We start from the raw sequence: 56,132 nt of genomic DNA on the forward strand, positions 1-56,132 counted from the left end.
ACATCCTCCTGATCGCCGAGGTGGACCCGGAGGTGCTCCCGGAGGACGAGGACGAGTACTACGACCACCAGCTGATGGACCTGGACGTGGTGCTGAAGGACGGCACGGAGATCGGCCGTATCACCGAGATCTCGCACCTGCCCTCCCAGGACCTGTTCATCGTCGAACGCCCGGACGGGAGCGAGGTGATGGTCCCCTTCGTCGAGGAGATCGTCACCGAGATCGACCTCGACGAACAGCGGGCGGTCATCGACCCGCCGCCCGGCCTGATCGACGACCAGGCCGACCACGACGAAGCCGCTGACGAATCCGGTGCGTCGTCCCGGGACGAGTCCTGATGCGCCTCGACGTCGTCACGATCTTCCCCGAGTACCTGGAGCCCCTGAACGTCTCCCTCGTCGGCAAGGCACGCACGCGTGGGCAGCTGGACGTCCATGTGCACGACCTGCGCGCGTGGACGTACGACCGCCACAACACCGTCGACGACACCCCGTACGGCGGTGGCCCCGGCATGGTCATGAAGACGGACCCCTGGGGCGGCGCCCTGGACTCCGCCCTCGCCGACGGCTACGAGAAGGGCTCCCACACGCCCGCGCTGATCGTCCCCACGCCCAGCGGCCGCCCCTTCACCCAGGAACTCGCCGTCGAACTCTCCGAGCACCCCTGGCTGATCTTCGTGCCGGCGCGCTACGAGGGCATCGACCGCCGGGTGATCGACGAGTACGCGACCCGGATGCCGGTCCACGAGGTGTCCATCGGCGACTACGTCCTCGCCGGCGGCGAGGCGGCCGTACTCGTGATCACGGAGGCGGTGGCCCGGCTGCTGCCCGGCGTCCTCGGCAACGCCGAGTCCCACCGCGACGACTCCTTCGCACCCGGCGCCATGGCCGGCCTCCTGGAAGGCCCCGTCTACACCAAGCCCCCCAGGTGGCGCGGCCGCGGCATTCCGGACGTGCTGCTCAGCGGCCACCACGGCAAGATCGCCCGCTGGCGCCGCGACGAGGCCCTGAGGCGTACGACGGCCAACCGGCCCGACCTCATCGAGCGCTGCGACCCGAAGAACTTCGACAAGAAGGACCGCGAGATGCTCTCGATCCTGGGCTGGGCTCCGGACCCGGAGGGCGAGCCGTACGGCCGATTTTGGCGCAGGACAGACGGCGTGGAACAATAGGCCGCTGTTGTGCGTCGTCCGGCGTGCGCCCCTGCCACAGGGGGACACGACGCCCGCCCCGGCACGGACAGCATCCTTCAGGAACACCTATCGCCCGTTGATGACCTGTGGCATCAGCGAAGAAAGCAGACGAAATGTCTCACCTGCTCGACACCGTCGATGCCGCGTCGCTGCGCAGCGACGTCCCGGCTTTCCGCCCGGGTGACACCGTCAACGTCCACGTCCGCGTCATCGAGGGCAACCGCTCCCGTGTGCAGCAGTTCAAGGGCGTTGTGGTCCGCCGCCAGGGCGCCGGTGTCCGCGAGACCTTCACGGTCCGCAAGGTCTCCTTCTCCGTAGGCGTCGAGCGCACCTTCCCGGTGCACACCCCGATCGTCGAGAAGATCGAGCTCGTCACCCGCGGTGACGTGCGTCGCGCCAAGCTGTACTACCTGCGCGAGCTGCGCGGTAAGGCCGCGAAGATCAAGGAGAAGCGCGACAGCTGAGCTCGCGCGGGCGTTCTTGGCGGGGCCGGATAGCATCTGGCCTCGATGGACACCGAAGCACAGCAGACGGAGCGCGACCGCTCCTCCCGCCCTTCCGATTCCGCGGACGTCTCCCAGGAGATCCCGGAGACAGAAGGGCCGGAGGGACGGTCGCGTTTCGCGTTGGTGGCGCGTATCACCGACTGGCTGCCGGGCGGGTGGATCTCACTGACCCTGCTGGTCTGCCTGGTGTTTTTGCTGATCCTCAACGCTTTCGTGGTGCAACCCTTCCAGATTCCCAGCGGATCCATGGAAAACGGATTGAGGGTCGGGGACCGCGTTCTCGTAAATAAGTTGGCGTACCGTTTCGGTGCCGAGCCGCGGCGCGGCGATGTCGTCGTGTTCGACGGAACGGGGTACTTCGGGAGCGGCGACTTCATCAAGCGCGTCGTGGGCGTGGGGGGAGACCACGTGGTCTGCTGCGGCAGGGAGGGGAGGATCGAGGTGAACGGCCGGTCGGTGGACGAGTCGACGTTCCTGTACCCCGGTGACAGCCCGTCCTCGGTGCCCTTCAAGGTCGTCGTGCCCAAGGGCACCCTGTTCCTCCTCGGTGACCACCGCAGCGACTCCAGCGACTCCCGCGACCACCTGGGCTCGCCCGGCGGCGGCATGATCCCGGTGTCCGAGGTCATCGGACGTGCCGACTGGATCGTCTGGCCGTCCGCCCACTGGATCCGCCTGCACCGTCCCGGCGCCTACGCGCGCGTGCCCGCGGCGGACGGTGCTCATGGGTAACCGTGGCAGACCACGCGGTGCGACACCGGAAGGCCCCTTCGGCACCGAGAACCTGCTGCCCACCGGCTCCCGCCGCCCCGTTGGCGGCGCGACCGGTGGCGGCGCGAGTGGCGGACGCACCCGCGCCGAGCGCCGCAAGCTCCAGCGCAAGGTCAAGCGAAAGCGCAGGCGCAGCGCGGTCAAGGAGATACCTCTCCTGGTCGGTGTCGCGGTCCTCATAGCCCTGGTCCTGAAGACGTTCCTCGTCCAGGCGTTCGTGATCCCGTCCGGCTCCATGGAGCAGACGATCCGGATCGGCGACCGTGTCCTGGTCGACAAACTCACCCCGTGGTTCGGCTCCGAGCCCCAGCGCGGGGACGTCGTCGTCTTCAAGGACCCCGGCGGCTGGCTCGCGGGCGAGCAGACCACGAAGAAGAACGACCCCGTCGTCGTCAAGCAGGTCAAGGAGGGACTCACCTTCATCGGCCTGCTGCCGTCCGACAACGAGAAGGACCTGATCAAGCGGGTCATCGGAGTCGGCGGCGACCACGTGAAGTGCTGTGACGCCCAAGGGCGTATGACGGTCAACGGCGTACCGCTGACCGAGGGTGACTACCTGTATCCCGGGAACGCCCCCTCCATACAGCCGTTCGACATCACCGTCCCCCAGGGGCGCCTGTGGGTGATGGGCGACCACCGTGCCAACTCCGCGGACTCGCGGGCCCACCAGAACACCGACTACGGCGGCACGGTCTCCCTGGACTCCGTGGTGGGACGGGCGAAGGTCATCGCCTGGCCCTTCGGCCACTGGACTTCCTTGAAGGAACCTAAAACTTTCTCCTCCGTTTCCAACTCCGTGTCGGGGACGACCGCGTCCCCCCAGCTGTCGCATAGGGTTGCCCAGGACGAATTCAACGGAACGATCCAGCTCCCGAGCCCTGCGGAACTCCCGCTCGTTATGGGAGTGGTGGGCCTGCACCGCGTAAGGGGCAGGCAGCGGCGCAGAGTAAGGAGTTGGCGTGGGGGATGTGGCGGTTGGCGCACGGTCCGGACACGAAGGCGAGGAGCACCGTGGACAACCCGTCCAAGGGGTCTCCGCGTCCGTCCCGGCCGCGGACAGCGCCGTGACCCCCGGGAGTGACTCCGGGGCGACCGAGGACGGCACGGTGCCGGACGAGCGGGACCAGGCCGGGGAAAAGGGCTCGGGCGGAACACCCCCCAAGCCCAGCAAACAGCGCTCCTTCTGGAAGGAGCTGCCCATTCTGATCGGTATCGCGCTCGTGCTGGCGCTGCTGATCAAGACGTTTCTGGTGCAGGCGTTCTCGATTCCGTCGGACTCGATGCAGAACACCCTTCAGCAGGGCGACCGGGTCCTCGTCGACAAGCTCACCCCCTGGTTCGGCTCGAAGCCGGAGCGCGGCGAGGTCGTCGTCTTCCACGACCCGGACAACTGGCTGGCGGGCGAGCCCACGGCCACTCCGAACGCACTGCAGAAGGTCCTCAGCTGGATCGGCCTGATGCCGTCCGCCGAGGAGAAGGACCTCATCAAGCGCGTCATCGGCGTCGGCGGCGACACCGTCTCCTGCAAGGGCTCCGGCCCGCTGACGGTCAACGGCAAGGCACTCAACGACACGTCGTTCGTGTACGCCGGCAACACGCCGTGCAGCGTCGACGACCAGGGCGGCCAGTTCTCGGTGAAGGTCCCCAAGGGCTACATCTGGGTCATGGGCGACCACCGCCAGAACTCGCGCGACTCGCGCTACAACCAGAGCGACAAGCACAACGGCATGGTCCCGGTGGACAAGGTCGTCGGACGCGCCATCGTCATCGCCTGGCCGGTCACCCGCTGGAACACCCTCCCGGTCCCGGACACCTTCGACCAGCCCGGCCTGAACAACCAGTCCTCGGCGTCCGCCGCCCTGACGGCCGCACCGAACGCGCTCGCCCTGACCGGTGTGGTCCCGGTGGCCCTGTGGCGCCGTAGGAAGACTGCCGTCGAGCAGACTCGCTGAGTCGCCTCTCGGGCCGCGCCTCTCCGGGCGTACCTGACGGTCTCGTGAAACCCTCGTGGAGCTTGTGACCTTGGTCGCAGCGGAGGGGCTGACCGGCTCAGGTGCCCCCGGGTAGGGTGCGGACCCATGGGTGGCGAGAGCATGACGCGTACGGCCCCGCGCAGCGGTGGCACAAGCACGGGCCCGGTGGGCAGCCGGACCGGACAGCGACTGTCCGGACTGGCGGTCGCACTGGGCTGTGTGCTGTTCCTCGGTGGATTCGCCTGGGGAGCGGTGGCCTACCGGCCGTACACCGTGCCGACCAGCTCGATGACACCGACGATCGACGCCGGCGACCGGGTCCTGGCACAGCGCGTCGACGGCAGCGAGATACGCCGGGGCGACGTCGTCGTCTTCAACGACAAGTCCTGGGTGACCGGCGCGGCCGTGGTCAAGCGCGTGGTCGCGGTCGGCGGCGACACGGTCTCCTGCTGCACCAAAGGCAAGCTGACCGTCAACGGCAAGCAGATCGACGAGGCCTATCTCAAGGGCAACGTCGTCGAGGACAAGAAGATCCCGAGCGTGAAGGTCCCCAAGGGCCGCCTGTTCCTGCTCGGCGACGAGCGCGAAGGCTCCCTGGACTCCTCCGCCCACCTCAGTGACGCCGTCCAGGGCACCGTGGCGCGCTCCGCGGTGACCGCCCGGGTGGACGCCGTCGTCTGGCCCATGAACGGCATGCTGGAACGCCCCACCGGCTTCGAGACCCTCGGTGCGCTGTCCCGGCCGGGCCCGCTGCGCATCATCGTCGCCCTGATCGTGGCCGGAGCGGTCCTTGTCCTCGGTGGCGGAGCGTACGGTCCGGTCGCCAAGCGGATGGACAAGCGCCGCACTCGGGCTGGGACGGAGCCCGTGGGTGCCCGCTGAGGCGGCGGGCGCTGACGAGGACACGTATCGGGGCGGTCTGCGCAAGGTCGCCCGGGTCGTCCTGCTGGACCCCGAGGACCGCATCCTTCTCCTGCACGGCCACGAGCCGGGCGATCCGGCCGACGACTGGTGGTTCACACCGGGAGGCGGCCTGGAGGGTGACGAGACCCGTGAAGAGGCCGCCCGCAGGGAACTCGCCGAGGAGACCGGCATCACCGAGATCGAACTCGGTCCGGTGCTGTGGCGGCGGATGTGCTCCTTCCCGTTCGCGGGGCGCCGCTGGGATCAGGACGAGTGGTACTACCTGGCCCGGACGGTGGACACGCCCGAGGTGGTGCCCGAGGCCATGGCCCTTACGGAGCTGGAGCGGCGCAGCGTCGCCGGAGCGCGCTGGTGGACGTGTCAGGACCTGACCCGGGCACATGAGACGGTGTATCCGACCAGACTCGCCGAGCTGCTGAGCAGGCTGCTTGACGAAGGTCCCCCGGCCGGGCCCGTGACGCTTGACCCCGAAATCGTCTAGGGGCTCACGGGACTGGCGCACAATGGTGGGATCGCACGGCTGAAGGGGAAGCTGCCATGAGCGCCGAGGACCTCGAGAAGTACGAGACCGAGATGGAGCTGAAGCTCTACCGGGAGTACCGCGATGTCGTCGGTCTGTTCAAATATGTGATCGAGACCGAGCGGCGCTTCTACCTGACCAACGACTACGAGATGCAGGTGCACTCGGTCCAGGGCGAGGTGTTCTTCGAGGTGTCCATGGCGGACGCCTGGGTCTGGGACATGTACAGGCCGGCTCGGTTCGTGAAGCAGGTGCGGGTGCTCACGTTCAAGGACGTGAACATCGAGGAGCTGAACAAGAGCGACCTGGAGCTGCCCGGCGGGTGACGGGGTTATCCACAACCGCTGAGTTGTCCACCAAGATCCACTTCTTGGGGGCGGGTGCGTGACGGTTGGCGCCGGAGGTGGTGCCGACATGAACGCACGCAGTGCACTCGGAAGGTACGGCGAAGATCTGGCCGCGCGGCGGCTGGCCGAAGCCGGGATGACCGTCCTTGAGCGGAATTGGCGGTGTGGCAGGGCCGGCGAGATCGACATCGTCGCCCTCGACGGCGAAGTCCTGGTCGTCTGCGAGGTCAAGACCCGCAGGGACGGCCGCTTCGAGCATCCGATGGCAGCGATCGGTCCGGAGAAGGTGCAACGGCTGCGTGATCTCGCGGAGCGCTGGATCCAGACACACGGGGGAGCTCCACCGGGAGGCGTCCGCATCGACCTGATCGGCGTCGTCCTCCCGGACAAGGGCGCACCGGTGGTCGAGCACGCGCGGGGGGTGGCCTGAGATGGGCTTCGCGCGTACGTGCTCGGTGGCATTGGTCGGCGTCGAGGGTGTGGTCGTCGAGGTCCAGGCCGATCTGGAGCCCGGAGTTGCGGCGTTCACGCTGGTGGGGCTGCCGGACAAAAGCCTGAGCGAGAGCCGGGACCGGGTACGGGCGGCGGTCGTCAACTCCGGTGGCGAATGGCCGCAGAAGAAACTCACGGTCGGGCTCAGCCCGGCGTCGGTGCCGAAGGCCGGCAGTGGGTTTGATCTTGCCGTCGCCTGCGCCGTGCTCGGCGCCGCCGAGCGGATCGATCCGCGGGTGCTCGCCGACATCGTGATGATCGGGGAACTGGGCCTGGACGGTCGGGTCCGGCCCGTCCGGGGCATCCTGCCGGCGGTGCTGGCCGCGGCGGACGCGGGTTACGAGCAGGTGGTGGTGCCCGAGTGCGCGGCCGCGGAGGCCTCCCTGGTGCCCGGCGTGTCCGTACTGGGTGTGCGCAGCCTGCGGCAGCTGATCGCGATCCTGGCGGACGAGCCGGTGCCCGACGAGGAACCGGACGAGCGGGGCCGCCCGGATCCGCTCCTCGCCGGTCTGCGAGTGCCCGGCACCGGCGCTGCCACAGGGATGCACGGCCTGGGCGCCGCGCAGTACGACCACGGCCATGACCTCGCCGACGTGGTGGGGCAGACCTCGGCGAGGACCGCGGTGGAGGTCGCCGCGGCGGGTGGCCATCACCTCTTCCTTGAGGGCCCGCCGGGCGCCGGAAAGACGATGCTCGCGGAGCGACTGCCGGCCATCCTGCCCCGGCTCGGCCGGGCGGAGTCGCTCGAGGTCACCGCGGTCCACTCGGTGGCCGGCCTGCTGCCCCCGGGCAAACCCATGATCAACATCGCTCCGTACTGCGCTCCGCACCACTCGGCGACCATGCAGGCCCTCGTGGGCGGCGGACCCGGCATCGCCCGCCCCGGCGCGGTCTCGCTCTCCCATCGCGGTGTTCTCTTTCTCGACGAGACACCCGAGTTCAGCAGCCGGGCCCTCGACGCGCTGCGGCAGCCCCTGGAGGCCGGGCACGTCGTGATCGCACGCAGCGCGGGCGTCGTGCGGTTCCCGGCGAAGTTCCTGATGGTGCTCGCCGCCAACCCCTGCCCGTGCGGCCGTTTCTCGCAGAGGGACGAATTCTGCGAGTGTCCGCCCTCGGCGATCCGCCGCTACCAGGCGCGGTTGTCCGGCCCCCTGCTCGACCGCGTCGACCTGCGGGTCGAGGTCGATCGGGTCACCCGTGCAGAGCTGACCCGGCGCGATGGCCACGGCGAGTCCACCGTCACGGTCGCCGACCGGGTGCGCGCGGCCAGGGAACGGGCGGAGGCCCGGCTCGAAGGCACCCCATGGCTGACCAACAGCGAAGTCCCCGGCCAGGAGCTGCGCGGTCGCTGGCACGCCGCGAGCGGAGCGATGGACGAGGCGGAACGCAGCCTGGAGCGAGGCATGCTGACCGCCCGCGGTCTCGACCGCGTGCTGCGCGTCGCCTGGACCGTCGCGGACCTCACCGGCCACGACAGGCCCGACGCGACGGACGTCGCCCTGGCGCTGCAACTGCGCACCGGCGTACCGCGCGGCGTGCCCATGGCCATCGGGGCGCGGCCGTGAGCACCGGCAGCGATCAGGAAGGTGAGCTGCTCGCCCGTGTCTTCCTCAGCCGAGTCCTGGAACCGGGTGACGAGGTCGCCGGGCGGTGGCTGCGGGAGCTCGGGGCGATGGAAGTGGCGGGCAGGCTGCGCGACGGTGGGCCGCAGCTCGTCGGAATCACCGACAAGCGGTGGGCCGGGCTGTTGGACCGGGCCCGGGAGGCGGAGCCGGAGCGGGACCTGGCCGCCGCCCGGGAAGCCGGGATGCGGTTCGTGGTGCCGGGGGCCGGGGACTGGCCGGGACAGCTCGATGACCTCGGGGACGCGCGGCCCGTCGGGCTGTGGGTGCGGGGGCGGCCCAGCCTGCGGATGTGGGCCCTCAGATCCGTCGCCGTCGTGGGCGCACGGGCGTGCACCGGGTACGGGGCGCACATGGCGGCCACCCTCGGCGCGGGCCTCGCCGAGCACGGCTGGGTGGTCGTGTCCGGAGGTGCCTACGGGGTCGACGGCGCCGCACACCGGGGCGCTCTGGGCGCCGGCGGCGCCACGGTGGCCGTCCTCGCCTGCGGGGTGGACCGTTGCTACCCGCGCGGACACACCGAGTTGATCACCAGGATCGCGGAACAGGGACTCGTCATCGGGGAGTTGCCGCCCGGCGGTCATCCGACGCCGAGCAGATTCATCGTCCGCAACCGGGTGATCGCCGCCCTGACCAGGGGCACCGTCGTGGTGGAGGCCGCCCACCGCAGCGGCTCGCTGGCCACGGCACGGGCCGCCCAGCGGCTCGGGCGTCACACGATGGGAGTGCCCGGCCCCGCCACCAGCGCCCTGTCCGCGGGAGTCCACGAACTCCTGCGGAGTGACGCCGTGCTGGTCTCCGACGCCGCGGAAGTCGTCGAACTCGTCGGCGATATGGGGGAGCTGGCGCCCGAGCGGTGCGGGCCGGTGCTGCCCCGCGATCTCCTGGACCCGGGCGCGCGGCGGGTGCTGGCCGCGCTGCCCGGCCGAGGCGCGGCGCCACCTCGCGAGATCGCACGAGGTGCGCAGACCACGCAGGACGACGCGATCGCGAAACTGTACGAACTCCGATCACTCGGTTACGTCGAACGACACGGCGACGGCTGGAAGTTGACACGCCAGGCGATGATCTCCGTCCGCGAGGGTCGGAGCCGATGCTGACCGAGCGTGTTCGGCCGTCCGGGGGAAGCCTGACACCTGTGCAAATACGCCCAGTTGGCGTCCCTCGGCCGTCACGCACAGCGACCGTCGTGACTCGGTGGAGTGCCCTGCGGAGCGCGTCCGCGCACAGATTCCGCGTCGGCGTTCGCGCACCGCAACACTCCAGTCACGCTACGCTCACGTGGATTCCGACGCAGACCGGCATCTCGACATCAGACCGACAGCTCACCCACGTACCCCCACTTCACTGCAGAACGGCACAAGGCGACGAATGCCCCAGCACACCTCCGGGTCCGACCGGGCGGCGATCCCCCCAGCCGCCCGTGACGGTGGCAGCGTGCGACCGCCCGCTCCCTCGACGCTCGACGAGCTGTGGCGGTCGTACAAGCACACGGGGGACGAGCGGCTGCGGGAGCAGCTGATCCTGCACTACTCGCCGCTGGTCAAGTACGTGGCGGGACGGGTGAGCGTCGGCCTGCCGCCCAACGTCGAGCAGGCCGACTTCGTCTCGTCCGGGGTGTTCGGGCTGATCGACGCGATCGAGAAGTTCGACATCGACAGGGAGATCAAGTTCGAGACGTACGCGATCACCCGGATCCGGGGCGCGATGATCGACGAGCTCAGGGCGCTGGACTGGATTCCGCGGTCGGTGCGGCAGAAGGCACGCAACGTCGAGCGGGCGTACGCGACGCTGGAGGCTCGACTCAGACGGACGCCGTCGGAGGGGGAGGTCGCCTCCGAGATGGGCATCGCCGTGGAAGAACTCCACGCGGTGTTCAGCCAGTTGTCGCTGGCGAACGTGGTGGCCCTGGAGGAGCTGCTGCATGTGGGGGGTGAGGGCGGGGACGGGCTCAGCGTGATGGACACGCTGGAGGACACCGCCGCCGACAACCCGGTCGAGGTGGCCGAGGACCGGGAGCTCAGACGGTTTCTCGCGCGGGCGATCAACACCCTGCCCGAGCGGGAGAAGACCGTGGTCACCCTCTACTACTACGAGGGGCTGACGCTCGCCGAGATCGGGAACGTGCTCGGTGTGACGGAGAGCCGGGTCAGCCAGATCCACACCAAGTCGGTGCTGCAACTGCGCGCGAAGCTGGCGAGCTTCGGACGCTGAGCGGCTCGGTCACTCCCGTCGGGGGTGGCGCGTCCGTAGAGTGGTTGACGTGCCAAGGATTCGAGCGGCCTCCGTGGCCGAGCACCGGTCGATGCAGCGAGCCGCCCTGCTGGACGCGGCGCGGTCGCTGCTGTCCGAAGGCGGGACGGAGGCGCTGACCTTCCCGGCCCTCGCCGAGCGGACGGGCCTTGCGCGGTCCTCCGTGTACGAGTACTTCCGGTCCCGGGCCGCCGTGGTCGAGGAACTGTGCGCGGTCGACTTTCCCCTGTGGGCCGCCGAGGTCGCGGCGGCGATGGAGCGGGAGGAGTCGGCCGAGGCCACGGTCGAGGCGTACGTGCGGCAGCAGCTGGCACTGGTCGGGGACCGGCGGCACCGGGCCGTGGTCGCCATTTCGGCGAGTGAACTCGATGCGGGCGCCCGGGAGAGGATCCGGGCCGCGCACGGCGGGCTCGTCGCGATGATCGGCGAGGCGCTGGGGGAACTGGGCCACGCGGAGCCCCGACTGGCGGCGATGCTGCTTCAGGGAATCGTCGACGCGGCTGTCCGGCGGATCGAACTCGGGGCGGCGGAGGACCCGGCGGAGATCACGGATGCGGCTGTGGCCATGGCGCTGCGGGGGGTTCGAGGCTGAGGCAGGGGGACTCCCAGTACGGGCAGCAGCCGGGACGGCCCCCTGTGCAGCAGCCAGGGTGGCAGCAGCGACAGCGGGTCCAGGTAGGTGTCGCCCCTCAGCAGACCCCAGTGCACGCACGCGACCGTGCAGTGCGATCCGGTCGCCTCGACCGTGCCCACCGGCTCGCCGGCCTCCACCTCGTCACCCTTCCTCACCGACGGCCTCACCGGTTCGTACGTCGTGCGCAGATCGGTGCCCGTCAACTCCACGGAGACCACGCCCCGTCCTGCCACCCGGCCCGCGAAGGACACCCGGCCGGCCGCCACCGCCCGCACCGGTGTTCCCGCCGGCGCCGCCAGGTCGACGCCCCGGTGGCCGCGGCCGTAGACAGTCGCCGGGGGCTCCCAGCCCCGTAGCACCGCGGGGTGCGTGCCCACCGGCCAGGCGCGGGCGACGGCCGGGGTGCCCGGGCCCGGGGCAGGCGGTGTGGGCGGGGCGTCAGCCCAGGCCCAAGGGGTCAGGACCGCCGAGGTCAGCGCCAGCAGGGCCGCTCCCGTCAGGCGCAGGTATCGATTCGCTCGCATGCCGTCACCGTCCCGCACCCCGCCCGGACATGGCCGGGATCTGTGGACTACTCCCCGGTTGTGGACAGCGACGTCACCCGGCACCTCGCCGGTCCCGTACACTTCTTCTGGCGATCCGGGTGACCGGGTCGACTTCGCACGCCCCGACATCTGGCGATCAAAAGCCGGTGTCAGCGCTACTCGGTCCTTCGTGGCACGGCGCATGTGGGCGTCAGGCGCGGGAGCCGTCCGGCCCCCGCGGCACAACCGAGAACACCAAGGAGAACGGCCATGGCCGTCGTCACGATGCGGGAGCTGCTGGAAAGCGGCGTCCACTTCGGTCACCAGACCCGTCGCTGGAACCCGAAGATGAAGCGCTTCATCTTCACCGAGCGCAACGGCATCTACATCATCGACCTGCTCCAGTCGCTGTCGTACATCGACCGCGCCTACGAGTTCGTCAAGGAGACCGTCGCCCACGGCGGCACGGTCATGTTCGTCGGCACGAAGAAGCAGGCGCAGGAGGCCATCGCCGAGCAGGCCACCCGCGTCGGCATGCCCTTCGTCAACCAGCGCTGGCTGGGCGGCATGCTCACCAACTTCTCCACCGTCTACAAGCGTCTGCAGCGCCTCAAGGAGCTTGAGCAGATCGACTTCGAGGACGTCGCCGCGTCGGGTCTGACCAAGAAGGAGCTTCTCGTGCTCTCGCGCGAGAAGGCCAAGCTGGAGAAGACCCTCGGTGGTATCCGCGAGATGTCCAAGGTTCCCAGCGCCGTCTGGATCGTGGACACCAAGAAGGAGCACATCGCGGTCGGTGAGGCCCGGAAGCTCAACATTCCGGTCGTCGCCATCCTCGACACCAACTGCGACCCCGACGAGGTCGACTACAAGATCCCGGGCAACGACGACGCGATCCGCTCCGTCACCCTGCTCACCCGCGTGATCGCCGACGCGGTCGCCGAGGGCCTCATCTCCCGCTCTCGCGTCGCCACCGGCGACAAGGGCGAGAAGGCCGCGGGCGAGCCGCTCGCCGAGTGGGAGCGCGACCTGCTCGAGGGCGAGAAGAAGGCGGACTCCGAAGAGGCTGCCGAGAAGCCGGCCGAGGCCGCTGCCGAGGCTCCGGCCGCCGAGGCTCCTGCGGCTGAGGCTCCGGCCGACGAGACCCCCGCGGCTGAGGCTCCGGCCGACGAGACCCCCGCGGCTGAGGCTCCGGCCGACGAGACCCCCGCGGCTCCGGCCGCCGAGGCCGCTCCGGCCGCGGACGCCGAGCAGGCCTGATCCGTCAGCGTCAGAGTTGACAGCGGGAGCGGTACTGCATCCACCAGCGCCTCAGGCGCGGTGAAGTCCGCTCCCGCCGTCAACCCTTAGGTCGGCGGAGTGTCAGCGGCCTCCGACTACATGGGGGCCGTAGACCCCGTAGATCTTCGATCTTCCAGACTTCGAGAAAGATTCACAGACTCATGGCGAACTACACCGCCGCCGACGTCAAGAAGCTTCGTGAGCTCACCGGCGCCGGCATGATGGACTGCAAGAAGGCGCTGGACGAGGCCGAGGGCAACGTCGAGAAGGCCGTCGAGGCGCTCCGTATCAAGGGCCAGAAGGGCGTCGCCAAGCGCGAGGGCCGCTCCGCCGAGAACGGCGCAGTGGTCTCGATCATCGCCGACGACAACTCCTCCGGCGTCCTGGTCGAGCTGAAGTGCGAGACGGACTTCGTCGCCAAGGGTGACAAGTTCCAGGCTGTCGCGAACGCGATCGCCGAGCACATCACCAAGACCTCCCCGGCCGACCTCGATGCCCTGCTCGCCTCCGAGATCGAGGCCGGCAAGACCGTCCAGGCGTTCGTGGACGAGGCCAACGCCAACCTCGGCGAGAAGATCGTCCTCGACCGCTTCGCGCAGTACACCGACGGTTTCGTGACCGCGTACATGCACCGCACGATGCCCGACCTGCCCCCGCAGATCGGTGTCCTCGTCGAGCTGGACAAGCCGAACGCGGAGATCGCCAAGGGCGTCGCCCAGCACATCGCCGCCTTCGCGCCGAAGTACCTCTCCAAGGAGGACGTGCCGGCCGAGGTCGTCGAGTCCGAGCGTCGCGTCGCCGAGGAGACCACCCGCGCCGAGGGCAAGCCCGAGGCCGCGCTGCCGAAGATCGTCGAGGGTCGCCTCAACGGCTTCTTCAAGGACGCCACGCTGCTCGGTCAGCCGTTCGCGCTCGACAACAAGAAGTCGGTCCAGAAGGTCCTGGACGAGGCCGGTGTCACCCTGAAGCGCTTCACGCGTATCAAGGTCGGCATCTGAGTCCGTGCCGCGAGCGGCGCGTCGGCCCGATAGGGTCGAGCGCAGTCGTCCGGTACACCGTCACGCACGCGCGTGACGGACGACGGCAGATCTGACAAGGAGGCCATTGCCGAGAATGGGTTGCGAACGACACCCCACCGGCAATGGCCTTCTTCGTATGTGCACCACGTGAAAGAGGCGGGATCTCCATGACCACCAAGGCTCAGAAGAGCGACGACGGCAAAGTACACGGCCGGTTTCTGCTGAAGCTGTCCGGTGAGGCCTTCTCCGGCGGCGGGGGCCTGGGCGTGGACCCCGACGTGGTGCACAAGATCGCCCGTGAGATCGCCGCCGTCGTCCGGGACGGCGCCGAGATCGCGGTCGTCATCGGCGGCGGCAACTTCTTCCGCGGCGCGGAGCTGCAGCAGCGTGGCATGGACCGGGCCCGCTCGGACTACATGGGCATGCTCGGCACGGTCATGAACTGCCTCGCCCTCCAGGACTTCCTGGAGAAGGAGGGCATCGACAGCCGGGTGCAGACCGCCATCACCATGGGCCAGGTCGCCGAGCCGTACATCCCGCTGCGGGCCGTGCGCCACCTGGAGAAGGGTCGGGTCGTCATCTTCGGTGCCGGTATGGGCATGCCGTACTTCTCCACCGACACCACCGCCGCCCAGCGCGCCCTGGAGATCGACGCCGAGGCGCTGCTGATGGGCAAGAACGGAGTGGACGGGGTCTACGACTCCGACCCGAAGCGCAACCCGGACGCCGTCAAGTTCGACTCCCTCGGCTACGGCGAGGTCATCACCCAGGACCTCAAGGTCGCGGACATGACCGCCATCACCCTGTGCCGCGACAACAAGCTCCCGATCCTGGTCTTCGAGCTCATCGCCGAGGGCAACATCGCCCGCGCCGTCAAGGGTGAGAAGATCGGCACGCTCGTGGGTGACCAGGACAACCGGGACTGACCAGCAACACCCATGGACCCTGACCGGGGGATGGACAATGTCCTGCCGGTCGGGAACCGTGCAGGAAGAAGACGCGACGCAGCCGGCCGCCGCCCCCCACCAAGGAACCGCAGCCGGGCCTTACTCAAGACACGCAGGAGCAAGTGGTGATCGAAGAGACCCTCCTCGAGGCCGAGGAGAAGATGGAGAAGGCCGTCGTGGTCGCCAAGGAGGACTTCGCCGCGATCCGCACCGGTCGTGCGCACCCGGCGATGTTCAACAAGATCGTGGCCGACTACTACGGCGCGCCGACGCCGATCAACCAGCTGGCTTCGTTCTCCGTGCCGGAGCCGCGCATGGCGGTAGTGACCCCGTTCGACAAGACGGCCCTGCGCAACATCGAGCAGGCCATCCGTGACTCCGACCTGGGCGTCAACCCGAGCAACGACGGCAACATCATCCGCGTGGTGTTCCCCGAGCTCACCGAGGAGCGCCGCCGCGACTACATCAAGGTCGCCAAGGCCAAGGCCGAGGACTCCCGGGTCTCCATCCGCTCCGTGCGCCGCAAGGCCAAGGACGCCATCGACAAGCTGATCAAGGACGGCGAGGTCGGCGAGGACGAGGGCCGCCGTGCGGAGAAGGAACTCGACGACTCCACCCACAAGTACGTGGCCCAGGTGGACGAGCTCCTGAAGCACAAGGAAGCGGAGCTGCTCGAGGTCTGATGAACGAATCTTCCTGGGGAGCGCCGCCCCACACCGGGTCACAGGCCGGGTACTGGGGGCCGACCGACCAGGGACCTGTCCAGGGGGCTGCCCCGGCGGGTCCCGCGTACGATGCGCCCAAGGCGCAGCAGACTCGCCCCATGCCCATCGTGCCCGAGGTACCCGCGTACGGCGGTGACCAGGATGACGACCGGGGGGCCGCTCGGCTGAGCGGCCCCTTGTTCCGCGACGAACCGCCGCAGTCGCCGCCCTACCCAGCGGCGCAGCAGAATCCGGAGCCCATGCCCGACGCCCCGCAGCCGGCGCCCCCGCCGCAGAAGAAGAGCGCGGGGCGCGACCTGGGTGCTGCCATAGGCGTCGGCGTCGGGCTCGGCGTGGTGATCATCGCGTCGCTGTTCGTCGTCAAGGCCGTCTTCGTCGGCGTGGTCGTCGTCGCTGTCGTGGTGGGCCTGTGGGAGTTGACCAGCCGGCTGCAGGAGCGCAAGGGCATCAAGGCGCCCCTGGTCCCGCTGGCACTCGGTGGCGCCGCGATGGTCGTCGCCGGGTACGTCCGGGGCGCCGAGGGCGCGTGGGTCGCCATGGCGCTCACGGCACTCGCCGTCCTCGTATGGCGTATGACGGAGCCGCCCGAGGGCTACCTCAAGGACGTCACCGCGGGCGTCTTCGCCGCGTTCTACGTGCCGTTCCTGGCGACGTTCGTGGCGCTGATGCTGGCGGCCCACGACGGCCCCTGGCGCGTCATGACCTTCCTGCTGCTGACCGTGGTCAGCGACACCGGCGCGTACGCCGTCGGCTGGCGCTTCGGCAAGCACAAGCTCGCCCCGCGCATCAGCCCCGGCAAGACCCGCGAGGGCCTGCTCGGTGCGGTGTCCTTCGCGATGGTGGCGGGCGCGCTGTGCATGCAGTTCCTCATCGACGACGGCTCCTGGTGGCAGGGCCTGGTCCTCGGCTTCGCGGTCGCGGCCAGCGCCACGCTCGGCGACCTCGGCGAGTCGATGATCAAGCGGGACCTGGGCATCAAGGACATGGGCACGCTGCTCCCCGGTCATGGCGGGATCATGGACCGGCTGGACTCGCTGCTGCCCACGGCGCCTGTCGTGTGGCTGCTGATGGTGCTGTTCGTCGGCTCCGGCTGACGGTTTCGGAATCCCCACCCGGTAGATGGCGTCAGTCTCAGCCGAGTGGGACGATTCCGGTGTAAGCCCTCAAAGGGGATCTCCCTGAAGGGAGGGCGTCATGTCCGCCTTCCATGAAGAGATCGACGTCGACCGCGCTCCCGAAGACGTCTGGGCGTACGTCATCGATCCGTCGCATCTGCCCGAGTGGCAGCTGAGCGCGGTCTCCGCGGAACAGCTCGACGACGGGCCTCTCCACCCCGGTTCCCGGGTCCGCGTCACCCGCCGGGTCGGGCGCCGTGAGATGCCGATGACCATGGAGTTCACCGAGTACGACCCTCCGCACAGCTGGGGTCTGCGCGGAATCGACGGCCCTGTCAGGGGGCACTTCCACGGGGCGGTGGAGCCGCTCGACGACGGTCGGCGATCCCGCGTGACGATGGACCTCGACTTCGACGGCCACGGCATCGGCAAGGTCCTTCTGCCACTCCTCGTCCGCCCCCAGGTCCGCAAGGAGCTGCCGCGCAACGAGCAGTTGCTGAAGGACAGGCTGGAGCACACGGCGTCCATGTAGGGCTTCCGGATTCAGGCGCGGATGAGCGGCGCTGACGTCGTCCGGAGTCGCAGACCTCGTCCGGAGGCGCTGACGTCATTCAGCTCGTACGCCGTCCTGTCGGCCTTGCCGTCGCCCGCATCGCCGTTCTTGTCCTTGATCCTGCCGAGGTTCTTCTCGATGGTGTCGATGAACTCGTCGGTCCGCGAGGAGTCGCTGCTCGCCGCGTCAAGACCGGCCTCGTGGATCGCCTGAGGCTGTTGCCGATGTCGTCGTAATTCAGCGTGTGGTCCAGCGAGTTGTCGATGTCAGTGGTCGCAGTGGTGACGATGCGGGCGGTGAGTGCAACGGCTGCCATCGCGGTGGCGATGGTGGTGATACGTCGTTGGAGCCGGCGCCGGCGCCGGCGCCGGCGTGGGCGGTGGCGGCGGGTAGCGGAAGGTGCCGGATCCGAAGGAGTCGTCGGCCCGGCACTGGATCTCATCGATGTCGGTGCCGGTCGAGGCCGGTTGGTCCTGCCGCCCTCTCGCCGGCGTTGGCCACGTAACCCCAGGTCAGGCAGGACCGCTGGGCCGCCGCTGGGCCGTTTGCGATGGCGGAGGGAGGATCAGCAGGGGGCGTCGACGCCCGCCCTCGCAGCCGCGGGCCGCAGGGCACACGAATGGATCTGCGACACTGGTCGAGCTATGCCTAAGCCCGGAGAACTGATGTGCTCCGGGCACGAAGAAGCCCCCTACCAGCGATGTTGTCGCCAGTAGGGGCCAGTCTTGTGCCTGTTGGGCCGTCTCTGGGCCGTCAGGGCTCCTGGGCCGTGCCGAAGACGTCGTCCAGGGCACGGCGGGCCCGCTCGCTGCTGCTGGGCATCAGGTGGGCGTACACCAGCAGCGTCATCGCCGGATCGGCGTGGCCGAGGTACTCGCTCACGGCCTTGATGCTCTCGCCCGCATCCAGGAGGACCGAGGCGTAGAAGTGGCGAAGGGCGTGCATCCCGTGCTGCCGGGCGGAGGCGTACGGCTTCCCGGGTTCGGGGGTCGGAATGAGGCCTGCGGACGCGAGCGCGGGCTTCCACTCCTGGATGTTGAAGTTGCTTCGCCAGACGATCCCGTCGGCTCTGTTGGTGAAGATCAGGCGCCCCTCGGTAAGCGGGCCGTCCGGCCTCATCCAAGGCGGCTTGATTGCCACGGGCGGGTGCCTCTTGACGTGCCGCTGGAGGGCGGAGGCGACCGAGGACGGCAGCGGTACGTTCCGCTCCTTGTTGCCCTTGGGCGGTGCGAAGACGGCGACGCCACGGATCAGCTTGACCTGAGTGGTGACACGAAGCGTGTCGCCGTCGAGCATCAGGGTGTCCTCAGCTAGGCCGATGATCTCGCCCTGTCGAAGGCCGCAGCCGCTACCTACGTCGACCATGGCTCGGTATTGCTCGGGCAGTGCATCGCGGACCGCGCGCACCTGGGACGGGAGCCAGGGCACCACCCGGGCGCTGGAGGCGGCGGGCGGCCGGACCGACGCAGCCGAGCACGGGTTTCGAGCTAGGTGGCCGTCATCCCCGGCGGCCGACAGCACCGCGCGGACGTTCGCGTAGATGTTGCGGGCGTACGTGCCGCCTATCGCGTCGTTCTCCAAGTCGCGAACGAACTCGCGGATGTGCACCGGGCGGAAGGACCCGAGCGGACGCGCTCCGATCCGTGGGAAGGCATGCAGCCGAAGCCGGGTTTCCGCTCCGATGCGGGTGTTCAGGTCGGTCGTCTGCCCGGCGATCCAGCGTTCCGCGTACTGCTGGAAGGTCGTCCGGGCAGCCCTGGGATCGACGTACTGACCACGGGACATGTCGGCAGCAGTCTCGGACAACCACTCTTCCGCCCGGCGCTTCTGACGGTCGGGGAAGGTCCACGGCTTTAGGCAGCCACTTTGGGGCGAGCCTCTAAGATCATGGCCCCAACGTCGTGCTTTAACGGGCAGGTCCACAGACTGCCCGACTCGCCGGAAGCTTACGGGGCCATGATCACTCGCCCCAAAGCAGCTCCTGCCCAAAGCCGCTCCGCCGACCTTTTTGGTGAACTAATAGAGGCCAGACGCTTCTAGTTGATTTTCGGCAGCGAACTCCAGCTGTCGACAATCCGAAATGCGTCTTGCAGCTTGTTGATCCCTACTCGAGCAGGCTTGAGTGATGCTCGGAGGGGGGAACTCATGACCTCGAACACGGTCAACATGGAAAGCACACCCGACATTTGGGCGAGAAGCGACTGAAGGTCTGGCGGGTCTTCTTGCATACTTTCGGTTAGCTGTTTCGCCATCTCGCGCGCTTCAGGAGAGTCCGTCCGAGCTAGTTGCTCGATCATGAATCTCATAAGAGCGTCTGCTTCGGCTGTGGTGGTGGCAAGCGCTGTCCCAGCATCCCTCAACCGGATCGAGGGTGCTTTGGCTTTGCTTGCCATTCGAAGAGAAACAGCTTGCATCTGTTGAGGCGTCTTCTGATTGGAGAAAGACTCCATGTCTTCAGAGATCGCCTCTACCCATTCTTCGACAGCGCTATTAGCTTCCGCGATCTCTTCTTCAACCCGCTCTGAAAGAGTGCTCAAATCTGACATGCCTTGAAGCAAGTCAGCATCCTCCCCCTCTGCGGCGGCATCTGATGGGAGGAGTGGTTGTCCAGAAGACCTTCTGGCTTCTTGTTCGGCCTCTACTCTAGCGATGATGCTGATCAAGTCATCGGTTAGCGCACTGAGGGCTGTTCGCCATTCAGGCGTCCCTGGACCTGCAAGGAAAGCTGATTCGAGGTCCTTATACTGCAACTTCTCAATAATTTGCACTTCTGGGATTTCGTGATCCGCCTTGATTGATCGGGCACCGGCGATGACAACCGGTAGAATCAGTTCCTTCACCCCAAGGCGTTCGGCGCTACTCTTGAAGGCATTCAATTCATCGCGACAGGCGGCGCGGTTGAAGTATTGCATCGTGATGATTGGCATGAAAACCATGGAGTTGTCGAGCCCATGGTCGATTTCTGCTCTCCAGTTCTCCCCCCATCCGATGCTCTGTCGATCAAAGAAGTAGTTGAGGGTGTTACCCGTTTTAGCGGAATAGAAATTGCTGACATCTTTAGCGAAAATAGCGACGGCTTCATCGAACAATTCGTTGTCTTTGTGTGCGTAGCTAATAAATAGGCGGTTTTCCTGTTCCATGCCCGGAAGTGCATTCATGATTTCCTCCGTGTGTGCGATGGGGTCTGTGTCCTGTGGCAGGATGTAGCGCTTCAGCTCTGATGTGCCAAAGACGGCAACCGTCTTTTCTGTCTTCGCGGCGTGAACAAGTTCTTTGGTGATTTCTTCCATGTAGCGTGCCCGGTGGCTGCTTGGAAGGTATCGGCTCAGTGCATCTGCGGCTAGCAGAACGGTTTGAGCGGGAACCGCTGTCGGGTTCTGTAGAACCCTATGAAGGGTTGACCGACTCGGACCACCTTCTTTTTGAAGGTCGCGCAATGGGGGGGATCCGGCCTTTTTGTAAAGATTATTCAGGGCAGCCCGAAGGTCGGTTTCTGCTGGGTTCGTGGCGGTGGCCTTAGTCCTTCCTTCGAGTAGCTGCAAATTTTCCTCCTTGGCATCCCTCCATAGGCGATCCAGTAGCAGGCGTTTCGAAACTCCATCTTCAGCGAGAACGGAAATCAACGCTGCAGCTAGTTCGTCGCTTAGGAAGACTTGGCCACTGAGCCCACGCGCGACAGCTGCAGGGCTGTAGGGCGTCAGGCCTGACAGCTGGGTGAGTGTGTATCCAGCTTCGACCCGTGCCTCGCGCAGGGCCTCGACGAACCGGCGATGCGCCGACGGCATCGCGTCTGGCAGGGCCTTCTCGCGTCGCCCCATGGGCTCTCACCTCCCGTGTTGGCGTTTTTTCTCATTCTCTCATAGCGTCTGGGACGAGCTCGGGGGTCGACGAGCTGGCCCTCCGGGGCCGTCTTTTCGCCTGCCCGTCCTGCCCTGCCTGTCCTACTGTGCCCCTTGGGGGTTGCCATGAGCGACCAGTCGTCGATGATGCCGCTGTTGACTGCGATCAAGGTGATGACCAGCCTGGCGTGCGCGATCGTTGCGTACTGGCTCTCGTACAGCTACCAGAAGTCCGCCGCCATGGACGCAATCGTCCCGCAAGGAGAAGTATTCCAAGATCCGGGCCTGTACGGCTGGAAGTCCTTCTGCGCCGCAGCGGGTGGCTTCTTGGCGGCCTTCCTTGACTTCCAGCAAGTCGTGGGCGTACTTGGCCTCCCCGAGGTGCCGAGTGACCACGACATTGGATGCGCTGTCCTTGTGTGCATCGTGTCTCTCGTGTGCGGCATGCTCGGCTTCAGTGTCTGCCTCAAGATCAACACGCCGTGGCAGGTGGCGATGTTCGGAGGTGGTACTACCTTCACCAGCGCGTTGCTGATCTTTCCGGACGTTCTCAGAGGGTTCAACGTGCTCTGACAGCAGTGAGCAGCGCTCTCGGACGGTCCCTGGGCCGTCCGAAGCCGACCAACGCCGACAGTCGGCACCCACAGGTGACCACCCCCACCCCGCTCCGGCCTGGGCTCCCGGCGATGATCTGCCACACTGGAAGGGTTATGCCTGCACCCGGAGAACTCACTTTCGTCGCCCCCCGCGGAGCCAAGAAGCCGCCGCGGCACCTTGCCGACCTCACGCCTGCCGAGCGCAAGGAAGCGGTGGCCGAGATCGGCGAGAAGCCGTTTCGTGCCAAGCAGCTCTCGCAGCATTACTTCGCGCGGTTCGCGCACGACCCGGCGGAGTGGACCGACATTCCGGCCGGCTCGCGCGGGAAGCTGCAGGAGGTGCTGCTTCCCGAGCTGATGACCGTGGTACGGCATCTGTCGACGGACGAGGGGACGACCCGCAAGACGCTGTGGCGGCTGTTTGACGGGACGCTCGTCGAGTCTGTGCTCATGCGGTATCCCGACCGGGTGACCATGTGCATCAGCTCGCAGGCCGGGTGCGGGATGAACTGCCCGTTCTGTGCGACCGGGCAGGCGGGCCTCGACCGGAATCTGTCCACCGCCGAGATCGTCCATCAGATCGTGGACGGGATGCGGGCGCTGCGGGACGGGGAGGTCCCCGGGGGGCCCGCGCGGCTTTCCAACATCGTGTTCATGGGCATGGGCGAGCCCCTCGCCAACTACAAGCGGGTCGTCGGTGCCGTCCGGGCGCTCACCGACCCCGCCCCCGACGGGCTCGGGCTGTCGCAGCGCGGCATCACCGTGTCGACCGTCGGGCTCGTCCCGGCCATCCACCGGTTCGCCGACGAGGGCTTCAAATGCAGGCTGGCCATCTCTCTGCACGCCCCCGACGACGAGCTGCGCGACACCCTCGTCCCCGTCAACACCCGGTGGAAGGTGCGCGAGGTCCTCGACGCCGGGTTCGAGTACGTCGAGAAGAGCGGGCGAAGGCTGAGCATCGAGTACGCGCTCATTCGCGACATCAACGACCAGGCCTGGCGCGGTGACCGGCTCGGCCGGCTGCTCAAAGGCAAGCCCGTGCACGTCAACCTCATCCCGCTGAACCCGACGCCGGGTTCGAAGTGGACGGCCTCGCGGCCCGAGGACGAGAAGGCGTTCGTCGAGGCCATCGCGGCGCACGGCGTGCCGGTGACCGTCCGGGACACCCGGGGCCAGGAGATCGACGGAGCCTGCGGCCAGCTCGCGGCCACCGAGCGGTGACCCGGTAACCTGACCCCGTACGCATATCTTCATATTCCGACAGGGGAGCGCCACAGCGCTGAGAGTGCGGCAACCGGGCCGCAGACCCTCTGAACCTTGCCCAGGTCATTCTGGGTAGGAAGTTCGGTCTTCACTCAAGCTGTTGCGCCCTGCCCGGGAACCGGAGGATCTCCCCGACGGTCCCGGGCAGGGCCGCGTCTCTTCCTGGCCAGCCAGGAGGAATTCAGTGCACACCAAGACGTTTGTGGCCGCCGCGGTCGGCCTCGGCCTGATCACGCTGTCCGCGTGCGGGTCGTCGTCCGGCAGCGGCGGGTCCGGAGACTCCAAGTCCGTCACCCTCGTCAGCCACGACTCGTGGGCCGTCTCGAAGAGCGTCCTCGCCGACTTCGAGAAGCAGTCCGGCTACAAGGTCCACGTCCTCAAGGACGGCGACGCCGGACAGGCCGTCAACAAGGCCATCCTCACCAAGGACAACCCGCAGGGCGACGTCTTCTTCGGCGTCGACAACACCCTGCTGTCGCGGGCGCTCGACAACGGCCTCTTCCAGCCGTACGAGGCGAAGGGCGCGGGACAGATCCAGGCGCAGTACCGGGTCGACCAGGACAAGCACCGCGTCACGCCCATCGACTCCGGCGACATCTGCGTCAACTACGACAAGGCGTACTTCAGCAAGCACAAGCTGGCCCCGCCCCAGTCGTTCGACGACCTGGTCAAGCCCGCGTACAAGAACCTCCTCGTCACCGAGAACGCCGCCACCTCCTCGCCCGGCCTCGGATTCCTGCTCGGCACCGCGGCCAGGTACGGCGATGGGGGCACCTCCCGCTCGGGCGGAGCCGAGAGTGGGGGAGGCTGGCAGGGCTACTGGAAGAAGCTCACGGCGAACGGCGTCAAGGTCGTCGACGGCTGGGAGCAGGCGTACAACGACGAGTTCTCCGGGTCCGCCGGCGGCAAGAAGGCCAAGGCCGACCGGCCGCTCGTCGTGTCGTACGCCTCCTCGCCGCCCGCCGAGGTCATCTACGGTGACCCGAAGCCGAAGACCGCGCCGACCGGGACGTCGTACGGCACCTGCTTCCGGCAGGTCGAGTACGCCGGGCTGCTCAGCAACGCCAAGAACAGCAAGGGCGGCAAGGCGTTCCTCGACTTCCTGGTCACCAAGGAGTTCCAGGAGGACATGCCGCTGAACATGTTCGTCTACCCGGTGCGGGAGGGCGCTCAGGTGCCGCCGGAGTTCGTGAAGTACGGGCAGCCGGCCAAGGACCCCGAGACCATCGCCCCGGCCAGGATCGCCGCCAACCGTGACCAGTGGGTCAAGTCGTGGACGTCACTCGTACTGAAGTAGCGCCCCGCAGGCGCCAGAACGCGGCGCGGCTCGGGCTCATGGCCGTGCCGGTCGCGTTCTTCGCGCTGTTCTTCGCCTGGCCCGTCGCCGCGATCGTGGCGCGCGGGCTCAAGGTCGACGGGGCCTGGCAGTTCGGCCGGATCGCGGACGTCGTCGCGCAGTCCGACATCCGGCACGTCCTGTGGTTCACCACCTGGCAGGCCCTCGCCTCCACCGCGCTCACGCTGATGGTCGCGCTGCCCGGCGCGTACGTCTTCGCGCGCTTCCACTTCCCCGGCAAGCAGGTCCTGCGCGCCGTCGTCACCGTCCCCTTCGTACTGCCGACCGTCGTCGTCGGTACGGCGTTCCTGGCCCTCGTCGGACGCGGGGGACTCCTCGACGAGCTGTGGGGCGTACGGCTGGACACCACCGTCTGGGCCATCCTGCTCGCGCACGTCTTCTTCAACTACGCCGTCGTCGTGCGGACCGTCGGCGGCCTGTGGGCGCAGCTCGACCCGCGTCAGGAGGAGGCGGCCCGGATGCTGGGCGCCACGCGCTTCCATGCCTGGCGCAGGGTCACGCTGCCCGCGCTCGCGCCCGCGGTCGCCGCCGCCGCGCTCATGGTCTTCCTGTTCACCTTCACCTCCTTCGGAGTGGTGCAGATCCTGGGCGGGCCGACCTTCTCCACGCTGGAGGTGGAAATCTACCGGCAGACCTCCGAGATCTTCGACCTGTCCACGGCCGCCGTGCTCACGATCGTCCAGTTCGTGGCGGTGGGCGCGATCCTCGCCGTGCACGCCTGGACGGTACGGCGGCGGGAGACCGCGCTGCGGCTGGTGGACGCGAACACCACGGCCCGGCGGCCGCACGGGGCCGGCCAGTGGGCGCTGCTGGCCGGGGTCCTCGGCACCATCGCCGTCCTGCTCGTGCTGCCACTCGCCGTCCTGGTGCAACGGTCGCTGGACGCACCCGGCTTCGGCTACTACCGGGCGCTCACGAGCGAGGACGGCGGAACCTTCCTCGTCCCGCCGATCCAGGCGATCGGCAACTCCCTCCAGTACGCCCTCGCCGCCACCGCCATTGCCGTGGTGATCGGTGCTCTCGCTGCCGCGGCCCTCACGCGCAGGGACGCGGGCCGGCTGGTCCGCGGCTTCGACGCGCTGCTGATGCTGCCGCTCGGCGTCTCCGCGGTGACCGTAGGCTTCGGCTTCCTGATCGCCCTCGACGAGCCCCCGCTGGACCTGCGTCAGTCCTGGATCCTGGTGCCGCTCGCGCAGGCGCTGGTGGGCGTCCCCTTCGTCGTACGGACCATGCTGCCCGTGCTGCGGGCCGTGGACGGGCGGCTGCGGGAGGCCGCGGCGGTGCTCGGGGCGTCGCCCTGGCGGGTGTGGCGAGAGGTCGATCTGCCGATGGTGCGGCGGGCGCTGCTGGTCGCGGCCGGGTTCGCGTTCGCGGTGTCGCTGGGGGAGTTCGGGGCGACGGTGTTCATCGCGCGGCCCGACCACCCGACGCTGCCGGTCGCCGTGGCGCGACTGCTCGGCCGGCCCGGCGATCTCAACTACGGCCAGGCGATGGCCCTTTCGACGATTCTGATGGTGGTGTGCGCGGTGGCGCTGCTGGTGCTCGAGCGGCTCCGTACCGACCGGACCGGGGAGTTCTAGATGCTGCTGAGCCTGGAAGACGTGACCGTGCGGTTCGGCGGGCGGGCTGTGCTCGACGCCGTCGGCCTCGATGTCGCGGAGCACGAGATCGTGTGCGTGCTCGGGCCCAGCGGCAGTGGCAAGTCGACGCTGCTGCGGGCGGTGGCCGGGCTGCAACTCCTGGGTGGCGGGCGGGTGCTGCTCGACGGGCGGGACCAGTCTGACGTGCCCGCGCACAAGCGTGGGGTGGGTCTCATGTTCCAGGACCATCAGCTGTTCCCGCAGCGGGACGTGGGCGGGAACGTCGCCTTCGGGCTGCGGATGCACGGGGCGTCACGTCCTCAACAGGGTGAGCGCGTACGGGAGTTGCTGGAACTCGTCGGCCTTCCGGGTGCCGCCCGCCGGGCCGTCGCCTCGCTCTCAGGCGGTGAACAGCAGCGTGTCGCGCTGGCCCGTGCGCTCGCGCCCCGCCCGCGGCTGCTGATGCTGGACGAGCCGCTCGGCCAGCTCGACCGCTCGCTGCGGGAGCGGCTGGTCGTCGAACTCAGGGAACTCTTCGGCCGGTTGGGCACCACGGTCCTCGCCGTGACACATGACCAGGGCGAGGCCTTCGCGCTCGCCGACCGGGTCGTGGTGATGCGGGACGGGCGGATCGCCCAGTCCGGTACGCCACTTGAGGTGTGGCAGCGACCGGCGGACGAGTTCGTGGCCCGGTTCCTCGGCTTCGACAACGTGGTCGAAGGGACCGTGAGCGGTGCGGCCGCGGACACCCCCTGGGGCAAGCTGCCGGTGACCGAGGATGCCCCGCAGGGGACGCGCACCCTCCTCGTACGCCCCGCCGGTGTGCGTCTGGTCCCCGCCGACGAGGGCCTGCGCTGCACGGTGGCCGCACGCACCTTCAAGGGCACTCATGTCGCCGTACAACTGCAGCCGGAGGACGCGCCGAGGCTGGAGGCGGCGGTGGCGCTGCGGGAGGCGCCCGAGGTGGGGGAGGCGGTCGGAGTGGAGTTCGATGCCGCCGAAATCGTGGTGCTCGGCTGAGGAGAGCGACCGTAGGGTGACCGGCATGACCCTACTTACACATGATCGCTACTGCGACGAGATCGCCCACCAGGTCCAACAGTTGAGGGCGGTGGTCACGAGCGGCGCCGATCTGTCCGCGACCGTCCCGACCTGTCCGGACTGGACCCTGGAACAGCTCAACCTGCACATGGGCGGCGTCCTGCGCTGGGCTGGGACGCTGGTGCGGAAACGAGCCGAGGAGAACGTCCCCGACGAGGAGATACCGCGGGGCGACGGCCCCGAGAACCCGGGGGACGCCGAAGCCCTCGACGCCTGGCTGGCGGAGGCCGGGGAGCTGGCGGTGGGCGCGCTGCGCGAGGCCGGGCCCGACGCGAAGGTGTGGGCCTGGTCCGGGATCCACACGTCCGGCTTCTGGGCGCGACGTATGGCGCACGAGATCACCGTCCACCGGGCGGACGCCACACTGGCCGCCGGGCTGCCGTACGAGGTGGCGCCCGAGGTGGCCGCCGACACGATCGACGAGTGGCTGCAGATCGTGGAATGGTCCCAGCGGGCGGAGCCGGACGAGGCTGCTTGGCGGGAGCTGCGCGGACCCGGTCGCAGCATCCATCTCCATGCCACCGACACCGCCGCCGGACTGAACGCCGAGTGGGTCGTCGAACTCACCGAGGACGGCGTCTCCTGGCACCGCGGCCACGAGAAGGCGGACGTCGCCCTGCGCGGCCCGCTCACCCCGCTCCTCCTCGCCTTCTACGGCCGACTCCCGCTGGACAGCCCTGAGTTGGAGGTCCTCGGCGACCGGGAGCTGCTGGAGTTCTGGCTGGAGCGGGCGAGCTTCTGAACGACTGAGGCCCGCCCCCCGGGGATACGGGGACGGGCCACAGCGGTGTTCTGAGAGAGGCGTCAGCTGCTGCTGTTCGCCCCACGACGGCGCATGCCGAAGAAGACGGCGCCGCCGCCGACCACGACCAGCGCGCCCGCGATACCGGCGATCAGGCCGGTGTTGGAGTTCGCACCGGTCTCGGCGAGGTTCGAGTCACCGGCCGCCGGGGACGGCGCGTTGCTCGGGGCGCCGGCCGGAGCGGTGGTGCTCTCGGAGGCCGACGGGGTCGGAGTCGGGGACTCCTCGGCCGGCGGCGTGGTGGACTCCGACGGCGACGGGGTCGCGGGCGGCGTCGACTCGTCCTTCGAGCAGCCCTCGGACGGGGTCGTCAGGTTCGGCGTGATGTCCTTGTCGACGATCTTGCGATCGCCCTTGCCGGCCGAGACGTGGACGCGGTACTCGGCGTTCGGCTTCCAGTCCTCGGAGAAGGTGACGACCGTGCCTTCGCGCGAGCCGGTCACCTCCTGCTCGCCGACCTTCTGCACGTCGGCGCCGTTGCTCTCGAGGAACACGGTGACCGTTGCCGCGGTACCGGAGGCGTCCTGGTCGGTGACCGAGATGACGCCCTTGCTGCCGTCGCACTTGGCTTCGGCGGAGAACTCACTGATGTTGCAGGCGAGTGCACTGCCCGCGGCGCTCAGCGCGAGCGCGGAGGAGGCGGCGGCAACGCCCAGGATCTGCACGGAACGACGTGCGGTAAGGCGAGTTATGGACACGTTTGCCCTTCACGGGATGCGCAACTGCGGGGGGCTTACGGGGCGGGAAGTGAGGCGACAGTCGAGGTGAAGCCTCACGTACCCCATGAGACTCATAGGTTTATAAGCGTTCCATAAGGAGTGTCAATGCAAAGGCGGACCTGGGCCGTTGACTTTGCACACTCGTTAACCAGCGAGACGTTTCAACGCCTCCGGAGCCTCCTCGATCCGGTCAACGAGGGTGATACGGGACTCCATCGAGCGTTCCCGGGCGAGTGCCCGCAAGAGGGGCCAGGCCGGCAGCCGGTCCGTCCAGTGCGCGCGGTCGACGAGCACCATGGGCGTCGGTTCGCCGCGCGACTCGTAGTAGTTGGGCGTCGCGTTGTCGAAGATCTCCTGTACGGTGCCGGCGGCGCCCGGCAGGAAGACCACGCCCGCGTTCGAGCGGGCCAGCAGGCCGTCCTCGCGGGTGGCGTTGGCGAAGTACTTGGCGATGTGCGAGGCGAACGGGTTCGGCGGCTCGTGGCCGTAGAACCAGGTGGGGATGCCGATCGAGTGGTTGCCCTTCGGCCAGCGGGCGCGCACCTCGAAGGCGCACCGTGCCCACTCGCTGACCGACGGCGAGAACGACGGTGCCTTCGCCAGGAGTTCGCAGGCCTCGTCCAGCATGGCGTCGTCGTACGGCGCCGCGTACGCGCCCAGGTTCGCCGCCTCCATCGCCCCCGGTCCGCCGCCCGTCGCCACCGTGAACCCGCCGCGGCTCAGCTCCCGGCCCAGGCGCGCCGCACCGGCGTACGACCCCGTCCCGCGCGCCATCGCGTGGCCGCCCATGACTCCCACCACCCGTGCGCCCCGCAGGAGTTCGTCGAGGGCGTCGGAGACGGAGTCGTCGTGGACGGCGCGCAGCATCGAGGCGTAGATGTCGCCGTCGGCCTTGGTGCGCTGGAACCAGGTGTACGCGAGGGCGTCCGGTGTCCGCTCGTACCCCTTGTCCAGTGAGGCGAACAGTTCGTCGGGCGTGTAGAGACGACCGCGGTACGGGTCGAAGGGCAGATGCGGGACGGGCGGGAAGAGCAGGGCGCCGTCGGCGCGGACCTTCGCCGCCGCGTCCTCGCGCATCGGGCAGCCGAGGAAGACGGCCTCGGCGGTGGCGGTGGTGAGCAACTCCCGCGTGCGGTCGGTCAGATCGACGCCCTGCACGCGGTAGCCGGAGAGGGTGCCGCGGGCCGAGACGGTCGCGTCGAAGTCCTCGAGCGTCTCGATCTCGCGCTCGTCGTGGTGGGCCGCATGGGCCGGGCTCGTCTGCACGGCCCCATGCTAGGCACGGCGTCCTCGCGCGAAGTCCTCAGCCCTGGACGGCCGCCGGGTCCATCCACACGACCTCCCAGGAGTGGCCGTCGAGGTCGTCGAAGGAACGGCCGTACATGTAGCCGTGGTCCTGGACGTCTGGGTTGGCGGTGCCGCCGGCCGCGACCGCCTTGTCCACCAGCTCGTCGACCTTCTCGCGGCTCTCCGCGCTCAGGCAGATCAGCACCTCGCTGGTCTTCGTCGAGTCCGCGATCTCCTTCTTCGTGAAGTCCGCGTACCGCTGCTTGCCGAGCAGCATCGCGATGATGGTGTCGCTGATCACGACGCAGGTGCAGTCGTCGGTGCTGAACTGCGGGTTGATCGTGTAGCCGAGCTGCGTGAAGAACTTCTTCGACGCGTCGACGTCGTTGGTGGCAAGGTTCACGAAGATCATCTGCTGGTACATGTGAGGTCTCCCGTCGGATGCGTGCCTTTCGGTGGGGTAGACCGGGGGCCCGTGCGGAACTCATCGGGCCCCGGGATTTTTTTCGTACGCGTTCTCAGCGGGCGAGTGGCAGGGCCGCCAGCTCCGCCACGATCAGGGTCAGCGGGCCGAACAGGGCGAGCAGCGTGCCCGCACGGAGGGCGGCGGCACCGCGCAGCATCGTGGTGGGGGCACCCAGGCGCAACAGGGCGGCCGTGGTGTCGGCCCGGGCGTGCTTGGCCTCCACGGCGGTGGTGAGCAGCGTGGCGACGGTGCAGCCGGTGACGAGAAACGTGCCGACGGTGGTGAGCGGGCCGAGGGAGGGTGAACTGGTCTGGTACAGCGCCGTCATGGCGAACGCGCCGGAGGCGGCCGCGCTGACGACGCCGAGCGGGCGCCCGATGCGGGTGGCCTCCTCCATCAGGACGCGGCCGGCGAGCAGTCGCAGGGCGCCGGGGCGGGCCGCCTGCAGGAGACGGCCGCACAAGTGGGTCAGGCCGGGCCCCGCGAGAGCCAGGCCGAGGGCGGTGAGGGCCCAGCCGGCGACGACCGCCGGGGTGCCCGATGTGAGGCCGCCGGGGAGGGCGAGCCCGGGTACGGCCGAGGTGCTGCCCGCGTAGGCCTGAACGGCCAGGCCGACGGTGAGTACGGAGATCCCCCAGGGCAGGCCCGCGGGGGCGCTGTGGGGCGCCGCGGGCTGGGTGGGGTCGGAGTCGGGCGTGGCGGTGACGGGGGCCGGTTCCGAAGAGGCGGGGTGGCCTTGGGACGGCGGTGCGGCGGCGGGACGGTGGCCCGTGCCCCGCCGGTGGGCGCCGAAGCGGCCGTACGTCCCGAAGGTCTCCCGTGCCACCGACCGGCCGTACGCCCCGAAGCGGCCGTAACGGCGCGCTGCCGTCCGTGCCGCGGTCGGCCTCGCGTACCGCGGGGCCAGCACGAGCGCCACCGTCACCGAGGAGATCGCCGGGACCAGCGCCAGCAGGGTCAGGGACGCCGGGAGGGGCAACGGCTGGTCGGCGGCCAGGAAGGCCGAGGCCGCGCCGTCGAAGGGCAGGCCCGTGAGGTCGCCGCGGAGCTGGAGGAAGAGCAGGAGGGCCAGCAGCGAGCCCAGCGTGCACGACAGGGCCGTGGTCATGGCCGAGATCGTCATCAGGCGGCTTGGGCCCAGGCCGATGGCCGACAGGCCGGGGCGCGGTTTCGTGGCCGGGTCGGTGCGGGCCACCGCCACCGCGAGGTGGACGGTGGCGGCCAGCGGGGTCAGGCACCAGGCCAGACGCAGGGCCGAGCCGGAGGGGTTCTCCGCGTGGCTCATCGCGTAGCCGAGGGCGCACAGCAGAAGGAAGCCCGTGCCGGCCGACGCCAGCGCCACCAGAACGCGGCGCAGCTGTACGGCCGGGTGGGCGCCGCGGGTCAGACGGAGAGCGAGCACGCGGCCCGGCCTTCCGTCTCGGCGGCCGGGGGCAGATGGACCGTGTTCACACGCCGGCCGTCCAGCAGCGACACCGTGCGGTCGGCGAGGGCCGCGGTCTCCGCGTCGTGGGTGGCCAGGACGACCGTGATGCCGTGCGAGCGGGCCGCCGTGGTGAGCGTGCGCAGGACGTGGGCGCGGTCGGCGCGGTGCAGGGGGGCGGTGGGCTCGTCCGCGAACAGGACGGTGGGGGCCGGGGCGAGGGCCCGGGCGATCGACACGCGCTGCCGCTCGGCCTGCTTCAGTTCGTGCGGGCGCCGACGGGACTTGTCGCCGACGTCGAGGCGCTCCAGCCACTCCAGGGCGGCCGTCTTGGCGCGGCGGCGGCTGGTGCCGCGGAGCATCAGGGGCAGCGCTGCGTTCTCCCAGGCGTTCAGCTCGGGGACGAGCACGGGGGCCGGGTCGATCCAGCCGAACCGGTCGCGGCGCAGACGCTCACGGGCCAGGGGGCCCATGGTGTGGACCGGCGCGCTGTTGAACCAGACCTCGCCGCGTTGGGCCGGGACCAGGCCCGACAGGCAGCGCAGAAGCGTGGTCTTGCCGCTGCCCCGGGGGCCGCTGACGGCGAGGATCTCGCCCACCTTGACGCCGATCGAGACGCCGCTGAGCGCGGGCGAGCCGTCCCTGTGCTGGAAGTGCAGGGCTCGTGCCCAGAGCACGTCGTTGTCCGGCGGGGCCACCATCCGCGTACACCTCGGTTCAGATCCGTTTTTGCCGTGCCACATCCCCCGTGCGGGGGAACGAAGACAGGGCCGATCGGTCACTCGGCACGCTAGGCAGTTCAGGTGTGGATGCCGGACAGCACACGGCCCCGGGCCCCCGTTTCTCACTCGAACGGGCGGCACCGGGGCCGGTGTTGATCATCCAGAACGAAGATCGGTCCACGGGGACCGGTCCACGCAGATCAGAGCTTCGTCCACGCCTCGGTCAGGGTCGCGCGCAGGATCTGCTCGATCTCGTCGAAGGTCTCCTGGTTGGAGATCAGCGGCGGGGCGAGCTGGACGACCGGGTCGCCGCGGTCGTCGGCACGGCAGTACAGGCCGTTGTCGTACAGGGCCTTGGAGAGGAAGCCGTACAGGACGCGCTCCGTCTCCTCCTCGTTGAAGGACTCCTTGGTGTGCTTGTCCTTCACCAGCTCGATGCCGTAGAAGAAGCCGTTGCCGCGGACGTCGCCGACGATCGGCAGGTCGTGCAGCTTCTCCAGGGTCGAGCGGAAGTTGCCCTCGTTGTCGAGCACGTGCTGGTTGAGGTTCTCGCGCTCGAACAGGTCGAGGTTGGCGAGGCCGACGGCCGCGGAGACCGGGTGGCCGCCGAAGGTGTAGCCGTGCAGGAAGGTGTTGTCGCCCTTGTAGAACGGCTCGGCGAGGCGGTCGGAGATGATGCAGGCGCCGATCGGGGAGTAGCCCGAGGTCATGCCCTTGGCGCAGGTGATCATGTCCGGGACGTAGCCGAACTTGTCGCAGGCGAAGGTCGTGCCCAGGCGGCCGAAGGCGCAGATGACCTCGTCCGAGACCAGCAGCACGTCGTACTGGTCGCAGATCTCGCGCACCCGCTGGAAGTATCCGGGCGGGGGCGGGAAGCAGCCGCCGGCGTTCTGCACGGGCTCCAGGAAGACCGCGGCGACCGTCTCCGGGCCCTCGAAGAGGATCTGCTGCTCGATCTGGTCGGCGGCCCAGCGGCCGAAGGCCTCCGGGTCGTCGCCGAAGAGCGGGGCGCGGTAGATGTTGGTGTTCGGGACCTTGTGCGCGCCCGGGACGAGCGGCTCGAACGGGGCCTTCAATGCCGGCAGGCCCGTGATCGACAGGGCTCCCTGCGGGGTGCCGTGGTAGGCGACCGCGCGCGAGATGACCTTGTACTTGTTGGGCTTGCCCGTCAGCTTGAAGTACTGCTTGGCGAGCTTCCAGGCGGTCTCCACCGCCTCACCGCCGCCGGTGGTGAAGAAGACCTTGTTCAGGTCGCCCGGGGCCTGGTCGGCAAGGCGCTCGGCCAGTTCCACGGCCTTCGGGTGGGCGTAGGACCACACCGGGAAGAACGCCAGCTCCTGCCCCTGCTTGAAGGCCGCCTCGGCGAGCTCCACGCGGCCGTGGCCGGCCTGGACCACGAACAGCCCCGCGAGACCGTCGAGGTAGCGCTTGCCCTTGTCGTCGTAGATATGCGTGCCCTCGCCCCGGACGATGGTCGGGACCGGCGAGTTCTCGTACGAGGACATGCGGGTGAAGTGCATCCACAGGTGGTCGTACGCGGTGCGGCTGAGGTCCTTGGTGCTCACGGTTATCGGGTCCTCACGGTTATCGGGTTCCCCACATGTAGGTCTGCTTCTTGAGCTTCAGGTAGACGAAGCTCTCGGTGGAGCGCACGCCGGGCAGCGCCCGGATGCGTTTGTTGATGACGTCCAGCAGGTGGTCGTCGTCCTCGCAGACGATCTCGGCGAGGATGTCGAACGAGCCCGCCGTCATCACCACGTACTCGACTTCCGGCATGGCCGTCAGCGCCTCGGCCACCGGGTCCAGGTCGCCCTCGACGTGGACACCGACCATCGCCTGCCGGCGGAAACCCACGGTGAGCGGGTCCGTGACGGCGACGATCTGCATCACGCCCTGGTCGAGCAGCTTCTGGACGCGCTGGCGCACGGCCGCCTCGGACAGGCCGACGGCCTTGCCGATCGCGGCGTAGGGCCGGCGGCCGTCCTCCTGGAGCTGTTCGATGATGGCGAGGGAGACGGCATCCAGATGAGGAGTGCCGTTTCTGGACTCGCGGGAGTCCCTGTGCTCTGCGCTTCGACTGGCCACGAGCTCACTGTGCACGACGTCTCGACCGTTCCGCAAGGGCAGACCAATGAAATTCGTTGTTTACGTGACTAAGACCTGCGGATTTCGTAGTCTTCCGGCGATCGGGGGTGTTGAAAACGTGGGCTTGCGGATTAGGGTGGTGTCTCAGCCAATGGACACGTTGGATCCACTCGAACTTGGAGGGCCGGCAGTGAGCACCGAGCTGCGTCGTCTGCGCAATTACATCGACGGTGAGTTCCGGGACGCCGCCGACGGACGGACCACGGAGGTGGTCAACCCCGTGACGGGCGAGGCGTACGCGACCGCGCCGCTGTCCGGGGCGGCGGACGTCGACGCCGCGATGGCGGCCGCCGCCGCGGCCTTCCCGGCCTGGCGCGACACCACCCCCTCCGAGCGTCAGAAGGCCCTGCTGAAGATCGCGGACGCGTTCGAGGAGCGTGCCGAGGAACTCATCGCGGCCGAGGTGGAGAACACGGGCAAGCCGATCGGACTCACGCGGTCCGAGGAGATCCCGCCCATGGTCGACCAGATCCGCTTCTTCGCGGGTGCGGCCCGGATGCTGGAGGGGCGCAGCGCCGGCGAGTACATGGAGGGGCTGACCTCGATCGTCCGCCGCGAGCCGATCGGCGTCTGCGCGCAGGTCGCGCCGTGGAACTACCCGATGATGATGGCCGTGTGGAAGTTCGCCCCGGCGCTCGCCGCGGGCAACACGGTCGTGCTGAAGCCCTCGGACACGACCCCCGCGTCGACCGTGCTCATCGCCGACATCATCGGCTCCATCCTGCCCACGGGCGTCTTCAACGTCATCACGGGCGACCGTGACACCGGCCGGCTGATGGTCGAGCACACGACCCCGGCGATGGCGTCCATCACCGGCTCCGTGCGCGCCGGCATGTCGGTCGCCGAGTCGGCGTCCAAGGACCTCAAGCGGGTCCACCTGGAGCTGGGCGGCAAGGCGCCGGTCGTGGTCTTCGAGGACACCGACATCGCCAAGGCCGTCGAGGACATCTCGGTGGCGGGCTTCTTCAACGCCGGCCAGGACTGTACGGCGGCGACACGTGTCCTCGTCCAGGAGGGCATCCACGACGAGTTCGTGGCCGCGCTCGCGAAGGCGGCCGCCGAGACGAAGACCGGCCGGCCGGACGACGAGGACGTACTCTTCGGCCCGCTCAACAACCCGAACCAGCTGAAGCAGGTCTCCGGCTTCATCGAGCGGCTGCCCGCCCACGCGAAGGTCGAGGCCGGTGGCCACCAGGTCGGCGAGAAGGGGTACTTCTACGCGCCGACCGTCGTGTCCGGGCTGAAGCAGGACGACGAGATCGTCCAGAGGGAGATCTTCGGGCCGGTGATCACCGTCCAGTCCTTCACCGACGAGGAGCAGGCCGTGGAGTGGGCCAACGGCGTGGAGTACGCGCTGGCGTCGTCGGTGTGGACCAAGGACCACGGGCGTGCGATGCGCATGTCGAAGAAGCTCGACTTCGGGTGCGTGTGGATCAACACGCACATTCCGCTGGTCGCCGAGATGCCGCACGGCGGGTTCAAGAAGTCCGGGTACGGCAAGGACCTGTCGGCGTACGGCTTCGACGACTACACGCGGATCAAGCACGTGATGACGTCGCTGGACGGCTAGTCCTCCGGTCGCCCGGATTCGAAAAGGCGCTGCCCGTGCCGATGTCGGCACGGGCAGCGTCGGCGTGCGGTCGCGGCCGCCTCGGGTGACTTCACGTCGAACCGGTCGATCACCATGAAGGCGCCGCTGTTCTTGGTGAGGGTGAGGGTGTGCCGTCCGGCCGTCAGACCGCTGACCGTGTAGACGGTCTGCTGGACGTGGCGGCTGGTGGCGTTGGCGTTGACGGTGCCCTGCGAGGCTCCGTCGAGGGAGACCGCGATCGTGCCTTCGTCGGTGTTGGTCTCGGTGATCACGTCGATCCAGGTGCCGACGAAGGTGACCGTCTGCGCTATCACGAACCTGCACGTGCACCGGGCCGGGCCGGCACGGCTCGCCGCGTGGTTCCGCCGCCGCCGGCACATCGAGAACCGGGATCCGTTGGGTCCGCGACGTTTTGGCGAGTCTGCGGCAGCAGATCAGAGTGCAGGCGATGCTGGTGAATGCCAGGAAGTGGTCGGCTGTGCGTTCGTAGCGGCGGTGCGGGCGTCGGCATCCGGCGATCCAGGACATGGTGCGTTCGATCGTCCGGCGGTGGCCGGCCGAGCCGTGGCGAGGTCTCGATGCCTCTGCGGGAGATGCGGTGCCGGATCCCTCGGCTGGACAACCATCGCCGCAGGTGGTTGTAGTCGTGGCTCCCGCCGCGTCCGGTCCGGGGCCGAGGACGGATCCGGTCGGCCGTCAGCCGCGCGGTGTCATGTCATACGGATGGCGGCGATGTCGAACTGGAGGCGCACCTTCTCGCTCACCATGGCACCGCCCTCCTTCAGCCGCTGGTTGTAGGTCAGGCCCCAATCGGAGCGGTTGATGGTGGTCGTACCGTCGAAGCCCACCCGCTCGTCCCCGAACGGGTCGGTGACATGGCCTATGTAGGTGAGTTCCAGGTCGACCGGCCGGGTGGCGTTCTTGATGGTCAGGTCGCCGTGCATGCGGTAGACGTCGCTGCCCACGAGCTGCACTGCCGTACTGACGAAGCGCAGATGGGGATAGGTCGCCGCGTCCAGGAAGTCGCGGTGGACCAGATGGGCGTCGCGCTGTTCCACGCCGGTGTCGACCGACGCGGTGGACAGCACGATCTCGGCGCGTGAACGGGATGGATCTCGGCCGTCGAAGTAGAGCCGGCTCTGGTACTCGGTGAACGCTCCCCGCACGGTCGTGACCAGGGCGTGGCGGACGGAGAAACCGATACGACTGTGCGCCGGGTCGATCATCCACTCGCCGGTCAACGCCGCCTGTGCGGGATCCGACAGGTTCGTCGTCGGGGCGAACGCCGGTGGCTGATGGGGCCGTTGCGAAGCGGGAGCGGTGGACGGGGTGGGGGGAGCCGGGCGGCGCAGGGACGCACCCCGGGTGAACAGGTTCATGATTCACGTAACTACGTCATGCCGAGGAGCGCCGCAAGCCTCCTTCAAGACCCGCGCACACGGTCGTCACGAATCGCCCAACCGAAGCCGCTGACTTTGCGATCTCTTTACAACCTGGGTCATGGCTGCCTCGTCTCTTCGCTCGATCAGTGACACAGCCCGCCCGGCCGACTTCCGGGCGGACCGACGAAAGAGAGCGATTCATGCGCCGAACCGGCCTCAGTGCCTTGGCAGTTGCGTGCACCGCCGTGCTGGCGGGCGCGGTGCCCGCGTTCGCCGACGGGGCGTCCGCGGCTCCGAGCCCCGTCCCCTCCGCGACCCGCGCGCCCAGCGCCGGCCCCACGTCCGCCCCCGCCGAGAGCACCACCCCGAGCGCCGTGCCGAGTGCGGCCCCGACCCGGGCGCCGTCGCCCGGTCAGGTCTCCATCGTGCCGAGCGGTGCGCCCAACACCGGTGTGGCGCCGACCTCTTCGGACTCGTCGGGCGCGGGCGCTCTGATCGGCGGGGGCGCCGCCGCGGCCGTCGCCCTCGGCGGTGGCGCGGTCTTCATCGTGCGCCGCCGGCGGGCGAACGGGGCATGAGTCCGCTCTCCAGGCGCGCCTTCGCCGCCGCGGCGCTCGCCGCGCTCCTCGCGGGCTGCGGCGGCCCGGGCGCCACGAACGGCAACTCCCCGGACGGGAGCCGGGCGAGCGACGCGTCGTCCTCCGCCTCGTCGTCCTCTGCACCGTCGTCCTCCGCGCCACCGCACGCCGGGCCGGTGTCCGCGGTGGGGCGATCGACCCCGGTCAGGCTCCGGATACCGGCCATCGGGGTCGACACCCCGGTCATGAAGCTGGGCCTGGCCGCGGACGGCACCGTGCAGGTGCCGCCGATCGCGGCGCACGACCGCGCGGGCTGGTACGAACACTCCCCGACGCCGGGGCAGACCGGTCCGTCGGTGATCCTCGGCCATGTCACGGTCGGCGCCTACGGAGACGGGGTCTTCCGGCACCTGAAGGACCTGCACAAGGGGGAGCGGATCGTGGCGCGCCTGGAGAACGGCACGGCTGCGGTGTTCGCCGTGACCGACGTGCGGACGGTCGCCAAGGCCGCCTTCCCGTCGAAGGAGGTGTACGGGAACGTGAAGCGGCCGGAGCTGCGGCTGATCACGTGCGGCGGCGAACGGAGCGGTGACGGATACCTCGACAACGTGATCGTCTTCGCGGCGCTGAGATCGTCTTCACGGGACTGAGCCCGTCGAGCCCTTGACCGGCCGGCCGTCGGCCGAATCCAAACCGGGATCCCGGGCCGACGGAACGTACGCCGTCGGTCCGGGCTCTTCCCCCGTGAGCGTCATGAGTGCCACGTGCGCCACGTGCGCCACGTGCGCCACGTGCGCCACGTGCGCTTTGAGAGTGGTGAACGCCACGAGTCCCCCCGCAAGTGCCCCACGACCCGGGAGAACGTTGAAACGGTCCCGCGAGAAGGCCGCGTCCGAGCTGTTCGCCGCCCTCTACCCGCGTCTCGCCGGCTGGGTCCGCCGGCTGGTCGACGACGACGAGACGGCGCATGAGATCGCCTCGGAGGCGTTCACCCGGCTCTGGGCGCGCTGGACGGCCGTCGCGGAGCCGCGCGGTTTTCTCTACGTCACCGCGGCCAACCTCGTCCGGGACCACTGGCGCAAGCTGGAGCGCGAACGCAGAGCCGTACGCCGGGCGACCACCGAGGCCGCGGTGACCCCGCATCCCGAGCAGGCCGACCCCTCGGTGCGCCTGCTCGTGCAGTCCCTCCCGGAACGACTGCGCATCCCGATCCTCCTGCACTACTACGCTGACATGCCGATCCGGGAGGTGTCCGTGCTCACCGGACGCAAGGAAGGAACCGTCAAGGCCGACCTCCACGCGGCCCGCGAACTGCTCCGCGCCCACCTGAGGAGAAGCCTTGATCACACACTCTGACGAGGGCCCGGACCACGACCCCGACGACCCGCTCACCGTCATCCTGCGGCCCCCCGCCGAACATCTCGGCCCACCCCCCGGCCACTACGAGGCGATCCGCCGCGGCGCGTCCCGCCGCAGGATGCTGCGCGCGGCCGCCGGTGCGGCCCTGACCTGCGGTGTCGCCGCCCTGGTCGTACTGCCGCTGCGCCTGACGGCCTCCGACGCGCCCGGCTCCCCGACGGTGCCTCTCGCCCCGCCCCCGGCGAGCAGCCCCTCGAACCCGCCGCCCCGGACGGCGACGCCCGCACCGTCGAGTGCCGGGCCCGGCCAGTCGTCCCGTTCCGCCCCGCCGACCGCCGGACCGACCGCCGGACCGACCGCCGGACCGAGCGCCGGACCGACCAGAGAGCCGAGCGCGGCCGAACCGTCCAGCCCCACCGTCGCGCCGGTTACTCCGATACCCTCCCGATCCGCCTCCGTCCAGCCGTCCGCGCCCGGGTCCCGGGCCGTCGCGACGCCGTCGAGCGCGCCCCGCCGGTAGCCACCACGGAAGCGAGGTGGCTCGCGCGGGACGGTTGTGAACACGTTCTGCGGACCGATCCGCTGCATCCCCTTCCGGTGGACGGTGGCCGGCATGTCCTTCGGCGTCTTCGGCGTCTTCGGTGTGCTCCCGTCATCTGCACTGCTCCCGCTGTACGTCGTCCGGAAGAAGATCAAGCGACGGGAGACGCTGACCGCTGCCCCGGATCCCGGCCCGGTGGCGCTGCTTGAGGGCGGCCTGCACGATCCGCTCGGCGAAAAAAGTGTTATCCCGTCAGCCTCCAGCCCGTCTCCCCTCGCGACCCCCGTTTCCCCCACACCCGGGAGCTCCCTTGCACCGCCCGCACCGGGACCGCACCGTGACCTCGGACATGGCCGCATGCCCGGGCCGAGCTGAGAAGGTGCGGTCGGACGGCGTATGACCTGGGAGGGGGCAGACGTGGGAGACAGGGCCGGGCGGGAGTGGCGTGCCACCATCGCCGCCGCGCAGGCCGGTGACCGGCACGCGTTGGAGGAACTCGTCGCCGGCTGGCTGCCGCTGGTCTACAACGTCGTCGGCCGCGCCCTGAACGGCCACGCCGACGTCGACGACGTCGTGCAGGAGACCATGCTGCGGGCCGTCGGCAACCTCGGCTCACTGCGCGACCCGGACAGCTTCCGGTCCTGGCTGATGGCGATCGCCATGCGGCAGATACTTGACCGGGCGCGCCGCAGAGCCACCCGGCAACTGGACGAGAGCGCCGCCAGGGAGGCCACCGACTTCGCCGAACTTACCGTGCTGCGACTCCAGTTGGAGGGCCAGCGGCGCGAGGTGGCGGAGGCGGTGCGCTGGCTGGACGACGAGGACCGCCAACTGCTGTCCCTGTGGTGGCTGGAGGTCGCGGGCGAGCTGACCCGGCGCGACCTGGCGGCGGCCGTCGGCATCAGCCGGCAGCACGCCGCCGTACGCGTCCAGCGGATGAAGGAACGCCTGGAGACCTCGCGCGGGATCGTGCGCGCACTGGACGGGGCGTGCCCCGCACTGCGGGAGCTGACCGGCCGCTGGGACGGGCGGCCCGACTCGGTCTGGCGCAAGCGGCTGGCCCGGCACATCAGGGGCTGCGCCTACTGCGGCGACGCGCGCACGTCCGTCGTACCGGCGGAGCGGCTCCTGGTCGGCATCGCGCTCGTACCGGTCCCGGCCGGCTTCACCCTGTCGCTGGCTCTCGGCGGCAAGACGGCGGCGGCCGCCACCTCCGTCGGCTGGTCCGCCAAGGTGCTCGGCATCCTGGCCAAGCCCGCGGTCGCCGTCACGGCGGCGGCGACCGTCGTCGCGGGCGGCGCGTACGTCGTCACGCAGACCCCGGGCACCCCGCCCCCGCACGCGGCGGTCACCCCCACTACGGCGAGCACCCACCGCCCGCCGCCCCCTTCCGCCTCGCCCACGCCCTCCCCGTCGCCCTCGGTGTCCCCCTCCGTGGCGAAGCAGAAGACCGAGCTCTACGGCAGCGTCGTCGACGCCGTCGACAAGGCGCCCGACCCGGACACCTCGCCCGGCGCGCTCCCGCACCGGCCCGCGTCCGGCGTCACCAGCACCGGCGGGGCGCACGCCGTGATGAACCACCGCGGCGACAGCGTGACGCTCACCGGCCAGGGCTATGTCCTGGTCCGCTGGCAGATCTCACCGCAGTACCGGTCGGGCGGCCTGGTCATGCCTGCCTGGACCGGCCTGAAGGGAAAGCTCTTCCACGTGGCCTCGGGCGGCGGCCGCCGGATGGATGACCACGTCAGCGACACCGACCGCTCCGCCACCGGCATGGGCGACTCGACCGTCGGCTACGCCGTACCGCAGGCCGGCACCCAGCAGATGTGGCAGAACGAGTACTTCTACCTCGACGGCGGCGTCACCCTCACCGTGAACGAGCGCGGCGCCGACTACGGCCTGAGCGTCTTCCCGACCACCTGGGACGCGGTGGAGAAGGACGTCACGGCCGGCCCCGACCAGGGCGCGAGGCGCTACGGACTGGTCCGCGACACCGGCAGGGACGACACTCCGGTCCCGCAGTACGTGACCCGTGCGACGCCGGCCGATCCGGCGACGGTGGCTCAGCGCTCGCGGGTGTAGCCGCCGTAGCGCAGAGCGCACAGGACATCGACGCGGTTGGTCGTGATCGAGTCGACGCCGAGGCCGATGAGGCGGCGCATGGAACGGCGCGTGTCCGGCGTCCACACGGACAGCAGGTAGCCGTCGTGGTGGACGCGGGCGGCCAGCTCGCGACTGACCAGGGAGAAGCGGTAGTTGAGCCAGCGCGGCTTCACCGCCGAGAGCAGCGCGGGGCGCGGGGGCGCCAGGCTGGTGCAGGTCAGGGCGATCTCGGCGGACGGGTCGGCGGCGCGGACGGCGAGCATCGCGGCGGAGCCCGCGGTGTAGTAGACGCGCTCGGCCGCCCCGGCCTCCCGTACGGCGTCCACGACGCGGCGCGCCGCCCGTACGTCCCGTATCCCCGGCAGGTCCAGCATCAGCCGGGTGCCGTCAGCGGCGGCCAGCGCCTCCGCGAGCGTCGGCACCCGGCCGTCGGTGAGCCCGCGCACCTCGTCCGCCGACAGGGAGCCGAGGGGCCGCTCGTGCTCCCACAGCCGTTTCAGCGTCGCGTCGTGCAGGAGCACGGGGACACCGTCCTTGGTGAGTCGTACGTCGATCTCGACGGCGTCCGCGCCCCGGTCGAGCGCGGAACGCAGCGAGTCGATCGTGTTCTCGCGGACGCGGTAGGGGTCGCCGCGGTGGGCCACGGCGGTCACGTTCTGCATGGCCCCATTGTGGAGGGCGTCAGGGGGCGAGCCACGCCGAGGTGTAGCTGTCGATCTCCTCGCGGATCCGGACCTTGCCCGCCTCGTCCAGGAAGGAGGCGTCGACGGCGCTCCTGGCGAGGGCCGCGAGACCCTGTTCGTCGAGCTTCAGCAGGCGGGCGGCGACCGCGTACTCGTTGTTGAGGTCGGTGCCGAACATGGGCGGGTCGTCGGAGTTGATCGTGATGACGACCCCGGCCTTGGCGAACTCCTTGACCGGGTGCTCGTCCAGGGTGCGGACCGCGCGCGTGGCGATGTTCGACGTCGGGCAGACCTCCAGCGGAATCCGGTGCTCGGCAAGGTGCGCGAGGAGCTTCGGGTCCTGGAAGGAACTGGTGCCGTGTCCGATGCGCTCGGCATGCAGGTGAGTGAGGGCGTCCCACACCGTCTCGGGGCCGGTGGTCTCCCCGGCGTGCGGCACGGAACGCAGACCGGCGGCGACGGCCCGGTCGAAGTACGGCTTGAACTGCGGCCGCGGCACCCCGATCTCGGGCCCACCGAGCCCGAACGACACCAGCCCCTCCGGCCGCAGCCGGTCGTCGGTCGCGAGCCGCGTCGTCTCCTCAGCCGCCTCCAGGCCGGCCTCGCCGGGAATGTCGAAGCACCAGCGCAGTACGGTCCCGAACTCGGCCTCGGCCGCCTTGCGCGCGTCCTCGATCGCGTCCATGAAGGCACGCTCGTCGATGTTGCGCCGGGTCGAGGACCACGGCGTGATGGTCAGCTCGGCGTACCGCACCTGCTGCCGGGCCAGATCCCGGGCCACCTCGTACGTCAGCAGCCGTACGTCCTCCGGGGTGCGGATCAGGTCGACGACCGACAGATATACGTCGATGAAGTGCGCGAAGTCCGTGAAGGTGAAGTAGTCGACCAGTGCCTCGGGGTCGGTGGGCACCTTGGAGTCGGGGTGCCGGGCGGCGAGTTCCGAGACGATCCGGGGGGAGGCGGAGCCGACGTGGTGGACGTGCAGTTCTGCCTTGGGCAGTCCGGCGATGAAGGCGTGCAGGTCACGCGGCACGACAGCGGACACGTCGAGATGCTCGGTCAAGAGTTCCTCCCCGGAACGGCGCCCCGGGCGGCTTCGGCGCTTCGGCCTGGCGGGGCGCGGGTGATCGGCTGATCGGTGGGTCAGGATCATCGTAGGCCGGGGGCTCGGTTCGCGGTGTGGGGGTGTGGTCGCGTGGGACAGGGCGGGGCGGGGCGGGGTGAGGCAGGGCAGACAGGGCGGGGCGGGCGCCGGGCCCCGGGCCATGGGCCCCGAGCCCCGAGCCCCGAGCCATGGGCCATGGGCCATGGGCCACGGTCCGGGGCCTCCCGGCTCGGGCCGTAGCATGACGGAACGTTCGACAGAGGGGATTACGTGCATGTCCGACGACGCGCAGACGCCGGCCGCCCGCGACCCGTGGGCCGCACCGTCGGAGGCAGGCTCGCGCGACGCGGCCCCCAAGGTCCCGCTGGCCAAGCCGGACCGCCCCGCCGCCCCCGTCCCGGAACCGAACCCCTGGGCATCACCGGCGACCGACGCCCAGGCGGGCCCCGGCCACACGGTCGCAGGCCAGGGAGCCGGGTACACGGTCGCCGGGCACGGCCCGGGTGAGGGGGCCGACGAGCCCGGCCCGGCCAGCCCGCCGCGGCCTTCCGTCCATGACCAGCTGACGGTCACGTCCTTGCCCGGCATCGACGACACACCGCCCCCCTCCCAGCCCTGGGCCGCCCCCTTCACCCCACAGGGCCCGACGCCCCCGATGGGCGGTCCGGTCAATCCGTTCGCCCCGCCCGGCGGGATGCCTCCGATGGGCGCTCCGGCCAATCCGTTCGCCCCGCCCGGCCCCGTGGCGCACGCAAGCGGCTCTGCCGCCCCCTTCGCCCCTCATGCCCACGGCGAGCCGATCCCGCCGCCGCCCATCGCCCCTGACGGCCCCGGCCAGGTCCCGTACGGCTACGGCTATCCGCCCCAGGCCGGTTACGGCGGACCCCTCCCGCAGTCCCAGGGCGCACCCGGCTACTACAACTGGCCCGGCATGACGCCCATGCCCAGGAACGGCATGGGCACCGCCGCCCTCGTGCTCGGCATCATCGCGGTGGTCGTCTTCTGTCTGTGGCCGATCGCCGTCGTGCTGGGTGTACTGGCTGTGATCTTCGGCGTGATCGGCCGCGGCAGGGCGCGCCGGGGCGAGTCGACGAACCCTGGTCAGGCCCTCGCGGGGATCATCTGCGGCGCCGTGGGCACCGTGCTCGGCGCGGTCATGATCGCGGCCTGGATCGCCCACCTCTGAGGGACAGGCTGCCCGGCGACGCCGGGCTCTCGTGGTCCCGAGCGGGTGGTCCCGAGCGGGTGGTCCCGAGCGGGTGGTCCCGAGAGGGTGGACCTTGTGTGTTCAGGCCGGCACCCGAGCCTGCCGGCTACGGCACCCGCGCCGAGCTGGCTACGGCACCCTCGCCCAGTCGCACCCGCGCCTGCCGGCTCAGGCACCTCGCCGAGCTGGCTACGGCACCCGCGCCTGCCGGCTCAGGCACCCGCGCCCAGTCGCCCCCGCGCCTCCATCAAGGCGAACCCCAGCAGATTCGCCCCCCGCCACCGCTCCGGATCCATCGCCGCCTCGGTGTCCGCTGCCAGGCCGATGCCCCACACCCGGTCCATGGGGCTCGCCTCGACCAGGACCCGGTCGCCCGTGCCCAGCAGGAACTCCCGCAGATCCGGGTGCGCGGTGAACTTGTGGACGCTGCCCTCGACCACGATCGCGAAGCGCTCGCGCTTCCATATCTCCTCGTCGAAGCCGCGCACCAGCCGCCCCGCCTTCTTCGCGAGAGACGGATCGTCCGCCGCCAGCACCTGCCGCTCCGCCTCCGCGTCGTCGAACAGCCGCGCCTTGGCCGCCATCATCCAGTGCTCGGCCGTCGCATACGCCGTCCCGTCCACCGTGAACGCCGCCGGCCACCACTGACTCATACAGCTCGACGCCACCCGGCCGTCCACCCGTGCCCGGTGACCCCAGAAGTGCAGATACTTGAACCGGGCGCCGGCGCGGACTTCCCTGACCAGGGCTTCCCGGGAGGCGATCCGCCCCGCGATCCCGCCCGTGCTCTCTTCCATGCACGGGAGTTTGGCAGGCACCACTGACACTCCGTCCCTCCTATTCCGAGCTCACTCGACACCTGGTCGACAGATTCCGTCGCGTAACCAAAAGGCAACAACGGAATCACTTGTTGGACGGCATCAGCTCTGTCAGGATCGGCAGTCAAATCGAGCTGGAGCTACGCCACCCACCTCATGAGCCGCGGGGCGACGGCGGAGGAGAGCGACATGCACAACCCGGGTCAAACCATCCCGGAACGATTCCCGGCGCAGGACCGCTTCGCGGACGGCGCGCAGTTCATCGCGGGGCGCCTCACCAAGGGCACCTCCGGTCGTACCCACGCGGTCGTCGACCCGGCGACCGGCGACGAGGTGTACACATACGAACTCGCCGGCCCCGACGACGTCGACGCGGCGGTGGCGGCCGCGCGCGAGGCCTTCCCCGGCTGGGCCGCCACCACGCCCGGCGGGCGTTCCGACGCGCTGCACCGCTTCGCCGCCGTGCTCGCGGACCGCGCCGAGGAATTCGCCCGCGCAGAGTCCCTCCAGTGCGGCAAGCCGCTGAAGCTGACGCGTGGGTTCGACGTGCCGGGCACCATCGACAACACCGCCTTCTTCGCGGGCGCCGCCCGGCATCTGCAGGGGCAGTCCGCCGGTGAGTACTCCGGCGACCACACCTCTTATGTACGCCGTGAACCCATCGGTGTCGTCGGGTCGATCGCGCCCTGGAACTACCCCCTCCAGATGGCCGCCTGGAAGATCCTCCCGGCGATCGCCGCGGGCAACACCATCGTGCTGAAGCCCGCCGAGCTCACCCCGCTCACCTCACTGCTGTTCGCCCAGGCGGCGACCGACGCCGGCCTCCCGGACGGTGTGATCAACATCGTCACCGGCACAGGCAGGGAAGCGGGCGAGCACCTGGTCGGTCACCCCGATGTCGTCATGACCTCGTTCACCGGTTCCACCGCCGTCGGCAAGCGTGTCGCCGAGGTCGCCACCGCGACCGTCAAGCGCATCCACCTGGAGCTCGGCGGCAAAGCCCCCTTCGTGGTCTTCGACGACGCCGACCTGGAGGCCGCCGCCAACGGCGCGGTCGCGGGTGCGCTCATCAACACCGGCCAGGACTGCACGGCCGCCACGCGCGCGTACGTACAGCGCCCGCTCTACGACGCGTTCGTCGAGCGGACGGCCGCCCTCATGGAGAGCGTCCGGCTCGGCGACCCCTTCGCCCCCGGCACCGACCTCGGCCCGCTGATCTCGCACCTCCAGCGCGACCGCGTCGCCGGATTCGTCGACCGGGCGCGCTCCTACGCGCGCGTGGTGACCGGCGGCGAGGCTCCCGGGGGAGCTCTGGAGAACGGTGCGTACTACCGCCCCACCCTCGTCGCGGACGCCGCCCAGGACAGCGAGATCGTCCAGTCCGAGATCTTCGGGCCGGTCCTGGTGGTCCTGCCGTTCGACAGCGACCAGGATGGGATCAGGCTCGCCAACGACTCCCCGTACGGCCTCGCCGCCTCCGCCTGGAGCCGCGACGTCTACCGGGCGAACCGCGCCACCCGTGAGATCAAGGCGGGCTGCGTGTGGATCAACGATCACATCCCGATCATCAGCGAGATGCCGCACGGCGGCTACAAGGCGTCCGGCTTCGGCAAGGACATGTCCACCTACTCCTTCGAGGAGTACACGCAGATCAAGCACGTCATGTTCGACAACACGGCGGTGGCCAGGAAGGACTGGCACCGCACCGTCTTCGGGGACCGATAGCAGAACCTGACGGTCGTCCACAGGCGGCCGCCACCTCCCGAAAGGGCAGCACGCGCATGGAGCAGTACGAGCCCGACCGCCTGTCACCGGCCACAGCGGCCGCCGTGCGACGCAGTCTCCGCAACGGACGGGCCGCCATGACCCGCCGTTCGGTGCTGCGCGCCTCCGCGGGCGGCGCGCTTGCCGCCGGCGGCATGGTGGCGCTGAGCGGCTGCGGGATCCCAGCGGCAGGCAAATCGCAGGGCGGAGTGTCCGCCGACGACCACTCGGCGAAGGAGAAGGTGATCAACTTCTCCAACTGGCCCGAGTACATCGACGTCGACGACAGCGGCAAGCGCCACCCGACGCTGGACGCGTTCCGCAAGCGGACCGGCATCCAGGTCAAGTACACCGAGGACATCAACGACAACGACGAGTTCTTCGGCAAGATCCAGCCGCAGCTCGCCGCGGGCCAGGACACCGGGCGCGACCTCATCGTGCTCACCGACTGGCTGGCCGCCCGCATGATCCGCCTGGGCTACGTCCAGAAACTGGACGCGGCCAACCTGCCCCACGCCTACGCCAACCTGTCGGACCAGTTCCGCAGCCCGGACTGGGATCCGGGCCGCGCCTATTCGTATGTGTGGCAGGGCATCTCGACCGTCGTCGCGTTCAACAAGAAGGCACTCGACGGCGTCGAGGTGAAGTCGGTCTCCGACCTGCTCGACAACCCCGCGCTCAAGGGCCGGGTCGGCCTGCTGACCGAGATGCGTGACACCGTCGGCATGACCATGCTCGACATGGGCAAGGACCCGGCGAAGTTCACCGACGACGACTACGACGCGGTGATAGCCCGTCTGCAGAAGGCCGTCGACAAGGGCCAGATCCGCCGCTTCACCGGCAACGACTACACCTCCGACCTCAGCAAGGGCGACCTGGCGGCCTGTGTCGCCTGGGGCGGCGACATCGTGCAGCTCCAGACGGACAACCCCGATGTCGGCTACGTCATCCCCGACCACGGCTACATGACGTCCACCGACAACCTGTTGATCCCCAACAAGGCGCGCCACAAGACGAACGCCGAGCGGCTCATCGACTACTACTACGAGCCGGGGCCGGCCGCCGAACTCGCCGCCTACATCAACTACGTGAGTCCGGTCGCGGACGTCAAGCCGTACCTTGCCAAGCTCGACAAGTCGGCGGCGAACAACCCGCTGATCCTTCCCGACAAGGCCATGCAGGCGAGGTCCGTGGCCTTCCGCTCGCTGAGCTCGAAGGAAGAGACGGCCTACCAGCAGAAGTTCGCGAAGCTCACAGGGGCGTGACGAAGATGACCACAGACAACAGCGGCGACGTGCGCCTTTCCGGCATCAGCAAGACCTACGGCTCCTTCACCGCCGTACACCCGCTCGACCTGACCGTGCCGCAGGGGTCCTTCTTCGCCCTGCTCGGCGCCTCGGGCTGCGGCAAGACCACCACCCTGCGCATGATCGCCGGCCTGGAGGAGCCCAGCGGCGGCACCGTCCACCTCGGCGACCAGGAGGTCACCCAACTGCCGCCCTACAAGCGGCCGGTGAACACCGTCTTCCAGTCCTACGCCCTCTTCCCGCACCTCGACATCTTCGAGAACGTCGCCTTCGGCCTGCGCCGGCGCGGCATCAAGAGCGTGAAGAAGCAGGTCGAGGAGATGCTGGAGCTGGTCCAGCTCGGCGAGCAGGCACGCAAGAAGCCGCACCAGCTCTCCGGCGGCCAGCAGCAGCGCGTCGCGGTGGCCCGCGCACTGATCAACACCCCGAAGGTGCTCCTCCTAGACGAGCCGCTCGGCGCCCTCGACCTCAAGCTGCGCCGTCAGATGCAGCTGGAGCTCAAGCGCATCCAGACCGAGGTCGGCATCACCTTCATCCACGTCACGCACGACCAGGAGGAGGCCATGACCATGGCCGACACGGTCGCAGTGATGAACGCGGGCCGCGTCGAACAGCTCGGTTCGCCCGCCGACCTCTACGAAAACCCCGACACCACCTTCGTCGCCAACTTCCTCGGCACCTCGAACCTGATCGAGGCCGAGGTCGACTCCAGGAGCGGCGGCGACATCGTCCTCAGGGCGGGCGGCGGCAAGCTGGTGCTGCCCGAGTCGCGCTGCTCCGCGCCGACGACGACCGGCGGCAAGGTACTGGTCGGCGTCCGCCCCGAGAAGATCTCGCTCACGCACGCCGACGACGCGGGTGAGATCGGCGAGGGCCGCAACCGCATCACCGGGAAGATCGCCGACTCCAGCTTCATAGGCGTCTCCACGCAGTACGTCATCGACAGCCCCGTCTGTCCCGAGTTCGAGGTCTACGCGCAGAACATCGACCGCGACGCCCGGCTGGTGCCCGGCGCCGAGGTCGTCCTGCACTGGAACCCGGCACACACCTTCGGCCTCGACGCGGACCAGTCCCTGCTTGCTGGGACAGTGGGCTCCGCCGGGGTGGCCGAGGTCGAGGAGGAGGCCGCCTGATGGCCACGCTCAGTGAGGCGCCACCCCTGGCGCCGGTCCCCGAGAAGAAGCCCCCGCGCAAGCGGGGCCGCCTGGTGCCGTACTGGCTCCTGCTCCCCGGTCTCCTGTGGCTGGTCATCTTCTTCGCGTTGCCGATGATCTACCAGGCCTCCACGTCCGTGCAGACGGGCTCCCTGGAGGAGGGCTACAAGGTCACCTGGCACCTCGCCACCTACTGGGACGCGATGTCCGAGTACTGGCCGCAGTTCCTGCGCTCGATCCTGTACGCCGGCGCCGCGACGATCCTGTGCCTCGTTCTCGGCTACCCGCTCGCGTACCTGATCGCCTTCCGCGCGGGCCGCTGGCGGAACCTGATCATGGTCCTGGTGATCGCGCCGTTCTTCACCAGCTTCCTCATCCGCACCCTCGCCTGGAAGACGATCCTCGCGGACAGCGGACCGGTGGTGAGCACCCTCAACACGCTGCACCTCCTGGACGTCACCAACTGGCTCGGCTGGACCTCCGGCGACCGTGTGCTGGCCACCCCGCTCGCGGTGGTCTGCGGACTGACGTACAACTTCCTGCCGTTCATGATCCTGCCGCTCTACACCTCGCTGGAACGCATCGACGGGCGGCTCCACGAGGCGGCCGGCGACCTGTACGCCAAGCCCTGGACCACCTTCCGCAAGGTGACCTTCCCGCTGTCGATGCCCGGTGTGGTCTCCGGAACGCTGCTGACCTTCATTCCGGCGGCCGGCGACTACGTCAACGCCGAACTCCTCGGCTCCACCGACACCCGCATGATCGGAAACGTCATCCAGACCCAGTTCCTGAGAATTCTGGACTATCCGACGGCCGCTGCCCTCTCCTTCATCCTCATGGCAGCGATTCTGCTCATGGTGACCATCTACATTCGCCGGGCCGGGACGGAGGATCTGGTCTAAATGCCTGTCGTCAACTGGCTCAAGCGCCATCTCGTCGTCATCGCGGGACTGGTGACGCTCGGATATCTGCTGCTGCCGAACGTCATCGTCACGGTGTTCTCCTTCAACAAACCCAAGGGCCGCTTCAACTACCAGTGGCAGCAGTTCTCCACGGACGCCTGGAAGGACCCGTGCGGGGTCGCCGACATGTGCGGGTCGCTGTCGATCAGCCTCCAGATCGCCTTCTGGGCGACGGCCGGCGCCACGATCCTCGGCACGATGATCGCGTTCGCGCTGGTCCGCTACCGGTTCCGCGCGCGGGGCACGGTGAACTCGCTGATCTTCCTGCCGATGGCGATGCCCGAGGTCGTCATGGCGGCCTCGCTGCTCACCCTGTTCCTCAACCTGGGTGCCCAGCTGGGCTTCTGGACGATCCTGATCGCCCACGTCATGTTCTGCCTCAGCTTCGTCGTCGTCGCCGTCAAGGCGCGCGTGATGTCGATGGACCCGCGCCTGGAGCAGGCGGCGCAGGACCTCTACGCCGGTCCCGCGCAGACCTTCCTGCGCGTCACCCTGCCCATCGCCGCGCCCGGGATCGCCGCGGGCGCGCTGTTGTCCTTCGCGCTCTCCTTCGACGATTTCATCATCACCAACTTCAACGCGGGCTCGACCGTCACCTTCCCCATGTTCGTCTGGGGCTCGGCACAGCGCGGAACGCCCGTCCAGATCAATGTCATCGGTACGGCCATGTTCCTCGTCGCCGTACTGCTCGTGCTTTCCTCGATGCTTATCAGCAATCGCCGCAACAAGCAGAAGGCATAACCGCAGAACCTTGTAGGGAGTTGAAATCATGGCCCCAGGCGCCATGCCCCTGAATTCTGGGGGAAATGCCCCCAGACCCCCTAGTTGGACAAAGTCACTCTCCGACGCACAGCCGGTCCCGTACTGGCTGGAAGACCCCGGCAAGCCCCACCCCGAGCCCGCGCTCACCGGCGCCGAGACCTGCGACCTGCTGGTCGTCGGCGGCGGCTACAGCGGACTGTGGACCGCGCTCATCGCCAAGGAGCGCGACCCCGGACGGGATGTCGTCCTGCTGGAAGGCCGCGAGGTGGGCTGGGCCGCCTCGGGCCGCAACGGCGGCTTCTGCGCCGCCTCCCTCACCCACGGCCTGCCCAACGGACTGACCCGCTGGCCGGACGAGATCCGCACACTGCAGGAGCTGGGCGCCCGCAACCTCGACGAGATCGAGAAGGCGGTCGCCCGCCACTCGCTGGACTGCGACTTCGAGCGCACCGGCGAGATCGACGTGGCCACCGAGACGTACCAGGCGCGGGAACTGCGCGACTGGTACGAGGAGATGGAGCGCGAGGGCCTCGCCGACGGCGTCGAGTTCCTGGAGGCCGAAGCGGTGCGGGAACAAGTCGACTCGCCGACCTTCCAGGCGGGCCTGTGGGACCGCGGGGGCGTGGCCATGCTCCACCCGGCCAAGCTCGCCTGGGGCCTGAAGCGTGCCTGCCTCGCGCTCGGCGTGCGCGTCTACGAGCACACTCCGGCCCTGGCCCTGAAGCCGTACGGCGCCGGCATGGCCGTACGCACCTCCTACGGTTTCGTCCGCGCCCGCAAGGTCGCGCTCGGCACCAACATCTTCCCGAACCTGGTCAGGCGCGTACGGGCGTACACCGTCCCGGTCTACGACTACGCGCTGATGACCGAGCCGCTGAGCGACGAACAGCTGGCGTCGATCGGCTGGAAGAACCGCCAGGGCCTCGGGGACAGCGCCAACCAGTTCCACTACTTCCGGCTGTCCGCCGACAACCGGATCCTGTGGGGCGGTTACGACGCGGTCCACCACTACGGCGGCCGGGTGCGCGCCGAGTACGACGACCGCCCGGAGACGTACGCCAAGCTGGCCCGGCACTTCTTCACCTGTTTCCCGCAGCTGGAGGGCGTCCGCTTCACGCACGCCTGGGGCGGCGCGATCGACACCTGCTCGCGCTTCTCCGCGTTCTTCGGCACCGCACACCACGGCAACGTCGCCTACGCGGCGGGCTACACGGGTCTCGGCGTGGGTGCCACGCGTTTCGGTGCCGAGGTGATGCTGGACCTGCTGGCGGGGGAGCGCACGGAGCGCACCGAGCTGGAGATGGTCCGCAAGAAGCCCCTGCCGTTCCCGCCCGAGCCCTTCGCCTGGACCGGTATCGCGCTCACCAAGTGGTCGCTGGCCCGCGCCGATGCACAGGGCGGCCGGCGCAACCTCTGGCTGCGGACGATGGACAGGGTGGGCCTCGGGTTCGACAGCTGAACGCGATCCAGTGTGATCCAGCTCACTTCAACTGGGTGTGGAAACCCGCGTAATGCCTGCCGGTGGACCTCCCTCTCTCCCATGACGCGATCAGCGTCAAGGAGAGACAGGGAGGCTCCTCATGGATGGGGCGAAAACGGCGGTCGAGTGGCTGGCATCCGTCGCTCCGGATCCCGAGGCCTGCCGCTGGGAGTGGGAGCGCAACCCCCTGGGGATCGCGCTGCTGCCCGCAGGCAAGGCCTGGGACGTACTCATCCTGCCGAGCCGGCTCGGCTATCCCACGCTCGACGTCCTCACCCGCGTCCTCGACCGGCCGGGACCGGTCCTGGTCGACTTCGGGGACGCGCGCATGGGCTTCTTCGTGCCCCCGGGCACAGCGGCCCGCTGGCTCGGGACCGGCATCCGCACCGCGGGAGCCGGCACCTGGATCGTGGTGCCGTACCCGGGGCGGTCGACCGGTGGGGTGCGCTGGCTGGTCCCGCCGGACGGCTCGGGCACCCTCACCGACCCCGCGCTCCTCGAACTGGCGATGCACGAGGCGGCAGCGGGCCTGGCGTGCGAGGAGGGCACATGACGGGCCGGTGACGGCCAGAGGTCTACTCGTCCTCCGTGGCGCTCTCGCGTCGGCCGGCCGTGTGGCCGACGCGAACCAGGAAGATCCACAAAGACGTGAGCAGCACCGTGCACAGGCACCAGCTGGCCACGACGTCCAGTGGCCAGTGGTAGCCGCGCCGGACCAGGCCGAACCCGACGGCGAACGTGACGACGGCGCAGGCGATGACCAGCTCGCGGCGGGCGTAAGCCGTGCGCAGCCAGGGGAGCAGGAGCAGGGTCGCCGAGCCGTAGGCGACGGCGGACGTCGCGGTGTGGCCGGACGGGTAGTAGCCGGTCGCCGGGGGCATCACGGGGGTGCCCGGGCGGTCGATCAGTGCCTTGAGGGGCACGATCAGGGCCGGGACCAGCGCCATCACGAGAGCCGCCGCGAGGGGCGGCAGCCACCAGCGGTACATCCCGGACGTCCGGCCCCGCCAGGCCGCGTAGGCCAGGACGACGGCGAGCACCGGCACCGCGACCTGGACATTGCCCAGGTCTGAGAGAAGCTCGGAGAAGCGGTCCGGGTGCGCGAGGGCGAGGCTGACCCTTCGGTCCACGCGCAGAAGCAGGCCGTCGGAGACGACCTGCCAGGTGATCAGCGCGAAAAGAAGGGCGGGAAGCCCGAGAAGGAGAAGGAAGGAGGCCGGCCGCCCCGGAACAGGGGGGGTGGTTCCGGGGCGGCCGATCAGATCGGATCGACGCCCACCCCGGGGGGTTTGGGGCGGGCGACTGTCCGATCGGTGAGGAGATCCGGAGCTGGAAGCTCCGTGTGTGTGCGCGAGGGCACGACCAGGCCGAAGCTGGGGAGGCCCCGTCCTGATGTCGCCCACAGTCCCCTGTGGGCGGGGTGTATCTCTCATCTGGGTAGAACCTACGACAGCCGAAGGGCTCAGGACAGGCGGAATCGCGTTACGCCATCCACCTCGCACACCTTCTTCACACGGCCTGACGGCGGCCGCCCCGGGCCCGGAATCGCAGGGGCCGCGAGGGCTGGGGCGGATGGTGCTCATGTGGTGTGCACCCTGTGGGTGAGCTGCGGATTCCGGGTGGCTCAGATGCGTGTGAAGGCCTGCTCGATGATGTCGAGACCCTCGCTCAGCAGGTCCTCGCCGATGACCAGCGGGGGCAGGAAGCGCAGCACGTTGCCGTACGTGCCACAGGTCAGGACCAGCAGGCCCTCCTGGTGGCAGGCCCTGGCGAGCGCGGCGGTCGCCTCCGGGTTCGGCTCCTTGGTCGCGCGGTCCTTGACCAGCTCGATGGCGATCATCGCGCCCCGGCCCCGGACGTCGCCGATGATGTCGAACTTCTCGGCCATGGCGCCGAGGCGGCTCTTCATGACCGCCTCGATGTTCTTCGCCCTGGCGTTGAGGTCGAGCTCCTTCATGGTCTCGATGGCGCCCAGCGCACCGGCACAGGCGACCGGGTTGCCGCCGTAGGTGCCGCCCAGGCCGCCGGCGTGCGCGGCGTCCATGATCTCGGCGCGGCCGGTCACGGCGGCGAGCGGAAGACCGCCCGCGATGCCCTTCGCCGTCGTGATCAGGTCGGGGACGATGCCCTCGTCCTCACAGGCGAACCACTGGCCCGTACGGCAGAACCCGGACTGGATCTCGTCGGCGACGAACACGATCCCGTTGTCCTGGGCGAACCGGCTGATCGCCGGCAGGAAGCCCTTCGCCGGCTCGATGAAGCCGCCCTCGCCGAGCAGCGGCTCGATGATGATCGCGGCGACGTTCTCGGCGCCGACCTGCTTGCTGATCTGGTCGATGGCCTGCGCGGCGGCCTCGGGGCCGGCGTTCTCGGGACCGGTCGGCCAGCGGTAGCCGTAGGCGACCGGGACGCGGTAGACCTCGGGCGCGAACGGGCCGAAGCCGTGCTTGTACGGCATGTTCTTCGCCGTCAGTGCCATCGTCAGGTTGGTGCGCCCGTGGTAGCCGTGGTCGAAGACGACCACGGCCTGGCGCCTGGTGTACGCGCGCGCGATCTTGACGGCGTTCTCGACGGCCTCGGCGCCACTGTTGAACAGGGCGGACTTCTTGGCGTGGTCACCCGGGGTGAGTTCGGTGAGGGC

Annotated in this window: 56 protein-coding genes and 2 pseudogenes (2 of these 58 only partly in view); 39 read left to right on the plus strand and 19 right to left on the minus strand. The window is 69.4% G+C overall.

What is annotated here, in order from left to right; all coding sequences use genetic code 11:
- The 14 genes from rimM to OOK07_RS31255 form a co-directional block, all read left to right on the plus strand.
- Positions 1-338 carry the 3' portion of a ribosome maturation factor RimM gene (gene rimM / locus OOK07_RS31190; protein ID WP_266799763.1) on the plus strand. The gene continues 229 nt to the left of window position 1, outside the view, so only the last 338 of its 567 coding nucleotides appear in the window; its start codon lies off the left edge, out of view; it ends in the stop codon at positions 336-338.
- Complete coding sequence (trmD, locus tag OOK07_RS31195; protein WP_266799765.1) at positions 338-1,171, plus strand: tRNA (guanosine(37)-N1)-methyltransferase TrmD; 834 nt, start codon at positions 338-340, stop codon at positions 1,169-1,171. Before rimM ends, trmD begins: the two co-directional genes overlap by 1 nt.
- Before the next feature lie 134 nt (positions 1,172-1,305).
- On the plus strand, positions 1,306-1,656 hold the full coding sequence (gene rplS / locus OOK07_RS31200; RefSeq protein WP_266685085.1) for a 50S ribosomal protein L19: 351 nt from the start codon (positions 1,306-1,308) through the stop codon (positions 1,654-1,656).
- Between the two features lie 45 nt (positions 1,657-1,701).
- Complete coding sequence (gene lepB / locus OOK07_RS31205) at positions 1,702-2,430, plus strand: signal peptidase I (protein ID WP_266685086.1); 729 nt, start codon at positions 1,702-1,704, stop codon at positions 2,428-2,430.
- The gene (gene lepB, locus OOK07_RS31210; RefSeq protein ID WP_266685087.1) at positions 2,423-3,550 is read left to right on the plus strand and encodes a signal peptidase I; all 1,128 of its coding nucleotides are present in this window, start codon (positions 2,423-2,425) and stop codon (positions 3,548-3,550) included. The genes lepB (OOK07_RS31205) and lepB (OOK07_RS31210) overlap by 8 nt, the downstream gene beginning before the upstream one ends.
- Positions 3,438-4,421 carry a signal peptidase I gene (gene lepB / locus OOK07_RS31215; RefSeq protein WP_266802090.1) on the plus strand — a complete coding sequence of 328 codons (984 nt, stop codon included), beginning with the start codon at positions 3,438-3,440 and terminating at the stop codon, positions 4,419-4,421. Before lepB (OOK07_RS31210) ends, lepB (OOK07_RS31215) begins: the two co-directional genes overlap by 113 nt.
- A 126-nt stretch (positions 4,422-4,547) precedes the next feature.
- Positions 4,548-5,324 (plus strand): signal peptidase I, encoded by a 777-nt coding sequence (gene lepB, locus OOK07_RS31220; protein ID WP_266799768.1) that lies wholly within the window; start codon positions 4,548-4,550, stop codon positions 5,322-5,324.
- Positions 5,314-5,847 carry an NUDIX hydrolase gene (locus OOK07_RS31225; protein WP_266685089.1) on the plus strand — a complete coding sequence of 178 codons (534 nt, stop codon included), beginning with the start codon at positions 5,314-5,316 and terminating at the stop codon, positions 5,845-5,847. The genes lepB (OOK07_RS31220) and OOK07_RS31225 overlap by 11 nt, the downstream gene beginning before the upstream one ends.
- A 56-nt stretch (positions 5,848-5,903) precedes the next feature.
- Complete coding sequence (locus OOK07_RS31230; protein WP_003965949.1) at positions 5,904-6,212, plus strand: DUF2469 domain-containing protein; 309 nt, start codon at positions 5,904-5,906, stop codon at positions 6,210-6,212.
- An 88-nt stretch (positions 6,213-6,300) separates the two neighbouring features.
- Positions 6,301-6,663: a YraN family protein gene (locus OOK07_RS31235; RefSeq protein WP_266685090.1), complete on the plus strand. Its 363-nt coding sequence runs from the start codon at positions 6,301-6,303 to the stop codon at positions 6,661-6,663.
- 1 nt (position 6,664) lies between these two features.
- Positions 6,665-8,290: a YifB family Mg chelatase-like AAA ATPase gene (locus OOK07_RS31240; protein WP_266799769.1), complete on the plus strand. Its 1,626-nt coding sequence runs from the start codon at positions 6,665-6,667 to the stop codon at positions 8,288-8,290.
- Entirely contained in the window at positions 8,287-9,447 is a 1,161-nt protein-coding gene (gene dprA, locus OOK07_RS31245) for a DNA-processing protein DprA (RefSeq protein WP_266799771.1), read from the plus strand. Before OOK07_RS31240 ends, dprA begins: the two co-directional genes overlap by 4 nt.
- A gap of 271 nt (positions 9,448-9,718) precedes the next feature.
- Positions 9,719-10,561 (plus strand): RNA polymerase sigma factor WhiG, encoded by an 843-nt coding sequence (whiG, locus tag OOK07_RS31250; protein WP_266685093.1) that lies wholly within the window; start codon positions 9,719-9,721, stop codon positions 10,559-10,561.
- A 73-nt stretch (positions 10,562-10,634) separates the two neighbouring features.
- A complete protein-coding gene (locus OOK07_RS31255) occupies positions 10,635-11,192 on the plus strand; it encodes a TetR/AcrR family transcriptional regulator (protein ID WP_266802091.1) in 558 nt (185 codons plus the stop codon).
- On the opposite strand, the pseudogene OOK07_RS31260 reads toward OOK07_RS31255, so the two are convergent.
- A pseudogene (locus OOK07_RS31260) lies at positions 11,192-11,758 on the minus strand (M23 family metallopeptidase); the annotation flags it as partial. The gene OOK07_RS31255 and the pseudogene OOK07_RS31260 overlap by 1 nt on opposite strands.
- Before the next feature lie 270 nt (positions 11,759-12,028).
- Between OOK07_RS31260 and rpsB the strand changes: the two are divergent.
- The 6 genes from rpsB to OOK07_RS31290 all read left to right on the plus strand — a co-directional run bounded on the left by rpsB (position 12,029) and on the right by OOK07_RS31290 (position 17,374).
- On the plus strand, positions 12,029-13,015 hold the full coding sequence (rpsB, locus tag OOK07_RS31265; RefSeq protein ID WP_266685096.1) for a 30S ribosomal protein S2: 987 nt from the start codon (positions 12,029-12,031) through the stop codon (positions 13,013-13,015).
- Between the two features lie 182 nt (positions 13,016-13,197).
- Positions 13,198-14,034 (plus strand): translation elongation factor Ts, encoded by an 837-nt coding sequence (gene tsf, locus OOK07_RS31270; protein ID WP_266685098.1) that lies wholly within the window; start codon positions 13,198-13,200, stop codon positions 14,032-14,034.
- Positions 14,035-14,222: 188 nt separating this feature from the next.
- Positions 14,223-14,981: a UMP kinase gene (gene pyrH, locus OOK07_RS31275; protein WP_266685099.1), complete on the plus strand. Its 759-nt coding sequence runs from the start codon at positions 14,223-14,225 to the stop codon at positions 14,979-14,981.
- A 146-nt stretch (positions 14,982-15,127) separates the two neighbouring features.
- Positions 15,128-15,685, plus strand: a complete 558-nt coding sequence (gene frr, locus OOK07_RS31280; RefSeq protein WP_266685100.1) for a ribosome recycling factor — start codon at positions 15,128-15,130, stop codon at positions 15,683-15,685.
- Positions 15,685-16,821: a phosphatidate cytidylyltransferase gene (locus OOK07_RS31285; RefSeq protein WP_266685101.1), complete on the plus strand. Its 1,137-nt coding sequence runs from the start codon at positions 15,685-15,687 to the stop codon at positions 16,819-16,821. Before frr ends, OOK07_RS31285 begins: the two co-directional genes overlap by 1 nt.
- Positions 16,822-16,921: 100 nt before the next feature.
- Positions 16,922-17,374 carry an SRPBCC family protein gene (locus OOK07_RS31290; protein WP_266685102.1) on the plus strand — a complete coding sequence of 151 codons (453 nt, stop codon included), beginning with the start codon at positions 16,922-16,924 and terminating at the stop codon, positions 17,372-17,374.
- A 774-nt stretch (positions 17,375-18,148) separates the two neighbouring features.
- Here the strand turns inward: OOK07_RS31290 and OOK07_RS31295 are convergent.
- Entirely contained in the window at positions 18,149-19,318 is a 1,170-nt protein-coding gene (locus OOK07_RS31295; protein ID WP_524540327.1) for a site-specific integrase, read from the minus strand.
- 113 nt (positions 19,319-19,431) lie between these two features.
- The gene (locus tag OOK07_RS31300; RefSeq protein ID WP_266799777.1) at positions 19,432-21,213 is read right to left on the minus strand and encodes a toll/interleukin-1 receptor domain-containing protein; all 1,782 of its coding nucleotides are present in this window, start codon (positions 21,211-21,213) and stop codon (positions 19,432-19,434) included.
- Positions 21,214-21,360: 147 nt separating this feature from the next.
- Between OOK07_RS31300 and OOK07_RS31305 the strand changes: the two genes are divergently transcribed.
- From OOK07_RS31305 to OOK07_RS31330, 6 genes are all read left to right on the plus strand, one after another.
- Entirely contained in the window at positions 21,361-21,807 is a 447-nt protein-coding gene (locus OOK07_RS31305; RefSeq protein ID WP_266799779.1) for a hypothetical protein, read from the plus strand.
- Positions 21,808-21,944: 137 nt separating this feature from the next.
- Positions 21,945-23,051, plus strand: coding sequence for a dual-specificity RNA methyltransferase RlmN (rlmN, locus tag OOK07_RS31310; RefSeq protein WP_266799781.1), 1,107 nt, complete (start codon positions 21,945-21,947; stop codon positions 23,049-23,051).
- A 226-nt stretch (positions 23,052-23,277) separates the two neighbouring features.
- Positions 23,278-24,390: a thiamine ABC transporter substrate-binding protein gene (locus OOK07_RS31315; RefSeq protein ID WP_266685104.1), complete on the plus strand. Its 1,113-nt coding sequence runs from the start codon at positions 23,278-23,280 to the stop codon at positions 24,388-24,390.
- A gap of 38 nt (positions 24,391-24,428) precedes the next feature.
- Positions 24,429-26,030, plus strand: coding sequence for an ABC transporter permease (locus OOK07_RS31320; RefSeq protein WP_266685105.1), 1,602 nt, complete (start codon positions 24,429-24,431; stop codon positions 26,028-26,030).
- Entirely contained in the window at positions 26,031-27,050 is a 1,020-nt protein-coding gene (locus OOK07_RS31325; protein ID WP_266685106.1) for an ABC transporter ATP-binding protein, read from the plus strand.
- A 25-nt stretch (positions 27,051-27,075) separates the two neighbouring features.
- Positions 27,076-27,873, plus strand: coding sequence for a maleylpyruvate isomerase family mycothiol-dependent enzyme (locus OOK07_RS31330; protein ID WP_266799783.1), 798 nt, complete (start codon positions 27,076-27,078; stop codon positions 27,871-27,873).
- A gap of 62 nt (positions 27,874-27,935) precedes the next feature.
- On the opposite strand, the gene OOK07_RS31335 is transcribed toward OOK07_RS31330, so the two are convergent.
- The 7 genes from OOK07_RS31335 to OOK07_RS31365 form a co-directional block, all read right to left on the minus strand.
- Positions 27,936-28,631, minus strand: a complete 696-nt coding sequence (locus tag OOK07_RS31335) for an LAETG motif-containing sortase-dependent surface protein (protein ID WP_266799785.1) — start codon at positions 28,629-28,631, stop codon at positions 27,936-27,938.
- Between the two features lie 165 nt (positions 28,632-28,796).
- Positions 28,797-29,918 (minus strand): LOG family protein, encoded by a 1,122-nt coding sequence (locus OOK07_RS31340; RefSeq protein WP_266799786.1) that lies wholly within the window; start codon positions 29,916-29,918, stop codon positions 28,797-28,799.
- A gap of 37 nt (positions 29,919-29,955) precedes the next feature.
- Complete coding sequence (locus OOK07_RS31345) at positions 29,956-30,363, minus strand: VOC family protein (protein ID WP_266799788.1); 408 nt, start codon at positions 30,361-30,363, stop codon at positions 29,956-29,958.
- Positions 30,364-30,457: 94 nt separating this feature from the next.
- Positions 30,458-31,807, minus strand: coding sequence for a hypothetical protein (locus OOK07_RS31350; protein ID WP_266799789.1), 1,350 nt, complete (start codon positions 31,805-31,807; stop codon positions 30,458-30,460).
- Complete coding sequence (locus tag OOK07_RS31355; protein ID WP_266685113.1) at positions 31,789-32,529, minus strand: ABC transporter ATP-binding protein; 741 nt, start codon at positions 32,527-32,529, stop codon at positions 31,789-31,791. Before OOK07_RS31355 ends, OOK07_RS31350 begins: the two co-directional genes overlap by 19 nt.
- 221 nt (positions 32,530-32,750) lie before the next feature.
- On the minus strand, positions 32,751-34,115 hold the full coding sequence (locus OOK07_RS31360) for an aspartate aminotransferase family protein (RefSeq protein ID WP_266685115.1): 1,365 nt from the start codon (positions 34,113-34,115) through the stop codon (positions 32,751-32,753).
- A gap of 19 nt (positions 34,116-34,134) precedes the next feature.
- The gene (locus OOK07_RS31365) at positions 34,135-34,650 is read right to left on the minus strand and encodes an Lrp/AsnC family transcriptional regulator (RefSeq protein WP_266685116.1); all 516 of its coding nucleotides are present in this window, start codon (positions 34,648-34,650) and stop codon (positions 34,135-34,137) included.
- Positions 34,651-34,825: 175 nt separating this feature from the next.
- On the opposite strand from OOK07_RS31365, the gene OOK07_RS31370 reads away from it, so the two are divergent.
- Positions 34,826-36,265, plus strand: a complete 1,440-nt coding sequence (locus OOK07_RS31370) for a gamma-aminobutyraldehyde dehydrogenase (protein WP_266799792.1) — start codon at positions 34,826-34,828, stop codon at positions 36,263-36,265.
- Here the strand turns inward: OOK07_RS31370 and OOK07_RS31375 are convergent.
- From OOK07_RS31375 to OOK07_RS31385, 3 genes and pseudogenes are all read right to left on the minus strand, one after another.
- On the minus strand, positions 36,262-36,600 hold the full coding sequence (locus OOK07_RS31375) for a hypothetical protein (RefSeq protein WP_266799794.1): 339 nt from the start codon (positions 36,598-36,600) through the stop codon (positions 36,262-36,264). The two genes, OOK07_RS31370 and OOK07_RS31375, sit on opposite strands and share 4 nt — an antisense overlap.
- A 115-nt stretch (positions 36,601-36,715) precedes the next feature.
- Positions 36,716-36,893 (minus strand): annotated as a pseudogene (locus OOK07_RS31380) (IS5/IS1182 family transposase); the annotation flags it as partial.
- Between the two features lie 103 nt (positions 36,894-36,996).
- Positions 36,997-37,665, minus strand: coding sequence for a YceI family protein (locus tag OOK07_RS31385; RefSeq protein WP_266799796.1), 669 nt, complete (start codon positions 37,663-37,665; stop codon positions 36,997-36,999).
- 203 nt (positions 37,666-37,868) lie between these two features.
- Here OOK07_RS31385 and OOK07_RS31390 point away from each other — a divergent pair, with 203 nt between their 5' ends.
- From OOK07_RS31390 to OOK07_RS31400, 3 genes are all read left to right on the plus strand, one after another.
- Positions 37,869-38,246: a Tat pathway signal sequence domain protein gene (locus OOK07_RS31390; RefSeq protein ID WP_266799798.1), complete on the plus strand. Its 378-nt coding sequence runs from the start codon at positions 37,869-37,871 to the stop codon at positions 38,244-38,246.
- Positions 38,243-38,896 (plus strand): class F sortase, encoded by a 654-nt coding sequence (locus OOK07_RS31395; RefSeq protein ID WP_266685123.1) that lies wholly within the window; start codon positions 38,243-38,245, stop codon positions 38,894-38,896. The genes OOK07_RS31390 and OOK07_RS31395 overlap by 4 nt, the downstream gene beginning before the upstream one ends.
- 214 nt (positions 38,897-39,110) lie before the next feature.
- Entirely contained in the window at positions 39,111-39,602 is a 492-nt protein-coding gene (locus tag OOK07_RS31400) for an RNA polymerase sigma factor (protein WP_266799801.1), read from the plus strand.
- 84 nt (positions 39,603-39,686) lie between these two features.
- On the opposite strand, the gene OOK07_RS31405 is transcribed toward OOK07_RS31400, so the two are convergent.
- Positions 39,687-40,220, minus strand: a complete 534-nt coding sequence (locus OOK07_RS31405; protein WP_266802338.1) for a hypothetical protein — start codon at positions 40,218-40,220, stop codon at positions 39,687-39,689.
- A gap of 322 nt (positions 40,221-40,542) precedes the next feature.
- Between OOK07_RS31405 and OOK07_RS31410 the strand changes: the two genes are divergently transcribed.
- Complete coding sequence (locus tag OOK07_RS31410; protein WP_266799803.1) at positions 40,543-42,228, plus strand: RNA polymerase sigma factor; 1,686 nt, start codon at positions 40,543-40,545, stop codon at positions 42,226-42,228.
- Here OOK07_RS31410 and OOK07_RS31415 read toward each other — a convergent pair.
- Both OOK07_RS31415 and OOK07_RS31420 read right to left on the minus strand, forming a co-directional pair.
- The gene (locus OOK07_RS31415; RefSeq protein WP_266799805.1) at positions 42,210-42,911 is read right to left on the minus strand and encodes a glycerophosphodiester phosphodiesterase; all 702 of its coding nucleotides are present in this window, start codon (positions 42,909-42,911) and stop codon (positions 42,210-42,212) included. The genes OOK07_RS31410 and OOK07_RS31415 overlap by 19 nt on opposite strands.
- Before the next feature lie 19 nt (positions 42,912-42,930).
- On the minus strand, positions 42,931-43,995 hold the full coding sequence (locus tag OOK07_RS31420) for an adenosine deaminase (protein WP_266799806.1): 1,065 nt from the start codon (positions 43,993-43,995) through the stop codon (positions 42,931-42,933).
- A gap of 316 nt (positions 43,996-44,311) precedes the next feature.
- Here OOK07_RS31420 and OOK07_RS31425 point away from each other — a divergent pair, with 316 nt between their 5' ends.
- Complete coding sequence (locus OOK07_RS31425) at positions 44,312-45,223, plus strand: DUF4190 domain-containing protein (RefSeq protein WP_266799807.1); 912 nt, start codon at positions 44,312-44,314, stop codon at positions 45,221-45,223.
- A gap of 233 nt (positions 45,224-45,456) precedes the next feature.
- On the opposite strand, the gene ybiA is transcribed toward OOK07_RS31425, so the two are convergent.
- A complete protein-coding gene (ybiA, locus tag OOK07_RS31430) occupies positions 45,457-46,041 on the minus strand; it encodes a riboflavin biosynthesis intermediates N-glycosidase (protein WP_266799809.1) in 585 nt (194 codons plus the stop codon).
- A 210-nt stretch (positions 46,042-46,251) separates the two neighbouring features.
- Between ybiA and OOK07_RS31435 the strand changes: the two genes are divergently transcribed.
- The 7 genes from OOK07_RS31435 to OOK07_RS31465 all read left to right on the plus strand — a co-directional run bounded on the left by OOK07_RS31435 (position 46,252) and on the right by OOK07_RS31465 (position 54,044).
- Positions 46,252-47,787, plus strand: a complete 1,536-nt coding sequence (locus OOK07_RS31435; protein WP_266685134.1) for a gamma-aminobutyraldehyde dehydrogenase — start codon at positions 46,252-46,254, stop codon at positions 47,785-47,787.
- A 56-nt stretch (positions 47,788-47,843) separates the two neighbouring features.
- Positions 47,844-49,091, plus strand: coding sequence for an ABC transporter substrate-binding protein (locus tag OOK07_RS31440; RefSeq protein ID WP_266685136.1), 1,248 nt, complete (start codon positions 47,844-47,846; stop codon positions 49,089-49,091).
- Positions 49,092-49,096: 5 nt separating this feature from the next.
- Positions 49,097-50,266, plus strand: a complete 1,170-nt coding sequence (locus OOK07_RS31445; RefSeq protein ID WP_266799811.1) for an ABC transporter ATP-binding protein — start codon at positions 49,097-49,099, stop codon at positions 50,264-50,266.
- Positions 50,266-51,189 (plus strand): ABC transporter permease, encoded by a 924-nt coding sequence (locus tag OOK07_RS31450; RefSeq protein WP_266685138.1) that lies wholly within the window; start codon positions 50,266-50,268, stop codon positions 51,187-51,189. The genes OOK07_RS31445 and OOK07_RS31450 overlap by 1 nt, the downstream gene beginning before the upstream one ends.
- Complete coding sequence (locus OOK07_RS31455; protein WP_266685139.1) at positions 51,190-51,990, plus strand: ABC transporter permease; 801 nt, start codon at positions 51,190-51,192, stop codon at positions 51,988-51,990. It abuts the gene before it with no gap.
- Between the two features lie 28 nt (positions 51,991-52,018).
- The gene (locus tag OOK07_RS31460) at positions 52,019-53,470 is read left to right on the plus strand and encodes an NAD(P)/FAD-dependent oxidoreductase (RefSeq protein ID WP_406312650.1); all 1,452 of its coding nucleotides are present in this window, start codon (positions 52,019-52,021) and stop codon (positions 53,468-53,470) included.
- Positions 53,471-53,591: 121 nt separating this feature from the next.
- Positions 53,592-54,044 carry a bifunctional DNA primase/polymerase gene (locus OOK07_RS31465; RefSeq protein WP_266685140.1) on the plus strand — a complete coding sequence of 151 codons (453 nt, stop codon included), beginning with the start codon at positions 53,592-53,594 and terminating at the stop codon, positions 54,042-54,044.
- Between the two features lie 22 nt (positions 54,045-54,066).
- Here OOK07_RS31465 and OOK07_RS31470 read toward each other — a convergent pair whose 3' ends face one another.
- Together OOK07_RS31470 and gabT are read right to left on the minus strand one after the other, a co-directional pair.
- Complete coding sequence (locus tag OOK07_RS31470) at positions 54,067-54,924, minus strand: phosphatase PAP2 family protein (protein ID WP_266685141.1); 858 nt, start codon at positions 54,922-54,924, stop codon at positions 54,067-54,069.
- A 191-nt stretch (positions 54,925-55,115) separates the two neighbouring features.
- Positions 55,116-56,132 carry the 3' portion of a 4-aminobutyrate--2-oxoglutarate transaminase gene (gene gabT, locus OOK07_RS31475; protein ID WP_266799814.1) on the minus strand. 318 nt of this gene lie beyond the right edge of the window, so the window shows 1,017 of its 1,335 coding nt (coding positions 319-1,335); its start codon lies off the right edge, out of view — the gene reads right to left on this strand; it ends in the stop codon at positions 55,116-55,118.

The sequence above is a fragment of the Streptomyces sp. NBC_00078 genome (genome assembly GCF_026343335.1).
Lineage (GTDB): Bacteria > Actinomycetota > Actinomycetes > Streptomycetales > Streptomycetaceae > Streptomyces.

What these genes read in the sequence shown, in the direction of transcription:
- OOK07_RS31445 (WP_266799811.1), top strand. Translation starts at nt 49,097, where the DNA reads ATGACCACAGACAACAGCGGCGACGTGCGCCTTTCCGGCATCAGCAAG.
- OOK07_RS31455 (WP_266685139.1), top strand. Translation starts at nt 51,190, where the DNA reads ATGCCTGTCGTCAACTGGCTCAAGCGCCATCTCGTCGTCATCGCGGGA.
- trmD (WP_266799765.1), top strand. Translation starts at nt 338, where the DNA reads ATGCGCCTCGACGTCGTCACGATCTTCCCCGAGTACCTGGAGCCCCTG.
- OOK07_RS31390 (WP_266799798.1), top strand. Translation starts at nt 37,869, where the DNA reads ATGCGCCGAACCGGCCTCAGTGCCTTGGCAGTTGCGTGCACCGCCGTG.
- rplS (WP_266685085.1), top strand. Translation starts at nt 1,306, where the DNA reads ATGTCTCACCTGCTCGACACCGTCGATGCCGCGTCGCTGCGCAGCGAC.
- OOK07_RS31290 (WP_266685102.1), top strand. Translation starts at nt 16,922, where the DNA reads ATGTCCGCCTTCCATGAAGAGATCGACGTCGACCGCGCTCCCGAAGAC.
- OOK07_RS31235 (WP_266685090.1), top strand. Translation starts at nt 6,301, where the DNA reads ATGAACGCACGCAGTGCACTCGGAAGGTACGGCGAAGATCTGGCCGCG.
- lepB (WP_266685086.1), top strand. Translation starts at nt 1,702, where the DNA reads ATGGACACCGAAGCACAGCAGACGGAGCGCGACCGCTCCTCCCGCCCT.
- OOK07_RS31325 (WP_266685106.1), top strand. Translation starts at nt 26,031, where the DNA reads ATGCTGCTGAGCCTGGAAGACGTGACCGTGCGGTTCGGCGGGCGGGCT.
- pyrH (WP_266685099.1), top strand. Translation starts at nt 14,223, where the DNA reads ATGACCACCAAGGCTCAGAAGAGCGACGACGGCAAAGTACACGGCCGG.
- OOK07_RS31320 (WP_266685105.1), top strand. Translation starts at nt 24,429, where the DNA reads ATGGCCGTGCCGGTCGCGTTCTTCGCGCTGTTCTTCGCCTGGCCCGTC.
- rpsB (WP_266685096.1), top strand. Translation starts at nt 12,029, where the DNA reads ATGGCCGTCGTCACGATGCGGGAGCTGCTGGAAAGCGGCGTCCACTTC.
- OOK07_RS31470 (WP_266685141.1), bottom strand. Translation starts at nt 54,924, where the DNA reads ATGAGAGATACACCCCGCCCACAGGGGACTGTGGGCGACATCAGGACG.
- OOK07_RS31305 (WP_266799779.1), top strand. Translation starts at nt 21,361, where the DNA reads ATGAGCGACCAGTCGTCGATGATGCCGCTGTTGACTGCGATCAAGGTG.
- OOK07_RS31435 (WP_266685134.1), top strand. Translation starts at nt 46,252, where the DNA reads ATGCACAACCCGGGTCAAACCATCCCGGAACGATTCCCGGCGCAGGAC.
- OOK07_RS31330 (WP_266799783.1), top strand. Translation starts at nt 27,076, where the DNA reads ATGACCCTACTTACACATGATCGCTACTGCGACGAGATCGCCCACCAG.
- OOK07_RS31300 (WP_266799777.1), bottom strand. Translation starts at nt 21,213, where the DNA reads ATGGGGCGACGCGAGAAGGCCCTGCCAGACGCGATGCCGTCGGCGCAT.
- OOK07_RS31240 (WP_266799769.1), top strand. Translation starts at nt 6,665, where the DNA reads ATGGGCTTCGCGCGTACGTGCTCGGTGGCATTGGTCGGCGTCGAGGGT.
- OOK07_RS31415 (WP_266799805.1), bottom strand. Translation starts at nt 42,911, where the DNA reads ATGCAGAACGTGACCGCCGTGGCCCACCGCGGCGACCCCTACCGCGTC.
- OOK07_RS31465 (WP_266685140.1), top strand. Translation starts at nt 53,592, where the DNA reads ATGGATGGGGCGAAAACGGCGGTCGAGTGGCTGGCATCCGTCGCTCCG.
- OOK07_RS31230 (WP_003965949.1), top strand. Translation starts at nt 5,904, where the DNA reads ATGAGCGCCGAGGACCTCGAGAAGTACGAGACCGAGATGGAGCTGAAG.
- lepB (WP_266685087.1), top strand. Translation starts at nt 2,423, where the DNA reads ATGGGTAACCGTGGCAGACCACGCGGTGCGACACCGGAAGGCCCCTTC.
- whiG (WP_266685093.1), top strand. Translation starts at nt 9,719, where the DNA reads ATGCCCCAGCACACCTCCGGGTCCGACCGGGCGGCGATCCCCCCAGCC.
- OOK07_RS31450 (WP_266685138.1), top strand. Translation starts at nt 50,266, where the DNA reads ATGGCCACGCTCAGTGAGGCGCCACCCCTGGCGCCGGTCCCCGAGAAG.
- OOK07_RS31460 (WP_406312650.1), top strand. Translation starts at nt 52,019, where the DNA reads ATGGCCCCAGGCGCCATGCCCCTGAATTCTGGGGGAAATGCCCCCAGA.
- OOK07_RS31405 (WP_266802338.1), bottom strand. Translation starts at nt 40,220, where the DNA reads ATGCCGGCCACCGTCCACCGGAAGGGGATGCAGCGGATCGGTCCGCAG.
- OOK07_RS31385 (WP_266799796.1), bottom strand. Translation starts at nt 37,665, where the DNA reads ATGAACCTGTTCACCCGGGGTGCGTCCCTGCGCCGCCCGGCTCCCCCC.
- OOK07_RS31395 (WP_266685123.1), top strand. Translation starts at nt 38,243, where the DNA reads ATGAGTCCGCTCTCCAGGCGCGCCTTCGCCGCCGCGGCGCTCGCCGCG.
- ybiA (WP_266799809.1), bottom strand. Translation starts at nt 46,041, where the DNA reads ATGGAAGAGAGCACGGGCGGGATCGCGGGGCGGATCGCCTCCCGGGAA.
- OOK07_RS31410 (WP_266799803.1), top strand. Translation starts at nt 40,543, where the DNA reads ATGACCTGGGAGGGGGCAGACGTGGGAGACAGGGCCGGGCGGGAGTGG.
- OOK07_RS31285 (WP_266685101.1), top strand. Translation starts at nt 15,685, where the DNA reads ATGAACGAATCTTCCTGGGGAGCGCCGCCCCACACCGGGTCACAGGCC.
- OOK07_RS31440 (WP_266685136.1), top strand. Translation starts at nt 47,844, where the DNA reads ATGGAGCAGTACGAGCCCGACCGCCTGTCACCGGCCACAGCGGCCGCC.
- rlmN (WP_266799781.1), top strand. Translation starts at nt 21,945, where the DNA reads ATGCCTGCACCCGGAGAACTCACTTTCGTCGCCCCCCGCGGAGCCAAG.
- OOK07_RS31355 (WP_266685113.1), bottom strand. Translation starts at nt 32,529, where the DNA reads ATGGTGGCCCCGCCGGACAACGACGTGCTCTGGGCACGAGCCCTGCAC.
- OOK07_RS31425 (WP_266799807.1), top strand. Translation starts at nt 44,312, where the DNA reads ATGTCCGACGACGCGCAGACGCCGGCCGCCCGCGACCCGTGGGCCGCA.
- lepB (WP_266799768.1), top strand. Translation starts at nt 4,548, where the DNA reads ATGGGTGGCGAGAGCATGACGCGTACGGCCCCGCGCAGCGGTGGCACA.
- OOK07_RS31345 (WP_266799788.1), bottom strand. Translation starts at nt 30,363, where the DNA reads ATGTACCAGCAGATGATCTTCGTGAACCTTGCCACCAACGACGTCGAC.
- tsf (WP_266685098.1), top strand. Translation starts at nt 13,198, where the DNA reads ATGGCGAACTACACCGCCGCCGACGTCAAGAAGCTTCGTGAGCTCACC.